Below are 55,409 nucleotides of genomic sequence, written 5' to 3'. Positions count from 1 at the left end.
GGGCGATCGACGCCTACCTAGAAGAGTACAACCAAAACCCCAAGCCCTTCCAATGGGTCGCCGACGCCGACTCCATCCTCCAACGCGTCGCCCGCGTCTGTGAACGTACTTCTAACTCGGGACACTAGCCGCGGGTGGCACACCGCCAGACGTCAACCAGCCGCCAACGCCCCCGGGGCCGGCAAGCGTCGCTCGACCCACTAAACTAATGTGAATGGCGGCCAAGCGGGCTTCCGCGTCTGCCGATCCTCCGACCCAACCTTCCCTCCAAGCATCGCACCTATGCCTCGCCCTACTCTGCCGACGCCCGTCTCCCTCACTCTGGCAATCGTACTGCTGAGCGTCGCGGGAATCGCCGCCGCCCAGCCCGCCGCGACCGGCGCCCGTCAAGGGCTGCTCAACGGCGCTGCCGACCCGACCGCGGTCGCGGTGACCGACGCCTCGGGCGAGACCGTCTACTACGTCGCCGCCACGGGGCACGGCGTGAAGCTGCTCCGGAGCACCGACCTGGCGCACTGGGAACCCTCGGGCCGCGTCTTCAAGAAGGCGGTCCCGGGCTGGGCGCGTCGCGCGGTCCCTGGAACCGATGGCGTCTGGGCGCCCGACCTCAGCTACCACGACGGGTTGTACTACCTCTACTACAGCGTCTCGACGTTCGGCAGCCAGCGCTCGGTCATCGGCCTAGCGGTCAACAAATCGCTCGACCCGGCAAGCGACGACTACAAATGGGAAGACCGCGGGTTGGTGATCGCCTCGAGCGCCGAGACGACCAACTTCAACGCTATCGACCCGGCGCTGCTCGTCGATGAAGAAGGCCGTTGGCTGCTGTTCTGGGGCTCCTACTGGACCGGCCTCAAGGCGGTCGAGATCGACCCCGCCACCGGCAAGCCCCAAGAGGGCGCCGAGATCGTCGCCGTCGCCGCCCGCTCGGACCGCCAGTCAACGGCCATCGAGGCCGCCTTCCCGATCTTCCACGACGGCTACTACTACCTATTCGTCTCGTGGGACGCCTGCTGCGACGGCGCCGAGAGCACCTACAAGGTGATGGTCGGCCGCAGCCGCGACGCGCTGGGACCCTACGTCGACGCCGCCGGCAAGCCGATGCTCGAAGGGGGCGGCACGCTGGTGCTCAAGAGCAGCGAGCGCTGGCGCGGCCCGGGGCACAATGGCGTCCTCACCACCGACAAAGGCCAATGGATGGTGCACCACACGTACGACATGGAGCACCTCGACTCGCAGCGCATCCTGCAGGTCCGCCCGCTGACGTGGACCAAGAGCGGCTGGCCCGAAGTCGGCGAGCCGGTGGCCACGCCGTAGCACGAACCTGACGCTCACCGGACGTGGTATTTGGTAGAGTTGGGCGCCGCCGCAATCCCTTTAAGTCTTCCGCGATGCGCTCCCACGGCGATTGAATCGAATGACGCACCGACTCTTCTTATTGCTCGTCCTGCTCACGGCGCCTCAAGCTCCGGTGCTCCTAGCGCAAGAGCCTGCGGCGGACGAGTCGCCGGCGGAGTCGACGCCCGCCGCCCCGCAGCGCGTCGATGTCGAGCCGGTCGCTGAGGACGAGCAGATTGCGAAACGGCTCGAGCGGATCCTCACCGCGACCGAGTGGTTCCGTTCCCCCTCGGCGCGGGTCGAGGAGGGGGTCGTCTTCCTCGGCGCCCGCTGCCAGACCGCCAAACAGAAGCAGTGGGCCGAGAGCCTCGCGCTGAATACGCAGGATGTCGTGGCGGTCGTCAATCGTATCGAGGTCGATCAGCCCAGCCTCTTGGACTTTTCCCCTGCCACATCACAACTCGACACGATGGTCCGCGAAGCGGTGCAGGCGGCGCCGGTGCTGGCGGTGGCGGTGCTGCTGCTCGTGCTGGGGTGGTTTCTGGCGTCGCTGGCGGCGCGTCTCGTGGGCCACCTGTCGCAGAAGCGCGTCGCCAACTCGCTGCTGCGGGGCGTCGTCACCAAGACCGCCGCCATCGGGGTCATGCTGCTGAGCGTCTATCTCGCGCTCAAGGTCTCGGGTCTCACCCGGCTGGCGGCCACCGTCCTCGGCGGCACCGGCCTGCTCGGCATCGTCCTCGGCATCGCCTTCCGTGACATCGCCGAGAACTTCCTCGCCAGCATCTTGATCAGCCTCCAGCGTCCCTTCCGGGCAGGCGACCTCGTGACGATCGACGGCCGCCATGGCTTCGTCCAGTCGGTCACCACCCGCGGCACCCAACTGATGACGCTCGACGGCAACCACGTGCAGATCCCCAACGCCACGGTCTACAAGAGCGTCATCGAGAACGTCACGGCGAACCCCAACCAACGCCTCTCCTTCGTCGTGGGGATCGACTACACCGACTCGGCGTCGGAAGCCCAGCAGACGGTGCTCGACGCGCTAAAATCGCACGACGCGGTGCTCAACGATCCCGAGTCGCTGGTGCTGGTCGACGACCTAGCGGCCTCGACGGTCAACCTGCGCGTCTACTTCTGGGTCAACGGCGAGCGACACAGCGTGCTCAAGGTCCGCTCGGCGGTGCTGCGGCGCGTTAAACGGACCCTGCAGCAGCACGGATTCACGCTACCCGACGAGCAGCGCGAGATGATCTTCCCACACGGGATTACCGTCCAGATGGCGTCGGACGAAGCAAGCCAGCCAGCGCCCGTCGCCAAGCCCAAGGCCGCCCCCTCCGACCCGAACGCCGAGGCCGACACCGAATCAACCGCCGCCGAGGGCGACCTCTCGCCCGAACGTCGAGTGATCGAAGAACAAGCCGCCGGCTCACGCCCGCTAGCGACGGGCGACAACCTTCTCGAGGAGAACGGCGGGGGTTAGCCAATCGGCCCCGCCTACCTGTTCTTGCGAATCCGACAGAGCGCAACTCAACGCCACCAGCGTTGAGTTGTCTCGCTACGCGTTGACGTGTCGGCTTCCGTCTGGCTGCCGCGTGGAATCGCAATCCCTAGCGACTTGTCGACACGAGCCGATGATCTCGCTCACGCCAACTGAGGAATGCTCGGGACCTTGCCTACGGCAATCTTGGGCACGGCGGTTGCACGATCAAGATGGTGCGACGCGGCCGGCCATCTTTTCATCCCGGCTGTCCGCTGCGGGACCAGTCCCTGCTCATCTTTCCGTCAGACTGCCCGCCTTGGATTCATCTCAATTCACGCGTCGACGCACCTCGCTCAGGACACTCTCGATAATGATCGTCTCATGCGGAACGTGTGGGGGACCTTGCGCAATTACCGAAACCGAACTCGATTGCCGAGTGACGGCGTCGGCGCACAACGAAAAGCCCCATCGCGTCTATTACTGCTGCCCACTCTGCGGGGTGGGCTGTCACGAACTGGACCACAGCCCGCTCGCCCCGCGCCGACCCGCCGCGGGCGCCGTCCACGAATGTCAAACGGTCCGCCTTCGTGCCGTAGCGACGTGCGTCTAGCAAGCGGGGATGCTTACCGCGCCCCGCCGTAAATCACGGCGGCGTAGACCCGCACCTGTTGTAGTCGGCGGTCGATGCGGTAGTAGGCGGCCACGGGGGCGGAGTAGAAAAACCGCGTGTCGAGGGTTTGACGCGACTCACCCGCGGTGGAGGGGTCGTCGCTCAACACGCGGTGGAGCACACCGATGGCCTCTTCTATCTTACCTTGCTCGGCAGGCGACGCGATGTCCCAAGCCGCATCGATTGCTGCGATTGGACGTGGATTCCAAACCACAACGAAGCTCATTTCTTGTCCCTTAGCCGCGCCAGGAGTTCGTCGGTCGATATCCCGGGGCCGTCGTACTCGGACAGCCGCTTGAGCTCTTCTTCACTAGGAACGGGCGTAATCGGGACCCAGTCCGCCGGCGGACCGGCTGAGGAGGGCGCCTCGGGAAGCACCCGACCGAGGACCTGGCCCGACTCGTCAACGAGGACGACGACCTCGCCCGTGGCGAACAGCTTCTCCCGCATCGCCTTGTCGATTGTAATCTGCACCATCGGAATGGCTCCGTGGGGTGAAGGTCTCTCCTGTCACCAGTATACCGACTTCGGAGGCCCGCAACCGCAGATGGCAGGGCATTCTTGACACTACGGCCCCCGCTCGTCGTGCCCTTCGCGCCCGCCAAGGTTCAACCCTACTTCTGGCCACCTGCGCGAAACCGGATTGTTGGAACCAACTGGCGCCCCGTTCGGGGGTTCGGGTCCAAAAAATCGCTAAGCGATTTGGCCGGTGGGTTGCTTACGCCGAGGTTTCTTCGGCCGCTTCGGGGGCCGTGATGACGCGGTTGATCGCGGCTTGATGGTGGGCCGGATCGACGATCAGTACGTTCTCGCCCAGGTCAAGCTGCGTTGGGTCGTCGACAATCTTCTTGCCGCGGTCGTCCATCTTCACGTCGGCGTCAGCCGTGTGCTTCTTGGCGACGGTGATCAGCTGGTCGTACAGCTCACGCTGCTCGGCGGCGTTGATCACGCTGACCGCACCGGCCACCTCCTTGAGATAACGCATGAAGACCTCGCGACGGTCGGTCTGCTGCTTCGCCTTCTGCCGACGGCGGAGGAACATGCCGAGCTTGCGGCCGACCGACTGAAGGCCGAGACGGATCTCCTTCTGGATCTCTGGGTAGGCGGCGATCGCCTCCTTTGACTCGCTGGTAAAGGGGACCCAGACGCTGGCGATGTGCACCATGAGGCGCACGGGCCCCTTTGGTAAGGCGCCGCGGCTCTGGCTGAGGCCGTAGCCGCGCCAGTTGGTGCTGGTCACCGTCTGGGTGACGGCGCAGGCCGCCTGTTGGAACTGTAGCGGCACGCGGTTGGCGAATCGCAGGATGTCCATCTGCTGCCCCTCGGCGACGTTGACGTTTTTCATCGCATGGAACAGCTTCTCGCGTTCCTTCGGCTTGAGTTTGCCGGGGGTCTGCCGCGTCTTGAGGCCCGACTCCTTCACGATCCGGTCGGCCGCGTCGGCGCCGAGGCCGTTGAACGTGTTGATGAGGAACTGCCGAACAGTGCGGGTGTCGGTCTCTTCGAGCAGCTCGAGCAGCAGGTCGGCGGTGACGTTCTGTGTCGGCGCCGTGCCGCCGTAGGCGAGGCCGACCTCAACGACGAAGGGGTTGCCGCGGTAGACGGCCGGCGGGCGTGTGGCGGCGGCGTAGAACTCGGCCGGCACGACATGGTGGAGCCCGCGGAGGATGAGGTCCTCGCCGATCGGGCAGATGCAGTCGGTCGCGGGGGGCGAGATGCGGGTCGACTGGATGGCGTCGTAGAGCTTCTCGATCTGCGGCCGTTCGAGCTTGTGCGTGTTGGTGCGGGAGCTGACCTTCGCCGTCTCGCACAGCTTCTTGGCGATCGCCGGCGTGACGCGGCTGAACTTGGTGCGGAAGAACTCGCTAACGCTCGAGGCGTCGCCTTCCTCGAGCATAGTGGCTAGCCGGCCGATCTCGACGCCGTACGGGTGCGGCTTGATCTCCTTCGCCTCGGGCGGCAACTGCTCGGCCGAGCGGAGGTAGTCGTACTGGTAGTCTTCCGCGTCGATGTAGTGGAGCGTGATGTGCGGGTTGGCGATCGCGGTCTGCTCGAGGTACTCGTCGACCGAGCCGCGGCCGCGGACGTACTTCGCCTCGAGCTCGATGGTGACGCGGGTGCCGTGGTCCTGGGGCACCCACTCGATGCCGTGCTGTTCGATGTACTTGACGCCCTTCTCGCCGGGCGGGATGTCGACGCCATCGCCCTTGCCGTTGAGGATCTTGGGGAGGTTCCGCTTGGTGTCGATCTGGATCTCGTAGTAGTGGGCCGGCTTGCGCACGGAGACCTTCGAGACGATCTTGACCGGCTTGCCGGTGGTCTGGACGCCGTACATGCCGGCGGCCGAGATGCCGATGCCCTGCTGGCCGCGGCTCTGACGGAGGCGGTGGAACTTGGAGCCGTAGAGCAGCTTGCCGAAGATCAGCGGGATCTGCTTCTTGAGGATGCCGGGGCCGTTGTCTTGGATGCCGACCTTGTACTTGCCGGGCGAGGTCGGCTCGATGTGGACCCAGATTTCCGGCAGGATGCCGGCCTCTTCGCAGGCGTCGAGGGAGTTGTCCACCGCCTCTTTGACGGTGGTCAGCAGCGCCTTGCGGGGGTTGTCGAACCCCAGCAAATGGCGGTTTTTTGAGAAGAACTCGCTGACGGAGATCTCTTTCTGGGCGGCCGCCATCTTGGTGGCGTCGCTGCGGCGGGAGGTCGGGGCCATCGGAGAGGGGGTGATCGTTTCGTGGCGTGGGACTCGGTGGGGGAACCCCAGATTCTGCCCGAAACGGGCCGCGAGCGGAGGGGGGCGGGAGCTTGACGCCCTGACTTGAGATTTCGGCTCGGTAGGCGCCCGATCGCCAATCGAGAGACTCAAGAACGGGTCTGCCGGACGGGACGGCTTGGTAAGCAGAGGATCCGATGGCGCCCAGTGTGACTCCACACGGCTTGGCTCGGCGTCAATCGGCAGAACACTTGCAAGGCGACCGTCAACGCGATCCCACCGGCTAGGAGGCCAAGCGGGGCGTAGATGAGCATCCCGGCAATGGCGAAATAGGTTACCAATGCGGTGAGAGCGCCGACAAAGACGTAATCGTAGCCCGGCAGGATCAGCCGCCCCGTCGCGATTCGGCCGAGCGGGTTCATTGGTGGCCAGTGTTGGTGGACCCGACGGAAAAGTGTCCATCCGACGACAACTAGTAGGACAAAGAACCCGACGGTCAGCCCGAATAGCAGCGGGTTGAACGTCCCAGCCGCAGGGTCACTTACTTCGGGGCGCATCGCCAAATAGACGAAGATCTGAAACATGGACTCGGCGTCGCCATCCAGAACCAACGAACCGAAGTCGGTTCGGTCGGCCCACGCCATCCACCCCTGGCAAGCGTACTGAGCACAGGCGAAGAGCCAGAGCACCGTGACACTCGGCGCCCACCAGCCGAAGAGGGGTGGCGAGGTCGGCGGCGTCACCAGCAGTTCCCGTAGGGGTGACCCCGCCGTCCGGGCGGCGGGGTCCGAGGTAGCGACCCGCTTCATCGGCGAAAACGAAAGATCGAGCGTGTCAAAACGCGTCAGCAGTCGCTTGAGCGAGACGATGCTGATAAGCAAACCGGCGAACAACGCCATGAGGAATGGCCATAAGGTCGGTCTCGACCAGCCGGCCGAACCTGCAATCGCTAGTCCGGCTAGCACCACGATCGCTCCGAGCAAGAGCGGCTCACGATGGCGCAACGCGGTCGCGGTGCTCAGCAGGAAATAGGTCGCCGAGTACGCGGCAGCAGCCATCAGCAAACTGGTCGTCAGGTTAATAGAACTGAGAGCCACGAAAAGAATTAGGACCAAGGCATCCGCTATGCCGGGCTCCGGGCGCCCGAAAGGCAATCGCTCGGGCCATCGCCACGGGGCGCCCTGCAGCCACTGTCCGTAGCGGACGTTGATGACCGGATGCTTGCGGAGCAGACGCAGCAATGCCATGCCAGCTCCGACAACCAGCAGGCTTAGCATGCTGAACACATCGAATCCGGAATCAGAATCGCCAGACGTAAGCCAAACGATCCAGCTGATTCCATTCAAAAAGAGAGCAGCGGCACTGCCGATCAGCGCTGTGCGGAGTTCGTCGCGGGAGATCATCGCGATTCCCCCTGCTCAGAATGCTCGTCACGCATGTACTGATCGATTCCATCCATTGTTTCAGGGTACATGAGCCGTGTGAGAGCGTCGTCTAATCGCGATTCCCCCGCCAGCTGCTTGATTCCGGCGGGCGTTTCGTAAGCGACAACGCTTCCGTCTCGCAGGACGACCACCCGGTCGGCAAGCTCCTCGATAATCTCGGGAACGGGCGTTGTGATCACGACGGTGATCCCCTGATCGTCGGCGAGCTTCTTGAGCACTTTCTTGACGGCCTGAATGCCCGCGGGATCGAGGCCTCCAGAAAAAGGCTCGTCGAGCAGCAAGTAAGGCGTCTCTGCGATGAGCGTCCCCGCCAACGCCAGTTTCTTTCGCTGGCCTGTTGAATAGCCGCCGATAAGGGCGTCTTGTTTGGTGCCCAGATGAAACAACGCGAGCAGTCGGTTGACATGCTCGAAAGCGCGGAAGTCATCGACTCCGTACAGCCGCCCGATGGCGATGAGATACTCGCGGCCGGTCACGTCGCGCGGCATCCAAGCGTCGTCTGGCAAATACGCTACGCGCTTGCGGATCTCTCGCTCGCCCTCGACGCTCTCGCGCCGGTTCACGCCATGAAAAGCGATGCTGCCGCGAATCGGCGAGAGGATGCCGCCAAGGCAGCCCAGTAGCGTCGATTTGCCCGTGCCATTGGGCCCGAGGATGACGACGAGTTCCCCGGTCTCGACCGTGAAAGAAACGTCCTTCAAGACGGGGCGGATTCCGTAGTGATGCCAGACACTGTCGACGCGGATCATCGAACCTTGGGGAGCCTAATCTTGGGGAACCTAGTGGCGAGGTGTTGCGGTAATTCGTCGCCCGCGTCCCCATCTTGCTACAAAACCGACGACTAACAAGCAGCAGGCTGGTCCCAAGCCGATTGATCGCGAGCCGGCAGACGTCAGTCCCCGGAGTGCAACGGGTACCAGGGACACTCCGGGGACTGACGTCTCCCGGCTCGCTGTTTCTGCCGCTGGCTTCGGCGCCGCTCGCTGAGCGTGCCGGTTGGGCAAACCCTGCCGGTTCGCGGTTCCTCTGGGGCCGGTCGTGACGGCTTTGCGGGCTCCGCCGGAAACTCTCCCCGCTCTGCGCCTGCTGGACCGATCGTTGGGGTTAGTCGGGCGGAGCCTGGCTACCGCAGCGATGCGAGGGGGGCCTCCCGGGCCCACTGGGGAATACCACGGAGCAAGGAGGCTTCCGATGTCGCGTTCATTCACTGTCGCCGTGCTGGCGACCGTCGCCCTGGGGCTGACGGCTACCGCTGTACAAGCCGACAACGGCTGGAACGGCCGCCGCCCGATCAGCCGCCAGCGTCCCAACGACCTGTTCTACAACTACTACGTCGGACCGCAGCCCAGCGGCGCGGCGGCCCAGATGTATATCTCGCCGCGCCCCGTGCCGGCGGCGATGGGGCACACCTACACGACGTACCAACCGTTCATGCCCCACGAGATGATGTACAAGCATCATCGCTCGTACTGGACCCACAATCCGGGCGCCGGCTGGACCCGCACGAAGGTCCGCTACGGCACCGGCGGCGGCTTGCTGCAAGCCATCAACTTCGGCCTGTACGACGACACCAAGGTCGGCTGGCTCCACGGCGCCAACTTCTTCGACCACCTCGATCAGATGCAGGCGTTCGACTACTGAGCCGCACCGGCGCCGGCTGGGTCGAACGACGCCGGCCGGGTTGACGCTAGCGTCCCGCACTCCGTCCTCACTTTGTTCCTGTTAGAAGCGAGTCCCGCCATGCGTTCTCGATTGCTTGTCGCCGCGATGGCGATCGTCGGCCTGACCGCCGGACTCGCCGACGCGGGTGGGCCCGTCATGTGGCCGCTGTACCGGGCCACCAACTACAACTGGAACGCCAACTACGCGCACCAGCAGTTTGGCCAGCCGGTCGCCCTCGTGGTGCCGCCGACCGCCAACCTGCAGACGCAGTACGGCTGGGGCGTGGGCAGCAGCCGCCTGAGCCGGATCGATCACCAGTTCGGCCGCAACTTCCCGGGCATGGGCGTGTCGGGCGGGCCCTACCAGCCCGAGCCGATCTGGCCGCAAGACACGACGCAGTTTGGCGTCTACCACGTCCGCGCTCCTTGGTGAGCCGCTGGCGAGGTCTGAAATAGAAAGGGTCCCCCCTTGTTGAGAGGGCCGTCCGTTCCTTCGGGGACGGGCGGCCTTTTCTTTCACGCGTCCAGGCCGGAACAACCGGACGCCGCCGCTTGGTCGTGCGGGCGCCGCGTCCCGCGGACAAACAATCGAATGCCGACACCCTCAATCGTTCGCTAGCGACGATCGACGGCGAGGTTGGCGCCCTGCTCACCGGCAACGACTGGTGGCAGCTCAAATCGTTCGTCGGCGTCTACGGCCTGTTCCATTGCGCCATCGACGACACGGCCGGCGTCCGAGGCCGTGTCGAGGCCCGCCTCGCCGACCAGTGCTTCGTCGGCGGCTACGTCGAGCACGACGAGCTCTTCGACACGACCGGCGGCGTCACGCTCGAGTACCGCTTCGGACGCGGAGGCAGCGCCGCCGAGAACTCGTCAAAGAACCTGCTCGCCCGGCTCGGCGACCCGGTGGTGCGCCGACGGCATGTGCTCGTCGCCGAAAACGCCGCTCGATTGTCAATCACCTCTCTCTCGGTCGGCGGACCGACAACCGGCGGGCCCAGCACCGGTGGACCGGGCGTAACGCCAGGCTCAACCGTCGATCCTGAACCAGCGGGCCGCGGCGACCGCCCGACCTACGTCCCGCCGCCGCGTCCGGATGACATCTAAACCCAGCACGCTACTCAGTTTCTTCCGAGCCGGTTTCCTGGACGATCTCGTCCGGGCGAGCCGCGACGTCGGTAGTTCGCTCGTCCCATCAGCTGGCGGCGTCGGCGGATTCTCTCCATCCGCCGCTGCCCGAAGGGTGTGCGGCCAATTCGTCGGCTAGATCACGGACCGGAAGCCTTGATGAGCGATAGCGCTGGTGCAGCAAAAGCGGCAGGGCGATTTTACTCAAGCGGATGGTTACAGCGCTGCGAAGAGGCTTACCGCGGCCTCCGCCACTGCTGAACGTGCTCGGAGTTGTTTCCTCCTGCGGCGATAACTATGCTCGTCGATTCAGGTGAGGAACTAGCTTGCCCTTCCGTCATTTCGCGATTCTGGAATTGCAGCAATGAGCGCGCCCACGTTTCTGAGAAGCTTCTGGCGGTTTGTTACCGTATGCCTGCTCATCTTCGCGACGTTCATGGCAACGACCGTCGACGCGATCGAGGTTGATTTCGACACCTTCGACGATCTCGACCGGTTCGACGTGCATTCCGGTTCATTTATTGGCGTACTGCAAGGGTCGAACGCGGGGGTCGGTAATTCGGGCGGGTTGTCTCCGGCCAGCAAGGTAGAACTGACTTTCAACGAAACCGGCTTCGACCTGAGCGAGCCGGTCACGGTCTCGACCTATTTCAAGACCTCTTCCGGTAACGGAGTTTTCGCCAGTCCTTACGAGATGGCTTCGGTTTATGTGACTTCCTCACTTGATGGCCGACCAAGCGTGAGCACGTACGCCTCTGTCGGTGTCGAGTTGGAGCGCGACTTCGCCGCCAACACGGACGTGGTGAATGCTTTTATCCACATACCAGGTCAGATTTGGCCCATCTTGTCCACCGAGTTGGGTTACAAACTCCCTCCCAACACTTGGTACGAGTTGAGCTTGACGTTAACCCGTGAGGCGGACGTGCTGCGGCAGGCAGTCACGATCTACAATCACGGCTCGACGGGGCTCACCCAGCCCGGCAGCTTGGTTGATTCCTTCTCGTCGGGTTACTCGGACGAGAGCGTTATTTCAAATGACTCAACACTCTTCGCGGGATTCGGCGCCAGGAATGGCCTTGTCTCGGGACTCGACAACTTTCGGCTCGAAGCGTCCGGGATCACGCCGCCAACAGAGACCGTGACGATTACGCCAACCTTCGACGCCCAACGGGTCGCGTCGAGCAATTACCCGCTCGGCGCCTTGAACCAGACAACGCTGGACATTGATGGTGGGTCGGGTACGAGCTTCCCCCCTCTCGAGGTGCTGACGGAGTTCCCACTCGACCAGATTCCGGCGAACGCCGAAATCGTCAACGCCCAGCTGGTCCTCGACGCCACAACAAGTTCTTCAGGAATCGTCATCCAGGCGATGGGTTACGAAGGAGACGGGCTCGCGTCGCTGTCGGACCCCGGCGATTCGCTCACGGAGTTTGGTCGTGAGTACGGCCCGTTCACCAGTGATAGCGACATCTACATCGACCTCGATCCGACGAAGATACAGACTTTGCTTGGCGAGGCCTCACACGTCGGCTTTCTGCTGAAGAGTCAGGCCGCGGGGCCCTACATTCGAATCGCTTCGAACGAATCAACGACCGGCATCGGGCCGCGGCTGGTTCTCGAGTATTCCGTCGTCGCCGCCCCGCTGCCAGGCGACTACAACGACGACGGCGTCGTGGACGCGGCTGATTACACCGTGTGGCGCGACGCGGAGGGTGGCGATGTCCCGTCAGGGACCGGCGCCGACGGGAATGACGACGGCAAAATTGACCAAGACGACTACGACATCTGGGCCGCCCATTACGGGACCGTATCGGATCCGGTGCAGTCGGAGTCGGTACCTGAGCCTAACGCGATGGCGCTCGCGTTCTTGGCAAGCGTCATCGCATCTTACCGATATCGTTAGCCGCCGCAGGCGAAGCGGTGCTTCGTCGATCGAGGCTAACGACGCGCCAACGATTCGGGAGACCAGACGCTTCGCCGACGAAAGGCGGTGGTTCAAGCCCGCCGGATCAAAGCGGCCACGGCTTGCCCCGTGAGCGCGTAGTTCAGCGCCAGCAGCGCGTCGCCCGTGGCGGGGCGGTGCTCGCCGGCGACGTTCACCGGGCAGGCCGGGTCGGGGGTCTGGTAGTTGAGCGTCGCGGGGACGACGCCTTGCCGCCAGCCGACCAGCGCCAGGGCGAGCTCGACCGCGCCGCTCGCCGCTCCGGAGCAGCCGACGTAACTCGTCGGGGCGGTCACGGGGGCGTCGCCGACGATCTCGGCCAGCGTCGCGGCTTCCATGGCGTCGGTTTCGGGGCGGCTTGATCCGTGGGCCTTGACCATCGCCAGGTCGCTCGGGGCGACGCCGGTCGTCTCGAGGACGCCGTTGACCGCCGCGGCGATCGCCTTGCCGGTCGGCTGGCGGGTTTCGATCGAGGGCTCGCAGCGGTTGCAAACGCCCTCGACGGCGCCCCACGCCTGCCCGCCGCGCTGGGCGAAGGCCCGGCGCTCGGCGTGCTCGCGGCTCTCGAGGACGAAGTAGGCGGCGCCCTCGGCGAGGACGAAGCCGTCGCGGTCCCTATCGAACGGTCGACAGGCGCCCGCCGGGTCGCCCGCACGACGGCTGAGGCCGAGGCCGCCGTGGAAGACGAGGTCGGTGAGGTCCAGTTTGGTGCTGGTCCCCCCGGCGAGCATCACGTCGGCCGCGCCGCGCTGGATGACGGCGGCCGCCTCGCCGATCGCCAGCAAGCTGGAGACATCGCCGAGCGAGATCGTGTTGGTGGGCCCGAACGCCTGCCGGCGGATACCGACATGGCACGCCGCCATGTTGGGCAGGTACTTGAGCATCCAGAGGGGGAAGAGCTGCCGCATGCCGCGGTTGCCCCACTCCTTGAGGTCGACCTCGCCCCGTTCGTTGAGGCTCTCGGCCATCGGCGAGACGAGCTCGTCGAGCCCGCAGTACAAGAGCCCCGCGGCGCCGACCACGCCGACCCGCTCGGGGTCGACCTCCGCGGCGTCGAGGCCCGCGTTGGTCCAAGCCATTTCGCCGGCGGCGAACGCGAGCTGGATCTCGCGGGCCATCACTTTGAGGCTTTTCCGCGGTTGGACGTATTTTTTGCCGTCGAAGTCGGTGACCGCCCCCCCGAACGGGGCAATCCATTCCGCCATCGCTAGCTCGTCGATGGTGCGAATCCCCGAGCGCTTGGCTTGGAGTGACGCCCCCACCGCGTCAACGCCGATGCCAATCGGCGAGACAACGCCAACGCCGGTAATCAGCACATCGGGCATGGGGCGGCGAGAAAGGGGATAGGGGCGGTGGTCGGAAGCGGGTCGCAGCCTAGTGTAATTCGCGACAGCCGACCGTGCGGGGGGGGTGGGCCGGTCCCTTCTGGGGGCGACAAAGTGTCCGACTTGAACCCAACTTCGGTTCTGGCGTACCACACAAGAGACAAAGACCCCGCCCGACCGGCCAAGTTGGCCAAAATATCCGCCTGGAGACCCTCGGTTGTCACACGGAAGCGACTCGGCACCCGCGACTGTCCCCGCTTTCTCGATGCGAGAGGCCCGCTCCCTGCTGCGCGAAGATGACCTGCGGCCCCAGCTCTGGCGGTACTGGGTCGATCTCCTATCGAGCTGGGTCGGCCTCATAGCGGGCATCCAGCTGATGCAGGCCGGGGCCCTCCCCTGGCCCGCCCGGGCGGCCGCCTTCGCGATGGCAGTGATCCTAGGTTACCGCTGCGCCCTCTTCACCCATGAAATCGCCCACCAGCCCGAAAAAAACTTCCGCGCGTTCCGCTTCGTCTGGAACCTGCTGATCGGGATCCCCTTCTTGATGCCGTCGTTCACCTACTCGACCCACCTCGACCACCACCGCCGGCGGAGCTACGGCACCAGCCACGACGGCGAGTACCTCCCCTTCGGCTCGCGGCCCGTCTGGCATCTGCTCGGATACCTGGCCGAAAGCTTCATCATCCCGATCTTGGCGATCGTCCGCTTCGGCGTGATGACGCCGCTCACCTGGCTGGGCCAACCGTTCCGCGACTGGGTCCATCGGCACGCGTCGTCGATGATCATCGATCCGGCGTACGTCCGCCCGCTGCCGTCCGACCGCCAGCTGCGCAATATCCGGATGCAAGAGATCGCTTGCTTCGGGTTCTTGGTGATCGCCTCGTTCATGATCGTCCGCAGCTGGATGGGCGTCGGGATCCTCGACCCCTGGCTGCTGCCGCACGTCTACGCCGTGGCCGTGACGATTCTGTTCGTCAACTCGGTGCGGACGCTCGGCGCTCACCGGTACTACTACGACCGCCGCGCCGCGAATGACGAGCCGATGTCGTTCACCGAGCAACTGCTCGACTCGATCAACTACCCCCATCGGCCTTGGCTGACGACGCTGTGGGCGCCGGTCGGGCTGCAGTACCACGCGCTGCACCACCTGTTTCCCTCGATGCCGTACCACGCGATGCCCAAGGCGCACCGCCGGCTCATGGAGGGCCTGCCCGCCGACTCGCCCTACCGCCTGACCGAGAGCCCGGGCCTACCGCAGGCGCTGGCGAACCTCTGGCGCCGGGCCCGCCAAAGCGGCCAGGACACGGCGCCATCCAGTTTCACTGAAACCGTCTCCCCACGGGGCGACGTCAGGCACGACGCGCCCACCTCTGGGCCCATTACAACGCCTTCTCGAAGACACGCCACGTCTTATAGCGCAGCGCCCCCCCCTTCTCGACGGTCTTCCGCGAAAGGTCGTTCGTCTCAAGAATCCAGCTGAACTCGCAGTCGGTGACGCCGTGCGACAACGCCGGCTCGAGCAGACTCACCGACAAGCAGACGCCGACCCCCCAGCTCTGGTACTCGGGGAGCACGTTGGTGCTGACCATGCGGATCCGCGACAGCGATTTCTTGTTCCTCAGTAGCCGCACCCAGCCGAATGGGAACAACCGGCCGTCGATCGCCTTGATGCGCGGGTTGTAGTCGAGCAGTCCGAAGACGCAGCCAACCGGCTTGCCATCCACCTCGGCGATGCGGGCCAACTCGGGCACCAGCAGCTGCTTCAGGTCCTTCGCAAAGTGGACCACCTCGGCGCGGGTCATCGGGACGTGTCCCCAGTTGTGGTCCATCGCGCGGTTATAGAGGTCGAGGAACGTCTCGACCTCTTCGCGGAAGTGACGAAGCCGCATCGGCCGGACGGTCACCCCGAAGCGTTCGCGGACCATCTGGTCGACGGTGAGCAGTTTCTTGTCCTTTGACAGGCTGTCGAGCATCGAGATGTCGCCGCGGTAGGCGTACATGTCCTGCACCTTGCCGTAGCCGGCGTTCTCGATCAGCCGCTGGTAGTAAGGCGGGTTGTGCGTCAGCAAGAAATACGGCGGCGTGTCGAACCCTTCGATCAGCGTGCCGAACTCGTAGTTGAGCGTGGGATTCATCGGTCCGCGCGACGCGGTGAGACCCCTGCCCCGCAGCCATTCCTCCGCGGCTGAGAACAGCTCGGCCGCCGCCTCGGCGTCGTCGAAGCACTCGAAGAAGCCGAAAAACCCGGTCTTGTCCTCGGCGTGCTCGTTGTGGACGCGGTTCTCGATCGCCAGGATGCGGCCCACCGGCTCGGGGCCACGCATCGCGAGGTAGGCCTGCCGCTCGGCGCCGTCCCACACGGGGTGGCTCGCGAAGCCCGCCTGACGCCGCTGCATGTCCCGCAGCGGCGGGACCCAGCACGGGTCGCCCGCGTTGACCTTCCACGGCATTTCGAGCCAATCGCGGCGCTGGTAGCGGTTGACGACCGGCTCGATTCGGAGGGGACGGGGCATGCGATGGCGGATTGGGGATTGCGGATGGCGGTTTAGATCGGCGAGTTTATCCGTTCACGCAAGCCAGTCCCAGTTGCTGCCGCCTCCGTCTCTCCGCTATCGATCCCTCTGCTAAGCATGCCTCGCATCCTCGTCACCGGCGCCACGGGCTTCATCGGACTGCGGCTGGTCGAGCGGCTCCTCGACCGGGGCGCCGACGTCGCGTGCCTCGTGCGGGCCACCAGCGACGTCTCGCAGCTCGAGCGCTTGGGGGTCGAACGGCGTCTCGGCTCGCTCGCGGACGAGGCGAGCCTCGCCGCTGCCCTCGACGGCGCCGACGCCGTCTACCATCTGGCCGGACAGATCACCGGCGCCCGTCTCGAGGACTTCACCCGGGTCAACGCCGAGGGCGTCGAGCGGCTCTGCCGGGTCGCCGCCGCGCAAGCCACTCCGCCCACCGTGCTGCTGGTCAGCTCGCTGGCCGCCACGGGCCCCTCACTCCCCGGCCAGCCCCACAACGAGGCGACGCCGCCCGCGCCGGTCTCGTTCTACGGCCGCAGCAAGCTCGCCGGCGAGCACGCCGCCCGCCGATACGCCGACCGCCTGCCGCTCTCGATCCTCCGCCCGCCGGTGGTCTTCGGCCCCGGTGACCGCAACGGTCTGATGCTGTTCAAAGCGGTGCGGCGGGTCCCGATCCACGCCGTGCCGCAGATGAAGGGGCTGCCGCTCTCGCTGATCTATGTCGATGACCTCGTCGACGCGATGATCGCCGTGGTCGAACGGGGCGAGCGCGTCACGCCCGACGCCGATCCGAACGACCCGACCGGGCTCTACTTCGCCGCCGACCCGGCCGAATCGTCCTACGCCGACATGGGCCGGATGGCGGGCACGGCGATGGGCCAGAAGGTGTGGGTCCTCCGCCGCCGCAAGTACCCGTTCTTGCCGGTAGCGATCGCCGGCGACCTGATCGGCAAGCTCCGCGGCAAGGCGCCGCTGTTCGGCATGGACAAGCTCCGCGAAGCCTCCGCCAGCGGCTGGGTCTGCGACCCGGCAAAGATCAAGGCCACGCTCGACTGGGCGCCGGGCAAGCCGCTCGCCGAGCGTTATGCGGAGACCTACGCCTGGTACCGCGAAGCGGGTTGGTTTTGAGAAAGAGGCCGAAGCGGGACTGCTGGCTACTACAAGGCAGGCCCTGATTGGCAGCGGCCGAAGTGCTGGATGTACTAGACGGGGGCGTCGCCGATTCGGGCGGAAAAAGGGTCGGTCTGATGTACGAATCGCACTTAGTTATCGAGCGAGTGCTGGCCGGTAGCACGCCCTGTCGTGGTTGGGCATCCCAAGCACCAACCACGGGTTGCGACAGCACTTCAGCGAACGTCCTTAACTAAGTGCCATTCGTCTGATGTACCTCAGCAAGTTGCGCCGAAGGGGGTATCCGCTGGTGGTGGTCCACCATCGGCGACTTACTAGGAGCCGTTTTTGAGCGACGCGATCTCACTCGACCGCTGTTCCCGCGGTATCCGCCCCTGCGGAGAACGATGAAGCCTCTGTAGGTTTGTCGTAGGTCGAAGACTGCGGAGACGTTCGTAGCCATAGCACACTTGCTGGTACCACAAGACCCGCCGCGCCGCCGTAGAACCACCTGTATGCGTCATTTGCGACACCTTTTTTCTTGAGACCGACGATGATCTAACGCCCCGCAATGGTCGTTTAGGTCAGATGGAACAAGAATTGCTCAACAGGCGACGACACCTTAAGTGGCACAGGTCGATTACGGGCAAGGAGCAAGAGCAGCCCGTGCACATTATCCCTACGTTCCAGGTGCTTGGCTCGGTATGCACCAGCAAGGCGAAAAAATGATCGATGCGGTTTCTCAGAAATCATGGTCGCCGTACGTGGTGGGCTCGCTAATCGGCATACTGAGTTGGTTCTCGTTCGCCACAGCGGACAAGCCCCTCGGGATAACCACCGCATTCGAGCACGCCGCTGCGCTGACCTGGGCGGCTGCTATCCCCGACATGGCGGAACAGCACCCCTACTTTGCCGCCAAGCGGGCCGAGGGGAAACCGCCCATCATTGGTTGGGAAGCGATGCTCGTTGTGGGCGTTTTTTTTGGCGCTCTGCTTAGTGCACGTCTTTCGGGAGACCAGAACCGGCTTTGGGTTCCTCCAATGTGGGAGAGACGGTTTGGACCGAGCAAATGGAAGCGACTATCGGCAGCCTTTCTGAGTGCTGCTCTGATGATGTTTGGCGCCAGGTTAGCTCAGGGCTGCACGAGTGGCCACGGCATCAGCGGTTCGCTGCAGCTTGCGGTCTCAAGCTGGCTTTTTATATCGATCGCTTTCGGAGTCGCCATCCTTACCGCTCTCGCCATGTACCGTGGACAAGGAGTGCAAGATGTTTGAATCTCCTGATCGGCTGCTGTTGGGCCTCGCTACCGGTGTGGTTTTTGGGTTCCTTCTCCAGAAAGGGCGTGTCGCAAAGTTCGAAGTCATTGTTGAGCAATTACGACTCCGCGATTGGACGGTCGTGCGAATAATGGGCACGGCCGTCGTGGTGGGATCCATTGGGGTATACGCCCTGGTCGCAATCGACGAAGCATCGCTGCATATCAGGCCTGTGTTGCTCGGGGGCGTGCTAGGCGGGGCCGTTTGCTTCGGCGTCGGGATGGCAGTCTTCGGCTACTGTCCAGGCACGAGCATCGCGGGCAGTGGCGAAGGCCGGAGGGACGCTCTCGTGGGTTTGGCGGGCATGTTCACGGGGGCCCTGGGGTTTGTCGGCGCCTTCCCAAGTCTCCAGCCGCTGATCAAAGGCATGGGGGACTGGGGGCGAATCACGTTTCCTGAAGTGACGGGTACTTCTCCGTGGCTCTGGATTGTTGGGCTCGCGATGGCTGGAATCGCGGCATTCGCTGTGGACCGGCGGGCGGCACACCAGCGCAGTCCGCGACCGAAGCGGCTCAGTACTGAGCCCCATTCTTAGCCCCTGCCGGATCCATAAATGGCAAACGCAAACACGGAGCGGGAGAACACCCATGTCGATGATACTGGAACGCGTGCAGACCGAGGGAATCGCCGAGCTGTCCTATGTCATCGGCGATGACGCTACAGGGACCGTCGCCGTAATCGATCCCCGAGCGGATGTGGAGGTCTACCTTGAGATTGCGCGACGGCGGAAACTCTCGATCACACACATCTTCGAAACGCACATCCATGCCGACCTCGTCAGTGGCGCCTGCGAGCTTAGGGCCAGGGCTCGAAATGCCGCGATCTTCGTGAGTGTCGAGGGTGACGCGGAGTACTCCTTCGACCATGAAGAGGTCCGGGACGGCGACCAGTTCGAGTTCGGCTCGGTGGTTCTAACGGCGCGGCACACGCCTGGGCACACGCCCGAACACATGGTCTACGAAGCCAGCGAGAAAAAGCGGGCGCCGACGCCGTTCGCGGTATTTACCGGAGACGCCTTGTTCGTCAATTCTGCTGGACGTCCCGACCTGCTCGGTTCGGGAGAGGCCAAGGAACTCGCCGGCAAGTTGTACGACACGCTCTACGATTATTTCTTGAAGCTCGACGATGAGGTCATTATTTTTCCTGCGCACGGCGCAGGATCGCCGTGTGGCGCCTCGATCGGCGATCGTTTAGAGAGTGCTATTGGGTACGAGCGACGGTTCAATCCCTTTTTGCAATACCACGGCCGTGAGGAGTTTAAAGAATACGCGCTTTCGACCGCCCCCCCAGAGCCGACGTATTACCAGCGGATGAAGAAGCTCAATGCACGCGGTCCCGAGGTGTTGGGCAACCTGCCCGGGGTATCGGCGCTACCTCCCGAGGCGTTTCAAGCGGCCCTAGAGAACTCCGCCAATATCGTGCTCGACACGCGGCATATGCTGGCCTACGGCGGCGGTCACATCCGCGGCGCCCTCAATTTCGGGAATCTCCCGGAACTATCAATTTGGGCTGGCTGGCTCCTTGATCCGGAAAGCCCATTACTGCTCATTCTCGACAGTGACGACGACATCGACCAAGTTGTTCGACTTCTGCTACGCACCGGTTTCTGCAAATACGCTGGATACCTGGTAGGCGGCATGACGGCATGGGACAACGCTGGATTGCCACTGGAAGAGACCGATCAGGTTACCGTTCACCAGTTGAAGAGTGACGCCGACCGTTATCAAATTATCGACGTCCGCACGCCAGAGGAGTGGGAGGGTGGACGTATCCCCGGCGCCAAGCACCTTTTCCTTCCTGAAGTGGAAAAGCGGAGCGACGAACTAGATCGAGCGAATCCGGTCGCCGTTTACTGCAACAGCGGCTACCGCGCAAGTATCGGGGCCAGCCTGCTGCAGAAGCGCGGTTTTGATGTCCATAACATCCCGGGAAGCTGGCAGGCGTGGACGAACGCCGACTATCCGGTGGAGAAATAGCCATGAAGGTCGGCGCTACGATACCTGCCACGTTTGGCCTGTTGCTTATCGCGTGCCCCGTCGGGGCCGCGGAATTGAGCGCCGACCCGAACGCCTATTCTGAGCCCGCTTGGTCCCCGTATCTGGTGGGATCACTGATCGGCTTGCTGTCGATGATGACGTTTTATTTCTCAAACAAGCCGCTCGGAGCATCGACCGCTTACGCACGGGTCGCGGGGATGATCGGATCGGCAATCGCTCCGAGGCACACCGCTTCTTTGAAGTTCTATCAAGACAAAAAGCCACGGGTGGACTGGGAAGTCATGCTCGTGGTCGGCGCTATAGGCGGGGCGTTCCTCGCCGCGTGGACGGGTAACGAATTGACACTCCGCTGGACGCCGGCAATGTGGGAAGCAAGATTCGGCGATAGCGTCGGGCTGCGCCTTGCGGTTGCGTTTGTGGGGGGAGTGCTGATGGCGTTTGGCGCGAGGCTAGCGGGCGGCTGCACCAGCGGCCACGGCATCAGCGGCACCATGCAGCTCGCCGTTGGGTCATGGATCGCCGTGATCTGCTTTTTCGTCGCGGGCATTGCCGTTGCAATGTTGATGTTCCAAATCTGAAAGGGACTTGCCGCCTATTGGCAATGAGACATGAGCGAACCCAACAAATCGACGACAAACGAGAAAGTTAGGCCAATCACTCAGTTGGTGCTAGGAGCGGTCTTTGGCATCGCCTTTGGTTTCTTGCTCCAGAAAGGGGGAGTCGCCAAGTACCACATCCTGATGGGAGTTCTCCTCCTGGAAGACTTCACGGTCATTAAGGTGATGCTATCTGCCATAATTGTGGGGATGATTGGCGTCTTCTCACTGCATCGAATGGGACTGGTCCAACTTCACTTAAAGCCGACCCGCTACGCGGCGAACATTCTTGGCGGGCTGCTCTTCGGAGTCGGCTTCGCACTCTTGGGCTACTGTCCCGGAACGGGCGCTGCGGCGCTTGGGCAAGGCAATTACGACGCTGTCAGTGGCGTACTCGGTCTAATGGTCGGTTCCTATCTCTACGCCGAGGCGTCGCTAGTCCTCTCGAAGTCAGTCGAGAAATGGGGCGACCGCGGCCAACTCACCCTCCCCAACTTGGTCGGCTTACCCACGCTTACCTTCGTGCTTGGCTTCGTGCCGTTGCTCGCCGCCGTGTTGTGGGCCATTGAACGCGCGGGATCGGGAGGATAATTCGGCCGGAGCCGGAGAGTTCCACAGATTTTTTATGCCCCGTGCCTACTTACTAAGGAAAATCGCAATGCTTCCTGCAACCGCCGAGCGAGTCCCCCTGCATACGGCAGAACACGTCAATGATCGTATCCGCGAAGAAATGCAGCAGCGTATCAATAAGTAACTATCCCAGAAGTGCCTTATCCGGTCAGTTGTCGTAACCTTCGGTACCAGAGCAGGAGGCAGCCGAGTTGGAAGAGGGCGAGGTAGTTCTCGGCGTGCTTCTCGTTGCGGACCAAGAGGCCGCGGCACTTGCTGAGCCAGGCGAAGGTTCGCTCGACGACCCAGCGTCGGTTCTTGCGCCTTCGTGGCTTGGGGTTGCCTGGCCGCTGGATCGGTTCGATGCGAGGTTCGTATCCGAACTCCTCCGCGACTCGGCGAGCGGCCGGCGTGTCGTAGCCTTTGTCGAGGCAGAGCCGCTCGGTCGAATCGGGACGCTCGACGACCACCATGTGGAGCAGGTCCTCCAGACACTTCGAGTCGTGCCAGTTGGCCGGCGAGGTCATCGCGGCGAGCGGGCCCCCTTGGCCGTCAACGAGCAGGCTCTTCTTCGTGCCGTTCTTCGCCCGATCCGTCGGGTTCGGACCGACATCGCCCCCCCAAAGCGGGCTTTGCCCAGCATCGCGTCGGCCGCCTGCCAGTCCCACTCGACGCCCCCCAGCTCGTCGCAACGCTCCACCAGTGTCGCCCACACCTTCTCCCAAACGCCGTCTTCTCGCCACCGCTGGAACCAGCGGTGGTTGCTCGAGTCGCTCCCCAGCTCGGCCGGCATGCGGTTCCACTGGCAGCCGCTCCGCAAGCGGAAGAGGACCGCGTTGAAGACCTGCCGGAAATCGACCCGTGGCCGACCGGTAGGCTTGGACGGGTACGCCTCTCGCAGGATGGGCTCGACAATCGCCCACAACGTATCGTCCACTTCCCAGATCGTCTCCAGCGACGCCGCAACGGCCATCTCGCACCTCCATGGTTCGGGTTGCGAGAACCTCTACGAACTTCGCCCTACGCCGCCAAGACCAGTTCTGGGATAGTTACTAAATATCGCAATGCGTCGAAGCGTGAGATTAGCGATCGATTGGCGCAGCTCGATCATGAATGGGACACCGAAAGAACGTTGGAAGCCAACGCGGCGACATTAGCGCTCACAGGTTGTGTCCTGTCAGCCACGGTAGATCGGCGATGGATTGCGTTGCCGATTGCCGTGACGGCGTTTCTGCTGCAACACGCCGTTCAGGGATGGTGCCCACCGCTTCCAGTTTTACGTCGTCTAGGATTTCGTACGATGCGTGAGATCGATGACGAAAGAATAGAACTGAAAAAACTGCGAGGCGACTTTCGCGATCCATGACTCAGTTATCTGACGAGGAGGGTGGATGATGCACTCCGTGCTTAAGACGAAGGTCTCTCTGATTCGTATCTTTGTCGCTTCGACCACATTGGCGGGATCGGTGGCATGGGGTTGTCCCTACTGCAATTCAGACGTCGGCAAGGAGGTCGCGGCGGGGATCTTCAACGAAGACTTCTGGTTTAATGGCGCTCTGACGCTTCTGCCGTTGCCCGCCATGCTTCTTATCGTGGCGCTTATGCGTTTCGGCGCTCCCTGGAACTCTCGGAGTGAGCTTCCACCAGCCCCAACAGCGCACCGAACGGAAGCACCCCAGTCCGACTCTACGCCCAACTCGGAGACACCGTGAGCAACACTGTCATTACTCAGCCGCTGATCACAGGTGGCACAATGCTAGGGATCGGTCTGGGCGGCTTTGTCGATGGAATCGTCTTCCATCAGTTGCTGCAGCTCCACAACATGCTCTCAGCCCGATTTCCCGTTCGAGATGTCGAGGTTCGTACTTTGGCGGTCAATCTTGAGATCAATATGTTCTGGGACGGCCTCTTCCACGTGTTCTGCTGGATTATGGCGGCGATTGGTCTGGCGATGGTCTGGAACGCCGTACGCAATCCGCATGTGCCTCTCTCGACACGGACATTCGTAGGCTCCTTAAGCCTCGGATGGGGCCTGTTCAATCTCGTCGAGGGCGTCATCGACCACCATCTCCTCCATGTTCATCACGTGACTGAAACCTCAGGACATCTCGTTTGGGACCTGGGCTTTCTTGCTTCAGGCGCCGCTCTGCTATTGCTCGGGTGGGGCCTCATCCGGGCAGATCGTACACTCCTGATTGCTGCTCCCCGTGCAGTTTGGCCAGCCTCGTGACACCCACCAATTCCAGGGGGCCGCAGTCGAGTCTTTTGACATCCGAGATCTGCGTCGAACCGACACGCCGAGGGTTGTTTCCTCCTCGGCCAATGCAGCCAAGGCGTGAAGCCTCTCCGCAGACCCAGCCAGGCGGCTTGCAATAAGTCCCGCGAGCCCCTTCCGCCTTCGCCATCGCATCGGACCTCAGCGGTTGGCGCAGGTCCGATGCGATGGCGAAGGCGGAAGGGGCTCGCGCGTCTGAAGCGGCTGGTGGCTAATCAAGCGCTCGACATGGAGATCTTGAAGGAAGCCGCCAAGGGAAACTGGCCGCGTCCACTGATAAGTGGCCCGAGCGTAAGCGGCGGACCGTCGAGACGGTCCGCCGCTTACGCTCGGGGCCCAAGAAGGCGACCGAGCGTCGCGTCTGCCGCGTGCTGGGCCAGCCACGATCGACGCAGCGTTACGAGTTGAAGCGAGCGACGCTCGACGCCGAACTGCTGGCGGAGATGCGGAGCATCGCCGCGGAGCGGCCTTGCTTTGGCAGTTGTACCGCAGGCTGAGCAAGGGCGAACGCACCCGCCGTAAGCAGGCGACGGTAGCGCTGGGCAGACGGTTGCTCGTCTGGTGTTGGGCGATGCTACGAGATGAGAAGGACTGGGATGCCGAACGGCTTGGGCTCGCGGCATAGGCCCTGCGTGAACCCCACCGGCGGGAAGCAAGCTCGGCGGCGAGCTGCCGGGCGCAGCGGAGAACGGAACGATCGCGGCGGCAGAGCTCGTGAATTCTGGTGAGCGAAAGCTCGGCAACGGAAATGAGCGCCGCCGCGTCGCAGAGTTGTATGGGACCGTGACCCGGTCACGGACACCCCGGATAGTGACCTGAGCCGATCTCGCTGACGTCCTCGTAGAAGCTGCTGAACGGAGGAGAACGGAACTTGACAGTCCCGGCTTCATAGTGCCCCGAGTTCGTCGCCAAGAGCATCCGCCGCTGGCTCGACCGAGCCTGCGTGAAGACGCTCTACGTCGCCAAGTCGAGCCCTTGGGAGAATGGTTACATCGAGAGCTTCAACAGCCGCTTCCGCCAAGAGCTGCTCGACCGCGAGCTGTTCTTGGGGCTAGAAGACGCCCGCTGGTGCGTTGACCGGTGGCGCCTCGACTACAACCACTACCGACCGCACAGCTCACTGGGGTACAATCCGCCGGCGGAGTTCGCGGACCGCTGCCCCGCTCCCGCTCCGGGCCCTGCTCAGCCTACGGCTTCGCAGGGCCCTCCGCTCCAGCAGCCCAACGGAGTAACATCCAAGCATCCCGATTCTCTCATCGTGGCTGGCACATAGATCGGGGGAAGACCACCCAGCGGGAGGAACGCCTCGAATCTCGGCGCGAGCGGTTCCCGGCGACGCCGTTTTCGAAACGGAACTTGCCAGCCCGATGTGACGGCCAGCCCGGTGTGAGTCCAGCCCAGCGTGGCGGTCCATCGTCGCCGGAGCTTACACGGCGGGTCAGTAGCGACACCGCTTCAACGTGGCGCCCGTGCGCTGCTCAAAGTGATTGATCAAGCGACTGTCCGTATGCAGGGCCAAAAAACGCTGTCTATTCGCGACGCACGCGTATTACGATGGTGATTGTCAGCACGCGTATTACGATGGTGATTGTCAGCTGGCCACCCCTGAGCACGCTTCGGCCCGCTGGCTCGTCGTCTGATTAAGGTCGGCCTCCTCCTCAAGCTCCTCAAGCACGCCAATTCTTCGCACGTATTTCTAATGCGTCGCGTTCCGGCAGTCATTCCTTGTCTTCCTCCGCCTCGAACTTGCGGCATGCCAACCATCATGCGTAGCACCTCCCTCGCGCGAAGTCTCACTGTCGTCGCTGCTAGCCTCATCTGCCTGGAGGCCACCGCGCAGATCACTGAATCCGATTGGAACGATTCGCTGACGGGCAACCAACTCTGGCAAATCGATGGCAACTGGAGCACCCCTGCGTTCCCAGATGACCCGGGTCGTGCGGACCCCTCTGAAGAAGTCATCTCGCCCGTCATCGGCGCAAACCTCTCCGTGGGTCTCGGCGCTGATCTGAATCTTGATGTCGGCGCCACGGACGTAACCGTGGCTTCCTTGCGGCTCGGCGGGACCGCCGGTCCGGTCACGACGACCATCTCTTCGACGGGGGGTCGCCTCGTCTTCGAGAACTATGAGTTGAATAACAATCTCGACCCCGAGAATGTCATCCCTTCTTTCAACTCGAGTCAAGCGTTGCTCGTTAGCGGTGGAGTTCCCGGCTCGACCAACGTCATCAGCGCTCCGATCTTGATCAACAACGAACGGGTTGAGATCAAGTCGCTGGATGACTTCGTCACGACCAATGACCTCACGATCACCGGCTCAATCACCTTCGGCGCCGGAACCTCGCAACTCAATCTAGCCACCAGCGACGCCGAGCTGCATATCAACGGCGACGTCGTGGTAACGAACGTCAACACCGAAGACGGAGTGGCCGACGGCGGCATCAACCGCTCGGGCCCCGGGACGGTCCGCATCAACGGAATTATCTCGGGGGATGGGCGGCTCGAGCTTGGCGGCGGAGATGACACGACAACCGTGCTGAGTGGCGCCAACACCATTAGCGGGACCGTCGTCGCCTGGGGACCGATCGTGCTCGACAACGACCTCGCCTTCGGCACAGCCGTTATCCGGCGCGGCGGCGTCATGTCGTCAACCGACGACAACCGCACGATCAACAACGAGTGGGCTTTCTCGGACTACGTTACGATCGCCGGTGAGCACAGCCTCGACTGGGCAGGCGGCCTCACGCAGAAAAACTCACGAGGGATCGTTAACCAATTGCCGGCCGGAAAGACCTTCACCGTTTCTGGCCAGATCGGCGCCGATGGCGATCCCCCCGAGGGAACCAAGCGTGAGCTGTACTTCGACGGGAGCGGCGAGACAATTGTCTCCGGCGAAATGAAGAACCGTATCGACGAGTTAGAGAACGAGCCCCAGTCGTTCGGTTTCCGTGGCACGGGGACGGTGCGTATCACCGGTGTTAACAACTCCTATTCGGAGGCGTCCTACATTGAGGGCGCCAACGTCCACTTCGCGTCCAACGACTCGCTCCCCATCGCTGAAATCCGTTCGATCGCGGGTTCGGTCGGAGTCGACACCGGAACCCTCTACGTGGCTGGCGATCCCAATACGGTCAACTCGGCATTTATCGCGAAGCTAAACAACCGGAGCCAGCGACCGCTTACGCCGGCCGGTGATGTCGTCTGGTTCTTTGACTACGATCACGGCGGCCTGATGCTCACCGCAGCGGAGGCCGACGCGGACTTCGACTTCACTTCGGGCGACTTGTCTCCCGTTTCCGACATGTCGTTGGCCGGTGGCGCGAACGGCATCACGTACACCGGTTCGGTGACCCCCGCGGACTCGACCTACCGCTTCGGTGGCGGCACGGGCGAGATCACCTTGCCCGGAACGAACCAGCTGACCGGCGCCAACAAATTGGTGGCGACCAACGGCCTCGACTCGGGGACGCTCCGCGGTTTGGGGGGCGTCCGCATCACCGGAACGAACGATTACACGGGAGCGACGCTTATCGAAGGCAACACGCTCAGCAGCCGTTCCGCGGGATTCCAGAGCGGTTCCTACGCCGGCACGACACTCACCGTCTTGGACTTAGCAGACGGTGGTCAGACCAGCGGCATCGGTGCGTCTTCCAGCGACGCGTCCAATCTGATTGTGCAGGGATCGACGCTTCGCTACGAGGGAAATGGCGACGCGACCGACCGGCTGTTTACGATCGGCACCCGGGGGGCGACGATCGACTCGTCGGGAAGCGGCCCCCTGATCTTCAGCAGCACGGGCGCCTTGACGATCGACACGGCAGAAGACCGCTCTGGTGTTGTTAGCGGCCCGGCTTTCGGATTCCAGACGGGCGTCACCCAGGCCAGCTCCTCGGTCGCCTACAACATTGGCGACACCAGCGATCTGGTTCCAGGAATGCAGATCAGCGGGAGCTTTTTGACCGAGTCGGGTAGCGATGACGACGAAGTCATCACGATTGTCAAGATTCAGAGCCCGACGCGTGTCCAGTTCAGTGACCCGGTCGGTCCGTTTGTAAACTTCGCAGCCGCGGCCTCAACCCTCAGCTTTGTCGACGTGGAGCGCACGTTTACGCTCGCCGGCGACAACACCGGCGATAACGTGCTCAACCCGACGATCAGTGACTCGGCGACCGGCGTCGTCAATCTAGCTAAATCGGGTTCCGGAAAGTGGATTGTGAATGGAATCAATACCTACAGCGGCGACACCATTGTCGAGGACGGAGTGCTTAGCATCACCAACTCGTATTTGTCGGACACGGGCAACGTCGAGGTAGGCGGTGGTGGCTTGTTCGATCTCGATTTCGCCGGGACCGATACGATCGGCGCTCTCTACCTAGACGGCATTCCCCAACTTACGCTTGGGACCTTCGGCGGCATCGGCTCGGGCGCCGACTTCGAGAGTTCGCATTTCTCGGGCTCGGGCCTTCTGGGGACAACCGCCATTCCCAACACGCAGCTCGCCGGTGACTTCAACAACGATGGCGTGGTGAATGCCGCCGACTACACCGTCTGGCGTGACAACGAAGGCGCCGCCGAAGGGACCTTGGTCAACGCTCCTGGCACCCCCGGAGTCATTGGCAGCGACCACTACGACCTCTGGGTGAGCAACTACGGCGCGACGATCTTCGGAGCGGCGTCTTCCGCGGCCTCCGCAGCAGTCCCCGAGCCGGGCGCACTCGCTCTGTTCCTCGCTGCAATCGCTACGTCGTTGACCAATCGATGGCGGCATCCGACCGCTTGAGGCGACCCACAGCGCCACAAGCGACGACTGGGCATGCCACTTGGGCGTGCCGTGCGTGTCCGCAAGCGAAGGTTTTTCTTGCGGGTCGTCGGACCACCGAGAGGCCCGTGAAAGGCCATCGCCGCATGGAAGAATTGGCGGTCCTTACTCTCACAGATCGAAATTCACCGTCCGGGTTAGGTAACGCCAGAAGCGTTGCCAGAGGGTGCGGGGTTCGATCGTGATCTTCGCCTCGCCCACCAGCCCGACGCGCAGCAAGTCGTGCTGCTGCTGGGCCGCCTCGGGGAGGCGGTCGTAGTCGCCCAGCGGGATGATCGCTTCGTACATCGGCGAGAGCGGCTTGGCGGCGCCGGAGGGGTCGGTCTCGGTGGCGACCGAACCGCCGGTGAGGCTCGACAGTCGGGGGGGCGTCTCGGGCAGCTCTTCGCTGGAGATCTTCGTGATCTTGCTCACATACTTGAGGTCTGTGGTCTGGTTGAGCATCAAGCGGACCGCTTGGCCTTCCAACACGAGGTCGATGTCGTCTTGGCCGATCACGATGCGGGCCTCGAGCGACCGCTGGTCGCCGATGCGGCAGAAGCGGTCACCCGACTCGAGCGTCGCGCCGCGGTTCTCGGGTTTGAGCGGCGTCCCTTCCCAGACGGCGAGGTCCTTCGGGTCCTGGCCGCGGTTGGTGCGGTAGTCGGGTTCCATGACGACGCCGGCGACCGGCGCCCGCAGCACCAGGCGCTCGGCGTCCTCGAGCTGCTTCTTGAGTTGCTCCTTAGCGCCGGCGAGACTCTCGCGCACCTGGGCCAAGCGGCTCGAGGCGGTCTCGTCGCTGAAGGCGACCGTCTCGAGCGAGCGGATCTCCGCCTCGTAGCCGGCGACCTCGCCCTCGAGGCGGGCGATCTCGACCTCCAGGTCGAGGCTCTTCATGCGGCCGAGCTCTTGCCCAACGACGACGCGGTCGCCCGGCTTCACCAGGACCGCCTCCAGCGTGGCGGGGACCTCGGCGTAGACGCTCACCGCGCCGCGCGGGTGGACCACCGCCGGGCAGTAGACGTACGCCGGCAGGGGGACCGTCGCCACCGCGGCGATGACGCCGGCGATGACGAGCAGCGTGATCAACAGCGGGACGCGTTTCACCTTGTTCAGCCTCCCGGGAACCTTGAAGAACTTGAAGAGCTTGACGAAGGGCTGCCCAACGAGCCCCCATAGGGCCATCGCCCCGATCGCCTGCCCCAACGGCTTGAGCCCGTACGGCTCGAAAACTTGATTGAGGAAGTAGAGGATCGAGAGCACGACGACCCACCGGTAGATGGCGGCCGCCACGGTGTAGGTCGCGAACAGAAACTGATTGCGTTGCGGCAAGAAGGGGTCGTCCTGCTGCTCCATCCCCAGGCACCACTCGGCCGCCTTCCGCGTCAGGATCGAGCTCGACTTCTGGCGGAGGTTGGGCACCTCCAGCAGGTCGCTGACGATGTAGTAGCCGTCGTACCGCAGCAGCGGGTTGGCGTTGAACAGGATCGTGCTCACCGAGCTGACGAACATGATGTTCAGACAGACATAGTGCAGCAGCCCCGGCTCGGTGAACCACCAGATGTAGGTGCAGATCGACGCGAGCACCACTTCGACATACATGCCCGCCGCGCCGATCGCGGCCCTGTGCCACTTGTTGGGGAGCATCCACGAGTCGCTGACGTTGCAGTACAGGCACGGCGTCAGCACCAGCAGCATGACGCCCATCTCGTGGCACTCGCCGCCGAAGTGCTTGCACGAAAGACCGTGGCCGAACTCGTGGAGGATCTTGGTGCAGGCGAGTACGACCGCCAGCAGCATCCAGTTCTCGGCTGCGAAGAACGTGTTGAAGGCGGGCAGCTTCGACTGGAACACGTCGAACTGCACGCCGATCAGCAACAGCGCCGACAGGCAGAGCATCATGCAGAGGACGAACGCCGTCTGGCTGAAGAACCAGCGGACCGGCGGGAAGCTATAGAGCAGGTTGAGGATCCAATCGGGATCGATCCCCTTGAAGCGGACCGAGAGGATGTTGGTGAACTTCTGCTGCAGCTCCTTGCCGACGCGTTCGTCGCGGCGTTTCTTGAGCTGGTCGCCCTGCCCCGGGGCGTCGGTGATGACCAGGCCGCTGCGGTGCAGGGTGCCGACGAACTGTTGCAGCTCTTCGGTGCGGATCGACTGCGGCGGGAAGCGCCGTTCGAACTCCTCGGCGATCTCGTCGAGGCTCGAGTCGCCGTCGAGCATCTCAAGGATCGCGAACTCCTCTTCCTCGAAGCGGAAGTACTGCAGGGCGACCGGGTCCTTCACGACCCAGTAGACGCGGCCCTGGTAGCGCTGCTTCTTCGCCTCGAGGTCGGGACGCACCCGGATCGGCAGCCGCCGGCTGCTGGAGGAGACCAGGCTGTCGGCGAGGGAAGCCATGGAGGGATTGCGGAATTGGGATTGCGGATTAGTAAGGGGACGTCACCTAATCGGTCAGCAGACCCGAGTCCGCAATCCGCAATCCCCAATCCGCCATCGAATCACCGGGTGCTACTGCCATTGGCGCCTCGTCCGCCCACCGCGGCGCCGTCGCTCGTCCCCAGATGGATCTTCATGGTCGCGATCAAGTTCGGGCTGATCAGCCACCGGCCGTTCTCGAGGCGATTGGAAATCTCGGCGCGGACACGGTAGCGGGCGCGCTGGCCGTCGTACTCCGCCAGCGGGTCGACGTAGACGACGAAACCGGTCGCCTGCTCGGTGCGGTCGGGCCCGACGCGGACGTTGATCGTGACGCGGCAGTTCTCAATGTCGCGGGGGTCAAACTCGTCGAAGTAAACCCAGCCATCGACCTGCAGTGTGTCGAGGCGGGCGACTTCGGCGATGGTGTCGCCGGGCTGGACCCATTCGCCCTCTTCACGGTGGAGCCGCAGCACCTCGCCGCCAAACTGGGCGCGGATGCGGCGCTTTTCAAGGGCGATCTCGGCCAGCTGCATCTCGGCGCGCTTGACGTTGACTTCCATCAGGGCGAGCTGCTGGTCCTTGGCGGCCTTGTCGCCGCCGAGCTGGGCCCGCTTCCATTCGAGCTGTTCCTTGCGGACCTCGGCCTCGGCGACGGCGCCCGCCATCTGGGCGTTGGCCTGCATCACCTCGAGGTAGTCGGCCTTCTCGACCTCTTCCTGCGCCTTGGCGTAAACGATTTCGATCTCGTCCCGGGCGCGCATCACGGTGAGCCGGTACTCCGCCTCGGCCCGTTTGTAGGCCTGTTCGGCTTCGCGGGTGTCGATCTCGGCGATGACGTCCTCGGCCTGGAACCGCGAGCCGCGTTTGACGCCGACGTGAGTGAGGATCCCCGACTCGGTGGCGGCGAGGTCCCGCTTGGTCACCAGGCCGACGACGCAGCCGCCGATGTCGTGCGTCCGCCCGCCACGCGGCGCCGCGGCGCGGCCGCCCGGCTCGGCGGGCAGATTGATCTGCGCGACGGCGCCGGCAGCGATCAGCCAACAGGCCGTGATCGCAGCGATGCGGGGGCAGAGAGTTGTCAGGGCGTTCATGATCGGGGCAATCCCGGGTTGGGGTCGGCTCTCGCCGAGCGATTCGTCACAACCGGAACAGAATCTTCGAGCGGACAAAGTCCACCAAGTCGTGCAGGTAAGCGTACGCCAGGCTGGCGCGGCCGCAGTGGACGCGGGCCTTGACCTCGGCGCCCACCTTGGGGTCGGTCGCCGCTTCGCGGAATTCTTTCTGGTCGAATTCGACGGTCAACAGCACGGTGTTCCCGTCGTCGCCGCGGACCTCGGCCGAGGCGGCGATGCCGGGCTCCGTGAGGCGGCCGGTGAGGGTCTGCTCGGTGTTGGTCGCGAGCAGGAACTCGACCTCGAGGCTCTTGTCGGGCGACTCGCGGATCGCCTTGGTGATATGGCCGAGCCGCTTCTCGGGCATCTCGACCTCGAGGATCCATTCGCCCTCGGGGTCGGCGATCTCGAGCAGCACCTGCCCACGCCGCACCGGACGGCCCATCAGCCGCTCTTCGACGCGCGACGTGATGACCTGGCCGGTCAACGGGCTCGTCACGGTCAGCTGCTGCTGCTTGGTCTCGAGCAACTTCAACTCGGCCCGCAACGAGATCAGCTCTTCGTAGAGGCTCGCCCGGCGGCCCAGCTTTTGGGCCCGCTCTTCGGGGGACAACTCGTCGCCGCGTTGGCCGGTGATCTCGCGGTTGATCGTGGCGTGCTCGGCGTCGATCGTGTTGAGGCGTCCCCGGGTGGCGGTGAGGTCTTTCTCGAGGTCGACACTCTCGAGCTCCACGAGCGCTTGGCCCCGCTCGACTTGCGCCTCGTCGGTGACGTCGATCGATTTCACGGTGCCGTCGATCTGGGCGAAGACGTTCGCCACGTCACGCGGCCGGAGCTTGCCGTCTCCTTCCAGCAAGAACTCTTTCTGGACGAGGAGCGACGCGGCGATGGCGCCGGCGATCGCCCCGGTGACCAGCACCGTCTTGGGGAGCGTGTGGCGGCGGAACATCCAGGTCGCCTTGCCGAGCGTCTTCCAGAGAGGCATCAGGAAGAGCCCCTCGTGCTCGAGGGCGTTGCCCAGCGCGGTTTCGCTGTGCGACCGGACCACGTCGACGCGTTGGGTGAAGCCGTCGGCGATGCGGTTGTCGACCATCTGCTCGACGATCAGCGCGCCGATGACGTCGCCTTCGCGGCGGCCGCCTTTGCGGACATCCTCTTCCGTCGCCTCGGGGTCGACGCCGCGGCGGTCGACTAGCGGGAGGATCGCCATCGCCTTGGTCTGCGACTCATCGACATAGGCGTCGAGCGCCTTCTCGACCTGCGGGGCGAGCTTCGACGTGTCGCCCGTGTACCAGACGTCCTCGCCGGTCTTCGCGACGGCGCGGGCCAGCTTGGTGAGCAGCGTCGAGACGTTTGATCGGGTGTCGAACGTGTCCTGGCCGCTGATCGCCTCGATCTTCGGTTTGCGGCCGCGGCCGACGGCGACCGTCACCCGGTCGGCGCCGATCAGGCGGCGTCCCTCGTTGGCGATCGTGTAGGCGCTCTGCCGGACGTCGAGGCGGTCGTGGGCGAGGCGGGTGAACGACTCGAGCTGTTCCCACAACGACTGTTTGTCCGCCAGGAGCGCGAGGCGGCGGCCCCGCAGGTAGTCGCCCGCGAGCTCGCAGACCTGCAGCAAGAAGTTGAGGTAGCCCTGCTGTACCTGGGGCCGGGCGCCGGGACGTTGGAAGACCTCGACGACGCCCTGGGCGCCCTGGTCGTTGTGGACCGGGGCGAGGACGAGCAGGAAATCGGTGGCGTTGGCCGGCAGGTGCTCGCCCGAGGCGGCGTCGACCAACTCGTCGTCGGCGCTGAAGCCCGAGTGAGGGGGGACCACCGCCCCCTCCTTGAAGCCGGGGCCGACGGGCGCCGACAGCACGCGGTGCACGAGGCGGCCGTGCTGCTCTTGGGCGATCGGATTCTCCGCGAGGCCGGTCTGGCGGAGGTTGATCTGGTAGCCGAGCTGCAGCTGACCGGTGTCGGAGACGGTCCAGATCGCGCCGCCGGGGGCCGCCAGGGCGGAGACCACCTTGTTGAGGAACTCCTCGTAGTATCGCTCCGGAGAGATATCCTGGCGTGAAAGCTCCGAGATCTGCCGGACAATTGTCTGAATCTCCGCCTTGGCACGGCGGACCGCGTCGTCGTCGGGAGCGGCGGCGGGTTGCGAGAATTGGGTCACAGTCCCTCAAGGTTACAGCAAAGCCTGGGATACCGCCGCATCGAAGCAGAGCGATAGACGCTCCCCCCAGGCGGTTGGGCCGGCATAACCGGCCCCCCGGGGATTGACGCGGTTGTGGTGGCCTCCGGGGCTGTGGATTGGTACACTCGTAGGGCTTGGAGAAGCCCCTGGTGCGCAATCGCGTTCGCCCCGGCGGGATGCAAGCACATCTTCCTCCCCCCAATTACAGGCGTTGGGCCGACGGATTTGTCTCGCTGGGATTGGTTTCCAGTCGGGCCCGTCGGCCTACCAATCCCGGCTACCGGACCGCATGGCGAAGCAGAAAGAAAAAGAAGAAGCCCTCGAAGTCGAAGGGACCGTGACCCAGGCCTTGGCGAACACACGCTTTAATGTCGAGATCGAGGGTGGCCACATTGTGAACGCCTACATCGGCGGGCGGATGCGGAAGCACTACATCCGTATTGTTCCCGGTGACCGGGTACGCGTCGAGCTGTCGCCCTACGACCTGACGAAGGGCCGCATCACCTACCGCGAACGCTAGCAGGCGGTGCGAGACGGACCTCTAGCGAGCCGCGACCGTCAGGGAGCGGCCGGGCGACCGCGACATCGCCCGGTCTTCCCTTACGGCCGCGGCTTTTTTTGATTCTCTAGCGTCAAGCCGGCAAGAAACGCCTCGCGATCTTGCCAGCGTGGCAAGAAACGCGCAAGTTGTGCGAATCCCCCAAAGCGGCGCACCGGTCGCCGAACCTTCGCCCCTCCGCACGTTAGGACACGCCAGCGTGATCTCTTTAGCACCGCGACCCTCCGTTCGCCGCCCCCTGACCCGACGCCAAGTCGCCCTCGTGGCGCTCGCCGCGTTGGCGTCCACGGTGGCCCCCCTCGTGGCCCGGGCCCAGGCGGTCGCCGCTCCGGAGGCCCCCGCGGCCGCGGTCGGCACCCAAACGATCGCCGTTGCGGCCCTGACGGACTACAACCAGCTGCTCCGCGAGATCGACTTCCTCGGCGAACTCGGCGGCCGCCCGGCGACCTCCGACATGATCGAGGGGATGCTCGCCTTCTTCACCGGCGGCCGCGGCCTCGAGGGACTCGACAAGACCCGCCCGATCGGCGTGGTCCTGCAGACCGACGGCGCCAGCTTCGCCCCGATCGGCTGCCTGCCGATCGCGGACCTGACGCCCGTCTTGGAGCTCGCCGAGAACTTCGGCTTCGAGCCCGTGGAGATCGGCGCGGGCGTCTACGAGCTCGAGCTCCCGGAGCAGACGGTTTACTTCCAGCAGACGGGCGATTGGACCTTCGTCGCCCCGACGCCCCTGGCCCTCACCCAGGCGCCGGCCGACCCGTCGTCGATGCTCAAGAAGCTCGTCGGGACCTACGACCTGGGCGTGACGCTCTACGCCCAGAACGTGCCGGACATGTACCGGCAGATCGCCCTCGAGCAGCTCCGCCAGGGGATGGAAGAGGGGCTTGTTCAACAAGAAGGCGAGACCGAGGAAGACTTCCAGGCCCGCCGCGAATTGGCCGAGGCCCAGATCGAGCAGCTCGGCGACCTGATCGAAGGGCTCGATGTCGTCACCATCGGCTGGTCGATCGACTCCGAAGGCAAGCGGACGTTCATCGACGCCGAGCTGACCGGCGCCGACGGGTCGGACATGGCCCTGGCGATGGACGCCTACAAGGACCCCACGAGCGGCGTCGCCGGTTTCCACCGCCCGACCGCCGCTATGAGCCTGCTGACCAGCGGCGTCACGCCGCCTGAACTGCTTGAGAAGCAGAAGGGGCAGACCGAGGCCGCCATCGAGATGGTCCGCACGCAGATCGACAAGGCCCTGCAAGAACAGATCGAAGCGGGCAAGCTCCCGGATGACCCCGATGTCCAGGCCGCCATCGAGGGGGCGACCGATGACCTCGTCGATGTCTACGCCGACATGCTCCGCACCGGCCGCATCGAGATCGGCGGCTCGCTAGACCTCGCTGGCGAAGGCTTTGACCTGATTGTCGGCGGCTACGTCGTCGACCCGTCGAAGGTCGAGTCGGCCTTCAAGAAGCTGGCCGAGGCCGCTTCGAAGGACGAGAAGTTCCCTGGCGTCGAATGGGGCTACGCCACCCACAGCGGCGTCACGCTGCACGGCATGACGGTCCCCGTCCCGGCCGAGGCGGGCCAGCTCCGCGAGGCGGTCGGCGAGTCGGTCCGCGTCATCATGGGCGTCGGCAATGAGCGCGTTTACTTCGCCGCCGGTCCGCGGGGCGAGGAGTCGCTCAAGGCGGCGATCGATGGATCGGCCGCGCTGACCGACAAGACCATCCTGCCGGGCGAGTTGATCGTGTCGGTCGGCCAGGTCCTCGGCGCCGCCGAGAAGGTCGCCCCGCCGAACGCCGCCCCGATGATCGGCCTCATCCTCGATGCGATGAAGGACACGCCCCCCGGCGCCGACCGGCTGGTCATTACGTCCGAGGCGATCGACCGCGGCATGCGGGTCCGCTACCTGATCGAGGAAGGCGTCCTCAAGGCGATCGGCAAGGCGGCCGCCACCGCCGCCGCCATGCAGCAGCAACGGGGCGGCCCTCCCGGCGGGTTCTGAACCTGCCGCGTCGCCCGATGGTCCAACGAAAGGGCCCGCCACCCGTGGCGGGCCCTTTTTCGTTGCCGACAAAACAACGTGAAGCGAGCCCCCGACGTCAAAGAGAGTGCGCCGGGTACCCAGGTTCCTCCCCCGACTGACGTCTGGGGGCTCGCCGTGGCTGGGGGCTCTTTATTTCGCTGCGGGGCATTACCGTAGGACTTCCTGTTTCTTCGCCTCCCTCTCCGACCCCGCCAACGTGTCCCCGATCACGACCCACTTCGCCGGCCTCTCCATCACACAACTCGCCGAGCAGTTCGGCACGCCGGTCTATGTCTACGACGCGGCGATGATCCGTCAGCGGGTGCGCGACCTGGCGCCGTTCGATGTGGTGCGGTACGCCCAGAAGGCGTGCTCAAACCTCTCGATCCTCCGCCTCGTGCGAGAAGAAGGCGCCCTGGTCGACGCCGTGAGCGCCGGCGAGATCGCCCGCGCGCTGGCCGCTGGCTACGCCCCCTCGCCCCAGGACCACGACGACGACGCGATCCGGGCGGGCCACCACCCGGCGATCGTCTACACGGCCGACGTCTTCGACCGGGCGAGCCTCGACGCGGTCCTCGAACACGACCTGCCGGTCAACTGCGGCTCGCCCGACATGATCGATCAGTACGGCGAGCGCTGCCACGCGCTCGGCCGACGCCGCGGCGTGACGCTCCGCATCAACCCCGGCTTCGGCCACGGCCACAGCCAGAAAGTGAACACCGGCGGCGAGGGGAGCAAGCACGGCGTCTGGCACACCGATGTCGCCGACTGTGTACGCCGCGCCGAGCGCTGGGGCCTCCGCGTCACCGGCATCCACATGCACATCGGTTCGGGGACCGACATGACGCACCTCGGCAAGGTCGGCGCCGCCCTCGAGCAAGTCGCGCAGCAGGTCGGCACTAGCGTGCTGACGATCTCCGCCGGCGGCGGCCTCAGCACGCCTTACCGGGGCGACGAGCCGTCGGTCGACGTCGCCGCTTACTACGAGACTTGGAACGCCGTCCGCGAACAGCTCGCCGCGTCACTGGGCCATGCGGTGAACCTCGAGATCGAGCCGGGCCGCTACCTGGCCGCCGAGTCGGGCGCCCTCCTGACCGAAGTCCGCGCCGTGAAGCGACAAGGCTCGGTCGAGTACGTGCTGGTCGACGCCGGGTTCAATAACCTGGTGCGGCCGGCGATGTACGGGGCGTACCACCCGATCGGGCTGGCGCCCGCGAATGCGGATTCAAGCGGTGACGCGATCAAGACCCCGGCAATCAACCCGGAAGCATCGCGCGAGCGCGTCATTCCGCAATCCGCAATCCGCAATCCGCAATCCTTTGTCGTCGCCGGCCCGCTCTGTGAGTCGGGCGACGTCTTCACCCAGAAAGACGGCGGCTTCGTCGAAGCCCGCCCCCTGCCCCGCCCCGCGGTGGGCGACCTGCTGGTGATCGGCGCGGCGGGCGCCTACGGCTACACGATGGCGAGCAACTACAACAGCAAGCCGCTCAGCGCCGAGGTGCTCGTCGAGAACGGCGAGCCCCGGCTGATCCGCCGGGCGCAGACGGTGGAAGACCTGCTGCAGCACGAAATCTAGGCGATTGCCGAGCCGCGACCTTCGGGAAGCCGGTCATCGGCCCTGCAAATCCCCCCCGACCGACTCCCTGACGGTCGGGGCTCGTTTCGGTACGCTAGCACGCATGAGCACCGCCACTGAAACGGCTCGTCCGACGAGCGATTCCGCAATCCGCAATCCGCAATCCGCGATCTCTGTGGACGCGATCCACCGCGGCGATTGCCTCGAATTGCTGCGGCAGTTGCCCGACGAGTCGATCGACCTGGCGTTCGCCGACCCGCCGTACAACATCGGCTTCAAGTACGACGAGTACCAAGACAACCACGCCGACGACGTCTACCTCGGCTGGTGCGAGCGGTGGATCACGGAGCTGCACCGCGTCGTCAAACCGACTGGGGCGTTCTGGCTGGCGATCGGTGACGAGTACGCCGCCGAGCTGAAGGTCGCCGCCAAAGAGATCGGTTTCACGGCCCGCAACTGGGTCGTCTGGTACTACACGTTCGGCCAGAACTGCCGACGGAAGTTTAACCGCTCGCACGCCCACCTGTTCCACTTCGTCAAGGACGAGGAGCGGCACACGTTCAACGCGGCCGACCCGTCGCTCCGCATCCCCTCGGCGCGGGCGCTGGTGTACGGCGACCGCCGCGCCAACCCGACGGGGCGGCTTCCCGACGACACGTGGATTCTGCGACCTCAGGACCTCCGCGAAGACGACGCCGCGTTCCACCCGCAGGACGACACCTGGTACCTAAGCCGCGTGGCCGGCACGTTCAAAGAACGCCAAGGCTTCCACGGCTGCCAGATGCCGGAGCAACTGCTGGGGCGGATCGTCCGGGCGAGCTCAAACGAGGGGGAGGTCGTGCTCGACCCGTTCGCCGGCAGCGGCACAACGCTCGCCGTCGCCAAGAAGCTCGGCCGCCGGTGGCTCGGCTTCGAGCTCTCGAGCGACTACGTGAAGTACGCGACCGAGCGGATCGAGGGGGTCACGCCGGGTGACGAGCTCCACGGCCCCGCCGACCCGGTGCGGAGCTCGCCCACAACCGCCGCCGGGCGACGGTTGAAGGGCCACCCGATGGCGGACGCGCAGGCTAAAAGCGATGTGCCAAATCCCCCTCCCCCAAGGGGGGAGGGGTTAGGGGAGGGGGAAACCCTGGTACCCGTTTCAAAAGCCCCCTCCCCTAGCCCCTCCCCCGAAAGCGGAGGAGGGGGAACGCGCGCGGCCACTCTTTCCCTCCGCGACCTCACCCGACAAGCGCTCGTCGACGCCTTCCATGCGGCCTCCGGCGGCGCCTCGGCGGACTGGCTGCTCTGCCGGCCCGAGTTGCAGGCGGCGTACCACACGGCGTGCCACGACGCGGGCCTGATGGGATCGCCGTACGAGTGGAACCGCGAGCTGCTGAAGCTCCGCAAAGCGGGGATGCTTGGGAAGGGGACGAGGGACGGGGGACGAGGGACGGGGGATAGCGCTGCCGCCAGCCCTCACGCCTCAGGCCTCAAGCCTCCGGCCGCGTACGCGGCCGAGATCGCCTGGGCCAAGGTCCGGGCGAAGCACGCCGACGCGTCGCTCGATGACCTGCTCTGCGACCCAGCGAAGCTCGAGCTGTTCGACAAGTACGCCCGCCAAGCGGCGCCCGGCAGCGACGTGAGCGCCTACCGCTGGGAGGCCCTCCGGCTCCGTAAGTCGGCCAAGACGCACAAGGCCGAGGCGAAACAGTACGACTACGTCGTCGAGAAGCCGCTCCGTGACGTGCTCAGCGAGCGGCCGAAGAAGCTCACCCCCCGCGCCGCCAAAGCCCTCGCCAACGTCGGTGGCGTCTACTTGGTAACCACCGCGAAGAAGCCGGCCGAGGGCGCCGTCGGCTACGTCGGAGCCGCGGACGACCTGGGCGAACGGCTCGCCGCGCACCTCGCCACGCCAGTCGCCCGTGGCGAGGTCTACTTCGCCGTCGTCACTGACGACGACCTGCCCAGCCCCGACTACCGCGACGCCCTGCGGTGGAACCTCGTGCACGCTTTGCGGCCGACGCTGTCGGTTGATTTGCTGAGGGATGGGTCGGAGCTTTGAGGACGGGGACTGGATAAATGACGGCGACCGAGAAGACGCTAATTGAGCATGACCTCAAGGGTTCGCACGAGTATCCGCCTAGCTTCGATCTTCTCGATTTGGAAAGGCGAGCCTTCTTACTCCTCTGTGAGCTCGAAGCTGTTACTGGCAGGCGCCTGGCATTCGAGGGTGGCATCCACAATCAGGACGCCTCCTTTAGCGTTACCATTCGTCTTTCTGAGACGCCATACAAGAATCTCACATACGTCTGCGATCTACGATTCTCGAACTTTGGCGAGATGGTCGCTGTAACGGACGAGAACTACGAGGCTACGACGGAGTGCTCAGATATCTTCGAGATCGCGCGACGACATAGGTTCGTTCCCATCCGCCGTGAGTTACTTGATCGACCCTACGATGGGGTTAATGGAGACGCCTTCGATACGTGGTGGATTCGGTTCTTCGATTGGCTCTAAAGGTAGATGGGTGGCCGGGGTCGTAGCGCAGCGGAGTCCCCGGCGCGCCGGCGAGACGGCGTCCACTCCGCTGCCCCCGGGGCTCCGGCTAAAGCCGTGCGCCGAGCTCCCCTTACTGCGTGCGGGGGGGTGGAAATCTGAGCTGGATGGTCGGTGGCGCCATTTCCCCCTCCCTTTCAGGGAGGGCTAGGGGAGGGTCGAAATTCTCCGCAACGCGGCGGGCTGTCGTTGCGAGAGATTGACCCGCGAGAATCAATGCCTCCTCGATGGGGGAAGCGTTTCACCCTCCCCTAGCCCCTCCCTGAAAGGAAGGGGGATTCTGCGTTCTTACCTGTTCGAGCGCCGCAGCGACTCTCGCAGCTCACGTAGCCGTGTGTCGGCGTCGATCACCACCAGCTCAACGCCGAGCATCGCGGCGAGGTCCTCGTAGTGCTCGGTCGTTAACGCCTGGCTGAACGTCGGGTGGTGCGAGCCGCCCGCGTAGATCCACGCCGCCGCCGAAGTCTTCAGGTCGGGGGCCGGCTTCCAGACCGCGCGGGCGACCGGCAGCTTTGGCAGCGCGTGCGGCGGCTCGATCGTTTCCACCTCGTTGACCACCAAACGGAAACGGTCGCCGAGGTCGACGATCGTCGCGTTCACCGCCGGGCCGGCCGGGGCGTCGAAGACCAGCCGCACCGGGTCTTCCTTGCCGCCGATCCCGAGCGGGTGGATCTCGCAGCTCGGCTGCCCCGCGGCGATCGAGGGGCAGATCTCGAGCATGTGCGAGCCGAGCACCAAGTCGTCTCCCGACGCGGGGAGGTGGTACGTGTAGTCTTCCATGAAGGTCGTGCCGCCCGGCAGGCCGTGGGCCATGACCTTGCTCGCCCGGGTGAGGGTGGCCGCCTTCCAGTCTCCCTCGCCGCCGAAGCCGTAGCCGTCGGCCATCAGCCGCTGCGAAGGGATGCCCGGCAGCTGCTTCATGCCGACGAGGTTCTCGAACGTGTCGGTGTAACCGCCGAAGCCCCCCTCCTCGAGCAGCGAGCGGATGCCGAGCTCGATGCGGGCCGCGTCGCGGAGCGACTGACGCCGCGGGCCACCAGCGCGAAGCTCGGCCGCCATCTTGTACGACTCGTCGTACTCGCCGCAGAGGGTGTCGACGGCGGCGTCGCTCATCGAGTTGATCCGCTCAACGAGCTCGCCGACGCCGTAGCCGTTGACCGAGACGCCGAGCACCTCTTGGGCGGCGATCTTGTCCCCCTCGGTGACGGCGACCTCGCGCATGTTGTCGCCGAAGCGGGCGATCTTGGCGTTGGCCAGCTCGTGCCGGCCGGCGGCGGCCCGCGTCCAGACGCCGACCTGCCGGACGACGTCGGCGTCGGTCCAGTGGCCGACAACGACCTTCCGTTCGAGGCGCAGTCTTGTGCAGATGAACCCAAACTCGCGGCCGCCGTGGGCCGACTGGTGCAAGTTCATGAAGTCCATGTCGATCGACGACCACGGGATCTCACGGCCGAACTGCGTGTGCAGGTGCAGCAGCGGCTTGGTGAGCGCCCGGAGCCCGGCGATCCACATCTTGGCGGGCGAGAACGTGTGCATCCAGGCGATGACGCCGATGCAGCGGTCGTCGCTGCTGGCCGCGGCGAGCGTCGCCTTCATCTCTTCGGGCCGGGTCAGCACGGGCTTGAAGACGACCCGCACCGGCACGTCGTCCGACGCGTCGAGCGACGCGGCCACTTGCTGGGCGTCCTTGGCGACCTGCTCCAGGGCCTCAGGGCCGTAGAGGTGCTGGCTGCCTGTGAGGAACCAGACTTCGTAAGTGCTGAGCTGCGGAAGGGACATGCGGGAGAGCGGCTGGATTAAAGAAGCAGGTTTTCTGTTAGGAGTTCGTAGCGGGGTGATTCTCGCTTACTTTTTCTGCCCGTAGTAGGCGCCCGGGCCGTGCTTACGCTGGTAATGCTTGTCGAGCAGATACGCCTCGACCGGACCAAGCGCCGGGTTGAGCGCCAGCGAGTCGATCGCCATCGCCGCGCACGCCTCGAGGGCGATTGCGTTCTTGACCGACTCGGCCGCGTTTTTCCCCCAGGCGAACGGGGCGTGGCTCGCCACCAGCACGGCGGGGATCGCGATCGGGTCGAGGTCGGCGAAGCGCTCGATGATCACGTGACCCGTGTTCGCCTCGTAGGCCGAGTCGATCTCTTCCTGCGTGAGCGGCCGGGCGACCGGCACGGTTCCCGAGAAATGGTCGGCGTGCGTGGTCCCGTAGCAAGGCAGCTCGCGCCGCGCCTGGGCGAACGCGGTCGCCTTCGGGCTGTGCGTGTGCGTGATGCCGCCGACGCCGGGCCACGCCTGATAGAGCAGCCGGTGCGTTGCGGTGTCGGACGACGGGCGGAGCTCGCCCTCGACGGTCTCGCCGGTCGCCAAGTCGAGCACCACCATATGCTCGGGACGCATCACGTCGTAAGCGACGCCGCTCGGCTTGATGACGAAGTGCTTGCCATCTTCGCTACGGCCGCTGACATTGCCCCAGGTGAGCGTCACGAGCCCCGCTGAGACGAGGTCGAGGTTCGCTTGGCAGACTTGTTGTTTGAGGTCCTCGAGCATTTCTTAATTCACCCCTTCCGAGCTTTGTCACGGATCGCGATCAGGTCCTTCATGACCGACGACAGCGAGCCCGACCACTCCTTCGAGCCGAACGCGTCGTGCAGCGTGCGGTAGATCTTGTACAGCTCGGCGTAGACGGCCGCGTTCTCGGGGATTGGCGTGTAGACCTTCTCCTTGACGCCGGTCATCGCCGCCTGGGCGGCGGTGACACTCGAGTGGGCGCCGCCGACAACGCCGCCGAAGATCGCCGCGCCAAGCGCACACGTCTGGGCCGAGCGACTGACCTTCATCGGGCGATTACAAACGTCGGCGTACACTTGCATCACGAACGCGTTCTTCTCGGCGATACCGCCGCAGTTGACGACCTCCTCCACCGAAACGCCGTACTCCTCGACTCGTTTGATGATCGTCAGCGCCCCGAACGCGGTCGCCTCGACCAAGGCACGATAAACCTCGGCGGCCGTTGTGTGCAGCGTTTGTCCGATTAACAGGCCCGTCAGCAACGGATCGACCAGGATCGTGCGGTTGCCGTTGTTCCAGTCGAGGGCGACGAGCCCCGTGGCGCCTGGCTTGAGCTGGGCCGCCTCGTCGGTGAGGGCGACGTGGGCGTCTCCGCCCGTGCCGTAGGACGCGGGGGTGAGGTTTTTGACGAACCAGTTGAAGATATCCCCCACGGCCGACTGCCCCGCCTCGAGGCCGTAGAAGCCGGGCAGGATCGATTCGGGCACGATGCCGCACAGACCCGGGATGTCGGGCAGTTCTTTAGCCAGCGGCGCCGGCAGGCAGTCGCAGGTGCTGGTGCCCATGATCTTCACCAGCGTCCCGTCGCCCGCCCCCGCCCCCACGGCGCCCATGTGCGCGTCGAACGCTCCCACCGCGACCGGCACGCCGGCCGGCAGGCCGACCTTTGCGGCGATCTCCTCAGTCAGCTCGCCCGCCTTCTGATCGGACGGAACCGCCTTGGTCTCGTAGCGGAACCGGCTCAGACCGGGCTCGACCGCTTCAAGAAACGCGACGCTCGGCAGGCCGCCCCACGCCTCGTGGTACATCGCCTTGTGCCCCGCGGCGCAGATGCCCCGGGCGCACTTGTCGGGCGCCGCGGTCCCGGTGACGTAGGCCGGCACAAAGTCGGCCAGCTCGACCCAACTCGCCGCCGCGGCGGCCACCTCCGGCGCGGTCCGCAGACAATGCGTGATCTTCGCCCAGTACCACTCCGACGAGTAAACGCCGCCGCACTTGGCCAGGTAGGGCTCGCCGCGCTCGGTCGCGAGCCGGGTGATCTCGATCGCCTCGCCGTGCGACGTGTGGTCCTTCCACAGCCAGGCGTGGGCGGCGGGGTGGTCCTTGAACCCCTCCTTGCAGGCGAGCGCTACGCCGTCGGCGTCGACGGGGATCGGCGTCGATCCGGTGGTGTCGACGCCGATGCCGGCCACGGCCGCGGGCGAGAACCCGGCGGCGCCCTTGGCCTGCTCGACCGCCTGCTTCACCGACTCCACAAAACCGTTGATGTAGTCGGCCGGGTTTTGGCGGGCGACGTTCGGGTCGCGGGGGTCGAGGAGGATGCCGGCGTCACCCGACGGGTAGTCGTAAACGGCGGTCCCGATCTCTTCGCCGGTGGAGGTGTTGACCACCAGGGCGCGGACGCTGTTCGTGCCGTAATCGACGCCGATTGCAAACTTATCTGCCACGGAAGCGAACCTTCTGAACCAAGGGGAAAAGGGTCGGTAGCCGAACTCGTCATCGAGGCGGGGGTTGGGCCCGGCCCCTCAAGACCGGGCGACCACCCTGGAAGGGTCCTCGACGAGCTCGAAACGAGGTATCGATCCTCCCCTTTGTACCTTCGCGGCTTGCCATTTGGGTAGCGCGGGCCCGTTTGGGTAGCGCGGGCGCCGTCGGCCGCCTGGGGGGGCTTCGATTGGGCTTTCACCGCCGCGGCGGGCCTATCGGGTCGCGTGGCATCGGCTCCGCAGCGGAACGCGGCGGCCTCGACCGGCGTCGTAGCCGCCGGGCGGGTCGAGCGACGTAAACTACCCTAGAGGGTCGGGCCTAGCGGGTCGGCGGCCCTCCGACGCTCTCCGCCGTTCCGCCGAGGGCTCCCTGAGAGCCCTCAACGCCTCCGGACGCTCAATCTGTGACCTTATTATCCTCAATCTCTCGCCGCTGGCGTGCCGCAACGGCCATCGCTCTTCTCGCCTGCCCGCTGCAGGGCCAGGGAGCGGCGCCGAATATCGTCATGGTCGCGATCGACGATCTGAACGACTTCGTCGGCCCGCTCCGCGGCGCCGAGGACGTGCTGCCCGACGCCGAGATCCGCGCCCGGTTAACGCCCAACCTGACGCGGCTCGCGGAATGGGGCGCCACCTTCACCAACGCTCAGACGGCCCACCCGGCGTGCAACGCCTCGCGCGCGGCGATCATGTCGGGCGTCTCGGGCGAGACCACCGGACTGACGGCGAACGACGGCGGCCTCAACTGGCGCAACTACGAGGCCACCCGCTACGCCACCACGCTGCCGCAGCACCTGAAGAATCACGGCTACGTCATCGAGACGACCGGCAAGGTCTGGCATAACAACGACAGCGACGCGCCCGACGACCGACGCGACGACGCCCCCGCCGACCGCGCGGCGACCGACTGGGACACCGTCCGGCCGTACCATCAGCGGGCCGCCGCGCCGCACCGCGTCCTCCAGCAGGAGTGGCCGATCGGCCGCGACCGGGCGGCCAGCCTACGCTGGAGCCGCTTGGTCCCGCGCAGCCGCGGCGACGAGGCGCCCACCATCGAGGCGTGGGAAGAGCTGACCGACTCGCTCGACGACCAACGCGCCGCCGCCTGGACCGCCGAGCGGATTTCGTCGCACGCTGAGAGCGACCCGCCACGCTTCTTGGCGACAGGCGTCTTCCACCCCCACCTGCCGTGGGACGCGCCGGGCGTCTTCTTCGACCGTTTCCCGATCGACAAGATCAAGACGCCCAAGACGCTCGCCGACGACTTGGCGGACCTCGGCCCCCTGGGCAAGCGGATGGGCATCCGCGCCGTTCATAAGAACGTGCTCGCCGCCACGCCCGACTCCGACCTCGCCTGGCGGACGGCGATCCAGGCGTACCTGGCGAGCGTTTCCTACGCCGACTTCGCCGTCGGCAAGATCCTCGACGCGGTCGAAGCGAAGAACACCGACGACGACCCCGCCAATGACTGGATCGTCGTCCTCTGGTCCGATCACGGCTGGCACCTGGGCGAAAAGCGGCTTTGGCACAAGTTCACCGTCTGGGAAGAGGCGGCCCGCTCGAACCTGATGGTCTACGCCCCCGGCCTGACGAAGCCGGGCGAGCGGATCGACGCCCCGGTCGAGTTGCTGGCGATCGCGCCGACCCTCTGCGAGCTAGCCGGCGTCGCCCCCCTGCCCCAAATGCAAGACGACAGCCTGCTGCCGCTCATCGCCCGCCCGGCCAGCGAACCTGGCGCGGTGGCGCTCACCAGCTTCGGCGAGACCGAAAAAGCCGACGCCGGCCTCCACGCCAAGAAGTACAGCCTCCGCTCGCAGCGGTTCCGCCTCGTCCACTACGAGGATGGCTCGCAAGAGCTGTACGACCATGACCACGACCCCGACGAGTTCTTCAACCTGCTGCATCCCGCCAACGAAGCGGAAGTGACCGCGTTCGGCCTGAACGCCTCACAGGTCGACGAGGTGCGTCGCTGGCTCGGCTCACGGCTGTTCGAACGACTCCTGAAGCTCAACAGCCAGGACGTGTTTGTCGATCACCAGGTCGACTTGGCGGCGATCGAGACATCGGGGCGTACGGCGATTCTTGACCCGACACCGCAAGGGAATACTGACTTTGATCGCTTCGAGCTGGCGGCCAGCGAAGACTTCCTCGTCGCGGCCGACGTCGAACTCGCCGGCGACGACCGCCGCGCCGAACTCCGCTTTGGCGTCGTTGCCGGCGAGGGGGCTTACGCCTTGGCTCTCGAGGACGGAGGCGCCTCGACGCGACTCCTCCGCTACGACGGCGACAAGGCCGAAACGCTCGGCGAAGCGACGCCCCTGGCGACCGACGCCCGCCCCAACGCCGAGCCCGGCGGCTCTTTTCGCCTGCTGGTCGACTACGCCGCTGCGACGCGAACCGTGGAGCTCCTCGTCCAGGACCGCTACGGCGTGAACCGGCTGCGCACCAGCCATGTGCTGAGCGCCGCCCTCCCGGCCGACAGTGGGTTCGCCGTCCGGGTTGAGGGCGAGCAAGGCGGGACGGGCGTCACGCGCGCGGTCCTCCTCGCCGAACCCGCTGCGCCGTTCCCGGGCGACTTCAACGGCGATGGCCTCGTCAACGCCGCCGACTCGACGGTCTGGCGCGACCAGCTCGGCAAGGTCGTGCCGGTCGGCTCCAGCGCCGATGGCGACTTTGATGGCCGCGTCGAGGACGACGACCGCAGTATTTGGACCGGCAACTATGGCCGCAAGGCCGTGGTTGAGTGAGTACCGCCAAAGACGCCGCGGACAAGGCTAGCCAGGTGTGTGACTTTCCTTACTGCTGTTGCAATCGAACTGACCGCAACTCGATGGGCAAACCACTTCCCGAGTCAAATCGGCACGCTGCAGTAACCGCTGCTTCGGCTACCGCTTCCACGGATTCACTCGAATCGTAGATCGCGGCAAGGGCGCCAAGTGCATAGTCACCGCCCGACCCAACCGCCCAGAAAGAATGGTACTCGGACACCTCACGATAGGTATCGAAAGAGAAGACTCCCGCCGGACTAACGACCAAACCTGTCATGTGATTTGATTCGTAGGGCTGACTGTCACTGTCCTTCTCCGATGTTAATAAGTAGTACTCATCTCGGAGTATTGGGTGGATTCGACGCAGGGTTTCAAAGAGGGCATCTGCACTCTCAAAATTGAAGTAGTCCGCTTTCTCCGTCGCTAACGAGCGGATGACGCGATGGTGCGCGACGCTTCCGACGATACCCATGTAGCCGCCGCCAATTGCATGAATCTTGGTCGGACTTCGCAACATTTCCGAAGAAACGAGTGTTGAGCCCTCCGATACCTGAGTATCCGCCGCAATCACGGCTCTGTCTTTCTTGCGTATTGCGACAATGGTTGACATCAGGAGTACTCCAGGAGTCGATACTGAACGGCGGTACCACGGCAAACGGTAGCGTCTGGCCGCTTGAGGTCGAGGGGCGCAGCTACGCGTTTTCTCACCCGCGGCTAGCGCCGTCGGCTCACGTCTCGAATTCGTCGTCAGGCGATCGAGCGCACCGGCAGCGTCCAGTTGCGCCACACCGCCACCAATCGCAGCGTCGCCGCCGCGGCGGTCGCCACCGGTTGTGACACCGTGACGGGGACCTCGAGCGCGGCCATTGCGAGGTAGACCACCGAGCCGAGCAGCGCGCAGGTGGCGCAGAGCGGGGTCGTGCGGAACAGGCTCGGCGTCTCATTGAAGATGACGTCGCAGATCACGCCGCCGAACGTGCCGGTGATGACGCCCATCACCGCCGCGATCAACGGCGTCATGCCCGACTGCAACGCGACCGCCGTGCCGGCCACGCTGAACAGGCCGAGGCCGATGGCGTCGGGCCAGATCAGCAGCGGCTCGATACGGGCCAGCCGACGCGGCACGATGGCGCCGATCACCGACAGGCCGAGCACCATCCAGAGCAGCGATTCGCGCTCGACCCAGAAGAGCGGCCGGCGGTCGAGGAACAGGTCACGCAGCGTGCCGCCACCGAACGCGGTAGCCGCCGCGACACTAAAAATACCGACCACGTCGAAGCCGTTCCGCACCCCGCGGAGGATGCCGTAAAGGGCCGACGCGGCGACCGCGGCGAGTTCAATGGTGGGAATCATTTCGGGGTCGTCGGCTAGAGAACGGAGCGAGAGTGGGCTAGGCCGTGAGAAGGATTAGAGCGAGCATCAGGGGGAAAGAACGAGCCCCGCCGCCCCACCACGTCGATCGCTTGCCATGTCCAACGCCGCCTATGTCGTCGCCTGGGAGCCCCACAGCGGCAAGTCGCTCGTGGTGCTCGGGCTGATGGAGCTGTTGTCGCGGCGTGTCGAGCGGCTCGCCTACTTCCGCCCGCTGGTGGACGGCGACCCCGAGGCGGACCCCCACCTGCGGCTGGTGCGCGAGCGGTACCGGCTCGCCACGCCGATCGGGCAGATGGTCGGCGTCAATCTCAACCGCGCTGAGCAGCTCGTCGCCGAGGGGCAGGAGGCGACGCTCATCAAAGAAGTGCTGGCCCGGTTCCGGGCGTGCGCCGCCGAGGTTGATTTCGTCCTCTGCGAGGGGACCGACTACGTCGGCGGGCAGGCGGCGCTCGAGTTCGATTTCAACTCGCGGCTAGCGGTCCACCTCGGCGCGCCCGTGGTGACGGTCGGCGCCGGCGTCGGCCGGTCGGCCGAAGAGACGATCCGCGGCGCCCGGTCGGCGCACGCCACGTTTGTCGAACAAGGGAATGTCATCGCCGCGAGTTTCGTCAACCGCGTCGCGCCCGATCAGGCGGAAGCGATGCGGGAAGAGTTCCGACGCCGGCCGTTCGGCGACGGGCCGGTCTACGTCCTCGATGAAGAGCCGTCGCTCGCCCGCCCAACGCTCGCCCAGGTGGCCACGGCGATCGGCGCCCGTTGGCTGCACGACCCGGGCGACGTCGCCGAGCGCGACATCGCCACCTGTCGCGTCGCCGCGATGACGCTGCCGAACTTCCTCAATCACACGGCCGACGGCGCGCTGGTCATCACGCCGGGCGACCGCTCCGACATCCTCCTGGGCTCGGTGGCGTCGCTGATCTCGGACGGCGTCCCCAAGGCGGCCGGCGTGCTGCTGACCGGCGGCCTGACGCCCGAGACCTCGGTGCAGCGACTGCTCGACGGCATGCGGCGTTGGCTGCCGCCGCTGATGGCGATCGATTGCGACACCTACTCGGCCGCGACGGCGGTCGAGGCGGTGCGGCCGGTGATCGCCCCGGAGAACGCCACCAAGATCGCCGCGGCGCTCGGCGCCTTCGAGCGCGTGGTCGACCTAGCGGCGCTCGCCGAGCGGATCGCCGTGACGCGGACCGAGCGGGTCACGCCGCTGATGTTCGAGTACGACCTGATCGAACGGGCGAAGAAGGCGCCGCGGACGATTGTCCTCCCCGAGGGGCAGGACGACCGTATCCTCCGCGCCGCGGCGGTGCTGCTGCGACGGCAGGTGGCGTCGCTGGTGATCCTCGGCGATCCCGAGACGATCACCGCCCGCGCCGCCACGTTGGGTCTCGACCTGACCGGCGCCAAGCTGATGGACCCCCACACGTCGCCCGACCGCCAGCGGCTTGCCGACGAGCTCGCCCGCCTCCGCGCCCACAAGGGCGTGACGCAAGCGATGGCGTACGACCAGCTCGGCGACCCGAACTACTTCGGCACGATGATGGTCGAGGTCGGCGACGCCGACGGCATGGTCTCCGGCGCCATGCACACCACGGCCCAGACGATCCGTCCCGCCCTGCAGGTGATCCGCACGCGGCCCGAGTGCTCGATCGTGTCGAGCGTCTTCCTCATGTGCCTCGCCGACCGCGTCCTCGTGTACGGCGACTGTGCGGTGAACCCCGACCCAACGCCCGAACAGCTCGCCGACATCGCGATCAGCTCGGCCGACACGGCGCGGCGATTCGGCGTGACGCCACGTGTCGCGATGCTCTCTTACTCGACCGGCGCGTCGGGGACCGGCGCCGCGGTCGACAAGGTCCGCGAGGCGACGCGGCTCGTCCGCGAGCGCGCGCCCGACCTGTCGGTCGAGGGCCCCATCCAGTACGACGCCGCGGTCGACGCCTCGGTCGCCAAGTCCAAACTCCCCGGCAGCCAAGTGGCCGGCCAAGCGACCGTGTTCGTGTTCCCCGACCTCGACTCGGGCAACAACACCTACAAGGCGGTGCAGCGTTCGGCCCGCGCGGTGGCGATCGGCCCGATCCTGCAAGGCCTGCGCAAGCCGGTCAACGACCTCAGCCGTGGCTGTTTGGTCGATGACATCGTCAACACCGTGGCGATCACCGCGATCCAGGCCCAGCCTGAGGAGGCCGCCGAATGAAGGTGCTCGTCCTGAACTGCGGCAGCTCGTCGATCAAGCACCGATTGTTCGAGCAGCCTGGCGACAACGAAATCGGCCGCGGATCGGTTGAAGGCATCGGCTCGACCGACGCCGTCGCCGATCACGCAGCGGGCCTCCAGCAAATCTGCGACGAGCTAGGCTGCGAGCCCGACTTGGTCGCGCACCGGGTGGTCCACGGCGGCGTCCGGTTTGTCGCGCCAACGCTTATCGACGACGAAGTGCTCGCCGAGATCGAACGGCTCACCCCGCTGGCGCCGCTCCACAACCCGGCCAACGTGCTCGGCATCCGCCTGGCGCGCGAGCGGTTCCCCGCGGCGCAACACGTCGCGGTCTTCGACACGGCGTTCCACGCCACGATGCCGCTCTACGCCAGCCGCTACGCGATCCCCAAACGGCTCGCGGTCGAGCACGGCGTGCGTCGCTACGGTTTCCACGGCTCGTCGCACGCCTGGGCGTCGCGGCGCGCGGCGGAGCTGCTTGAGAAGCCGATCGAGATGCTGCGAACCGTCGTGCTGCACCTCGGCGCCGGGGCGAGCGCGTGCGCCGTCGATCGTGGCCGCTCGGTCGATACCTCGATGGGGATGACGCCGCTGGAAGGGCTGGTGATGGCGACCCGCTCGGGCGACCTCGACTCGGGCGTTCTGCTGTTTCTCCAGCGTGAACTCGGCATGTCCGCCGACGAGGTCGATCACCTGCTCAATCGCGACAGCGGCCTCCGCGGCTACTGCGACGAGAGCGACCTGCGCGAGGTGCTCCGCCGCGCCGACGAGGGAGACGCCGACGCGATGCTGGCGGTGGAGGCCTACGTCTATCGCATCGCGAAGTACGTCGGCGCCTACGCGACGGCGATGGGGGGCCTCGACGCGGTGGTCTACACCGCCGGCGTCGGCGAACGCTGCGCCGTGATCCGAGAGCGCGTCGCCGAGCGTCTGACGATACTCGGCGCCCATCTCGACACGGACGCGAACGATGCGTCTTCAAGCGACGACCGCTCGATCCATGCCTCCGGGAGCCGTGTGGCGCTGTTGGTCGTGGCCGCAAACGAAGAACTACAGATTGCCCGCGAAGCGGTCGAGCGTCTAGCCGATGCGTGAGTTGTATTGGGTCGGGTCGCTCGCGATCCCGCTGACTTACGATCGCTTGCCTCGGCCGTCGCTTTTGATGGATAATCCTTCTAGCATCCTTCTCACTCGAATTGCTTCTTATCGATACGGCGCATTCGGCAATTCTAGTTCGACTATTTCGCAGGCGGACACTCTTCATGAAACTCATGTTTATAGCGATGGTTGGCTTACTGACCGGCGACAAGATCGCATATGCGGACTCAGCGCCCGAAAGGACCACCTACAAACCGAGGGTGATTAACACCACCGACCTCGGGGCTGACCCCGACGACGAGCAGTCCCTCGTACGGCAACTCGTCTGCGCAAACGAGTTCGACATCGAAGGCTTGATCGTTTCGACGGGGTGCTGGAAGAAGAGGCAGAGCAGTACGGTAATGCTCGACCGGATTGTCGATGCCTATGGTGAGGCGCTGCCGAACCTCCGCGTCCATGCGGAGGGATTTCCTTCGGTCGAGCACCTAAGGTCGATCTCCGTCCTCGGGCAGATGGGCTACGGGATGAGCGATGTCGGCGAAGGGAAGGATAGCCCCGGCTCGGATTTGATCATTGCCTCGGTCGACAAAGACGACCCTCGCCCGGTCTGGGTCGGTTGCTGGGGAGGGGCCAACACCGTCGCGCAAGCGATCTGGAAGGTGCAGCACACACGATCCGCCGACGAGCTCTCCGCGTTTCTCAGCAAGATCTGCATCTTCGATATCCTCGGCCAGGACGACGCCGGCGCCTGGATCGCTAAGAATTTCCCAAAGGTGCTCTACATCCGTGCGACAGGCGTCTACGGCTGGCAACCGTCCGACGAGTACCTGGACGAGCACATCCAGAATCACGGACCGCTTGGCGCTGTGTATCCCGATCGGAAGTGGTCGACCGAAGGCGATACGCCCGCCTTCATGCACGTCTACCCTAACGGCCTGAATGACCCCACCAAGATCGACCAAGGGGGTTGGGGAGGCCGCTTCAGTCTCACGAAGAAGACAAGCATCAAGAGCATGTCGGCTGTCAAGGAGGAAGAGCGAGCCTACGACCCCTACATGATGTCTAGCAACACAAGCGAGGGATCCGAAGCGATTAAACGCTGGAGCAATGGCTACGACAACGACTTCGCCGCCCGGATGGACTGGTCCGTGACCGGCGACTACTCCGAGGCCAACCACCACCCCGTCGCAGTGGTCAACGGCGATGCCACTCGGCGAATCATAAAGGCCTCGGCAGCGTCCGGTTCGAGCGTTTCTCTTCAGGCAGAGGGTTCCAGCGACCCCGACGGCGACTCCCTTACCTACTCGTGGACCTTCTACCAGGAGCCCAGCTCCTACAACGGCTTCGTAACGATTGAAAATAGCGACTCCCCGAGCGCGACCATCACAGTCCCAGCCGACGCCGCAGGCAAAGATCTTCACGTCATTCTCGAGTTGCACGACAACGGCGCCCCGAATCTCTATGCGTACCGGCGGGTGATTCTCCAAATCCGCTAGCTCCCTTTTTGGCGATTCCCATCTGCCAAAAGTCGGCGATCCACACGACCGAGAGCCGTATGGCGCTGTCGGTCGTGGCCGCAAACGAGGAGCTACAGATCGCGTGCGAAGCGATGCAAATCGCCACCGAATAGATCTCGAGCCGCGCACGGAGTAAGCGGAGTTGGTGGCGCACTCCGCTTACTCCGTGCGCGGCTCAAAACGCAGGACGGTCGGTGGCAGAAGCGTCCGCGCTCAATCAACGGCGAGCCCCCAGACGTCAGTCGGGGGAGGAACCCGGGCGCCCGCTTCACTCCCCCGACTGACGTCTGGGGGCTCGTACGGAATCGCCCTAGGACTTCTTCTGTGAAGCCAAGAAGCAAAAATCCATTCGAATATCGCGTCGCTCGGACCCCTCGCCCCACGCGCGACTCAGCTGTTCGCACGTGTCGGCGTAGAAATCTTCTCCCAAATCGTCCATGCACCTCCGCACAGCGGACCAAGTGTGAATGTAGGCTAACAATTCTTCAGCGCTCCACTCCATCTTGAATTCGAACTGTGGTGTGGAAAGACTTCGGTATGGAACCTGAACGTCTTGGTAGTGGTTCCACAACAACCGATTGCGTTTGGACCAATAGGGCTCGATGACCGGGTAGAGAGTGGTTCGCAGCACCTCATCGATCCCGGGATTGTTATTCGGAAAAACATACCCCCACGCCGCAAAACGCCACCGGGCTTCAACACACGATCCAGTTCAGACCAGAAACGATCGTAGTCAAACCAGTGAAGGGCTTGGCCCACACAAACGAGATCGAACGACTGATCATCAAACGGGGTCGACTCCGATTCTGAAACCGAAAAGTGAACACCTTCAACGGTCGGAGCATTGGA

General features: G+C 64.9%; 43 protein-coding genes and 1 pseudogene (1 of these 44 only partly in view). 27 read left to right on the top strand and 17 right to left on the bottom strand.

Annotated features, from left to right (window positions below):
• Positions 1-282: 282 nt before the first annotated feature.
• Both Pla108_RS18230 and Pla108_RS18225 read left to right on the top strand, forming a co-directional pair.
• Positions 283-1,317 carry an arabinan endo-1,5-alpha-L-arabinosidase gene (locus Pla108_RS18230; protein WP_146446407.1) on the top strand — a complete coding sequence of 345 codons (1,035 nt, stop codon included), beginning with the start codon at positions 283-285 and terminating at the stop codon, positions 1,315-1,317.
• 100 nt (positions 1,318-1,417) lie between these two features.
• Entirely contained in the window at positions 1,418-2,818 is a 1,401-nt protein-coding gene (locus tag Pla108_RS18225; protein WP_146446406.1) for a mechanosensitive ion channel family protein, read from the top strand.
• A 623-nt stretch (positions 2,819-3,441) separates the two neighbouring features.
• Here Pla108_RS18225 and Pla108_RS18220 read toward each other — a convergent pair.
• The 5 genes from Pla108_RS18220 to Pla108_RS18200 all read right to left on the bottom strand — a co-directional run bounded on the left by Pla108_RS18220 (position 3,442) and on the right by Pla108_RS18200 (position 8,392).
• Positions 3,442-3,714, bottom strand: coding sequence for a hypothetical protein (locus Pla108_RS18220; protein ID WP_146446405.1), 273 nt, complete (start codon positions 3,712-3,714; stop codon positions 3,442-3,444).
• Positions 3,711-3,965: a hypothetical protein gene (locus Pla108_RS18215; RefSeq protein WP_146446404.1), complete on the bottom strand. Its 255-nt coding sequence runs from the start codon at positions 3,963-3,965 to the stop codon at positions 3,711-3,713. Before Pla108_RS18215 ends, Pla108_RS18220 begins: the two co-directional genes overlap by 4 nt.
• Before the next feature lie 241 nt (positions 3,966-4,206).
• Positions 4,207-6,198 (bottom strand): DNA topoisomerase VI subunit B, encoded by a 1,992-nt coding sequence (locus Pla108_RS18210; protein ID WP_146446403.1) that lies wholly within the window; start codon positions 6,196-6,198, stop codon positions 4,207-4,209.
• Positions 6,199-6,347: 149 nt separating this feature from the next.
• Positions 6,348-7,601 (bottom strand): hypothetical protein, encoded by a 1,254-nt coding sequence (locus tag Pla108_RS18205; RefSeq protein WP_146446402.1) that lies wholly within the window; start codon positions 7,599-7,601, stop codon positions 6,348-6,350.
• Positions 7,598-8,392 carry an ABC transporter ATP-binding protein gene (locus tag Pla108_RS18200; RefSeq protein ID WP_146446401.1) on the bottom strand — a complete coding sequence of 265 codons (795 nt, stop codon included), beginning with the start codon at positions 8,390-8,392 and terminating at the stop codon, positions 7,598-7,600. The genes Pla108_RS18205 and Pla108_RS18200 overlap by 4 nt, the downstream gene beginning before the upstream one ends.
• 442 nt (positions 8,393-8,834) lie before the next feature.
• On the opposite strand from Pla108_RS18200, the gene Pla108_RS18195 reads away from it, so the two are divergent.
• The 4 genes from Pla108_RS18195 to Pla108_RS18180 all read left to right on the top strand — a co-directional run bounded on the left by Pla108_RS18195 (position 8,835) and on the right by Pla108_RS18180 (position 12,335).
• The gene (locus tag Pla108_RS18195) at positions 8,835-9,284 is read left to right on the top strand and encodes a hypothetical protein (protein ID WP_146446400.1); all 450 of its coding nucleotides are present in this window, start codon (positions 8,835-8,837) and stop codon (positions 9,282-9,284) included.
• A 99-nt stretch (positions 9,285-9,383) separates the two neighbouring features.
• A complete protein-coding gene (locus tag Pla108_RS18190) occupies positions 9,384-9,737 on the top strand; it encodes a hypothetical protein (protein WP_146446399.1) in 354 nt (117 codons plus the stop codon).
• 125 nt (positions 9,738-9,862) lie between these two features.
• Entirely contained in the window at positions 9,863-10,411 is a 549-nt protein-coding gene (locus Pla108_RS18185; protein WP_146446398.1) for a hypothetical protein, read from the top strand.
• Positions 10,412-10,868: 457 nt separating this feature from the next.
• Positions 10,869-12,335 carry a hypothetical protein gene (locus Pla108_RS18180; protein ID WP_197526681.1) on the top strand — a complete coding sequence of 489 codons (1,467 nt, stop codon included), beginning with the start codon at positions 10,869-10,871 and terminating at the stop codon, positions 12,333-12,335.
• A 92-nt stretch (positions 12,336-12,427) separates the two neighbouring features.
• Here Pla108_RS18180 and Pla108_RS18175 read toward each other — a convergent pair whose 3' ends face one another.
• Positions 12,428-13,699 carry a beta-ketoacyl-[acyl-carrier-protein] synthase family protein gene (locus Pla108_RS18175; protein WP_197526680.1) on the bottom strand — a complete coding sequence of 424 codons (1,272 nt, stop codon included), beginning with the start codon at positions 13,697-13,699 and terminating at the stop codon, positions 12,428-12,430.
• Positions 13,700-13,964: 265 nt separating this feature from the next.
• Between Pla108_RS18175 and Pla108_RS18170 the strand changes: the two genes are divergently transcribed.
• A complete protein-coding gene (locus Pla108_RS18170; RefSeq protein WP_146446395.1) occupies positions 13,965-15,179 on the top strand; it encodes a fatty acid desaturase family protein in 1,215 nt (404 codons plus the stop codon).
• Here the strand turns inward: Pla108_RS18170 and Pla108_RS18165 are convergent.
• Complete coding sequence (locus Pla108_RS18165) at positions 15,079-16,212, bottom strand: N-acetyltransferase (RefSeq protein WP_146446394.1); 1,134 nt, start codon at positions 16,210-16,212, stop codon at positions 15,079-15,081. The genes Pla108_RS18170 and Pla108_RS18165 overlap by 101 nt on opposite strands.
• 117 nt (positions 16,213-16,329) lie before the next feature.
• On the opposite strand from Pla108_RS18165, the gene Pla108_RS18160 reads away from it, so the two are divergent.
• The 6 genes from Pla108_RS18160 to Pla108_RS18135 all read left to right on the top strand — a co-directional run bounded on the left by Pla108_RS18160 (position 16,330) and on the right by Pla108_RS18135 (position 21,822).
• A complete protein-coding gene (locus Pla108_RS18160) occupies positions 16,330-17,340 on the top strand; it encodes an NAD-dependent epimerase/dehydratase family protein (protein WP_146446393.1) in 1,011 nt (336 codons plus the stop codon).
• 608 nt (positions 17,341-17,948) lie between these two features.
• Entirely contained in the window at positions 17,949-18,596 is a 648-nt protein-coding gene (locus tag Pla108_RS18155; RefSeq protein ID WP_231934549.1) for a YeeE/YedE thiosulfate transporter family protein, read from the top strand.
• On the top strand, positions 18,589-19,173 hold the full coding sequence (locus tag Pla108_RS18150) for a YeeE/YedE thiosulfate transporter family protein (RefSeq protein ID WP_146446392.1): 585 nt from the start codon (positions 18,589-18,591) through the stop codon (positions 19,171-19,173). Before Pla108_RS18155 ends, Pla108_RS18150 begins: the two co-directional genes overlap by 8 nt.
• Before the next feature lie 52 nt (positions 19,174-19,225).
• Complete coding sequence (locus Pla108_RS18145; protein ID WP_146446391.1) at positions 19,226-20,614, top strand: MBL fold metallo-hydrolase; 1,389 nt, start codon at positions 19,226-19,228, stop codon at positions 20,612-20,614.
• A 2-nt stretch (positions 20,615-20,616) separates the two neighbouring features.
• Positions 20,617-21,213, top strand: coding sequence for a YeeE/YedE thiosulfate transporter family protein (locus Pla108_RS18140; RefSeq protein WP_146446390.1), 597 nt, complete (start codon positions 20,617-20,619; stop codon positions 21,211-21,213).
• A 30-nt stretch (positions 21,214-21,243) separates the two neighbouring features.
• Positions 21,244-21,822, top strand: a complete 579-nt coding sequence (locus Pla108_RS18135) for a YeeE/YedE thiosulfate transporter family protein (RefSeq protein WP_146446389.1) — start codon at positions 21,244-21,246, stop codon at positions 21,820-21,822.
• Positions 21,823-22,001: 179 nt separating this feature from the next.
• Here the strand turns inward: Pla108_RS18135 and Pla108_RS18130 are convergent.
• Positions 22,002-22,777 (bottom strand): IS5 family transposase gene (locus Pla108_RS18130; protein ID WP_146446412.1). Its coding sequence is split into 2 segments (ribosomal slippage): positions 22,002-22,471 and positions 22,471-22,777, totalling 777 coding nucleotides; the frame shifts between segments, so codons are not numbered across the junction.
• 771 nt (positions 22,778-23,548) lie between these two features.
• On the opposite strand from Pla108_RS18130, the gene Pla108_RS18120 reads away from it, so the two are divergent.
• The 4 genes and pseudogenes from Pla108_RS18120 to Pla108_RS18110 all read left to right on the top strand — a co-directional run bounded on the left by Pla108_RS18120 (position 23,549) and on the right by Pla108_RS18110 (position 28,895).
• Positions 23,549-24,070, top strand: a complete 522-nt coding sequence (locus tag Pla108_RS18120) for a DUF2243 domain-containing protein (protein ID WP_231934548.1) — start codon at positions 23,549-23,551, stop codon at positions 24,068-24,070.
• 413 nt (positions 24,071-24,483) lie between these two features.
• On the top strand, positions 24,484-24,612 hold the full coding sequence (locus tag Pla108_RS21490; RefSeq protein WP_261342529.1) for a hypothetical protein: 129 nt from the start codon (positions 24,484-24,486) through the stop codon (positions 24,610-24,612).
• 398 nt (positions 24,613-25,010) lie between these two features.
• A pseudogene (locus Pla108_RS21370) lies at positions 25,011-25,256 on the top strand (integrase core domain-containing protein); the annotation flags it as partial.
• 612 nt (positions 25,257-25,868) lie between these two features.
• Positions 25,869-28,895 (top strand): beta strand repeat-containing protein, encoded by a 3,027-nt coding sequence (locus Pla108_RS18110; RefSeq protein WP_197526678.1) that lies wholly within the window; start codon positions 25,869-25,871, stop codon positions 28,893-28,895.
• A 150-nt stretch (positions 28,896-29,045) separates the two neighbouring features.
• On the opposite strand, the gene Pla108_RS18105 is transcribed toward Pla108_RS18110, so the two are convergent.
• The 3 genes from Pla108_RS18105 to Pla108_RS18095 form a co-directional block, all read right to left on the bottom strand.
• On the bottom strand, positions 29,046-31,316 hold the full coding sequence (locus Pla108_RS18105; protein ID WP_146446387.1) for an HlyD family efflux transporter periplasmic adaptor subunit: 2,271 nt from the start codon (positions 31,314-31,316) through the stop codon (positions 29,046-29,048).
• A 101-nt stretch (positions 31,317-31,417) separates the two neighbouring features.
• Positions 31,418-32,428 (bottom strand): efflux RND transporter periplasmic adaptor subunit, encoded by a 1,011-nt coding sequence (locus Pla108_RS18100; RefSeq protein ID WP_146446386.1) that lies wholly within the window; start codon positions 32,426-32,428, stop codon positions 31,418-31,420.
• Between the two features lie 46 nt (positions 32,429-32,474).
• Positions 32,475-34,607 (bottom strand): efflux RND transporter periplasmic adaptor subunit, encoded by a 2,133-nt coding sequence (locus Pla108_RS18095; RefSeq protein WP_146446385.1) that lies wholly within the window; start codon positions 34,605-34,607, stop codon positions 32,475-32,477.
• A 310-nt stretch (positions 34,608-34,917) separates the two neighbouring features.
• Here Pla108_RS18095 and infA point away from each other — a divergent pair, with 310 nt between their 5' ends.
• The 5 genes from infA to Pla108_RS18070 all read left to right on the top strand — a co-directional run bounded on the left by infA (position 34,918) and on the right by Pla108_RS18070 (position 41,282).
• Positions 34,918-35,148: a translation initiation factor IF-1 gene (gene infA, locus Pla108_RS18090; RefSeq protein WP_146446384.1), complete on the top strand. Its 231-nt coding sequence runs from the start codon at positions 34,918-34,920 to the stop codon at positions 35,146-35,148.
• Positions 35,149-35,476: 328 nt separating this feature from the next.
• Positions 35,477-37,186 carry a hypothetical protein gene (locus Pla108_RS18085; RefSeq protein ID WP_146446383.1) on the top strand — a complete coding sequence of 570 codons (1,710 nt, stop codon included), beginning with the start codon at positions 35,477-35,479 and terminating at the stop codon, positions 37,184-37,186.
• Positions 37,187-37,424: 238 nt separating this feature from the next.
• Positions 37,425-38,783 carry a diaminopimelate decarboxylase gene (lysA, locus tag Pla108_RS18080; protein ID WP_146446382.1) on the top strand — a complete coding sequence of 453 codons (1,359 nt, stop codon included), beginning with the start codon at positions 37,425-37,427 and terminating at the stop codon, positions 38,781-38,783.
• A gap of 103 nt (positions 38,784-38,886) precedes the next feature.
• On the top strand, positions 38,887-40,827 hold the full coding sequence (locus tag Pla108_RS21055) for a DNA-methyltransferase (protein ID WP_197526677.1): 1,941 nt from the start codon (positions 38,887-38,889) through the stop codon (positions 40,825-40,827).
• A 17-nt stretch (positions 40,828-40,844) separates the two neighbouring features.
• Positions 40,845-41,282 (top strand): hypothetical protein, encoded by a 438-nt coding sequence (locus Pla108_RS18070; RefSeq protein WP_146446381.1) that lies wholly within the window; start codon positions 40,845-40,847, stop codon positions 41,280-41,282.
• A 327-nt stretch (positions 41,283-41,609) separates the two neighbouring features.
• Here Pla108_RS18070 and araA read toward each other — a convergent pair whose 3' ends face one another.
• From araA to Pla108_RS18055, 3 genes are all read right to left on the bottom strand, one after another.
• Positions 41,610-43,100, bottom strand: a complete 1,491-nt coding sequence (gene araA / locus Pla108_RS18065; protein ID WP_146446380.1) for an L-arabinose isomerase — start codon at positions 43,098-43,100, stop codon at positions 41,610-41,612.
• Positions 43,101-43,166: 66 nt separating this feature from the next.
• On the bottom strand, positions 43,167-43,862 hold the full coding sequence (gene araD, locus Pla108_RS18060) for an L-ribulose-5-phosphate 4-epimerase AraD (RefSeq protein ID WP_146446379.1): 696 nt from the start codon (positions 43,860-43,862) through the stop codon (positions 43,167-43,169).
• Positions 43,863-43,870: 8 nt separating this feature from the next.
• On the bottom strand, positions 43,871-45,550 hold the full coding sequence (locus Pla108_RS18055; RefSeq protein WP_146446378.1) for a ribulokinase: 1,680 nt from the start codon (positions 45,548-45,550) through the stop codon (positions 43,871-43,873).
• Positions 45,551-45,993: 443 nt separating this feature from the next.
• Here Pla108_RS18055 and Pla108_RS18050 point away from each other — a divergent pair, with 443 nt between their 5' ends.
• Entirely contained in the window at positions 45,994-48,336 is a 2,343-nt protein-coding gene (locus Pla108_RS18050; RefSeq protein WP_146446377.1) for a sulfatase-like hydrolase/transferase, read from the top strand.
• 49 nt (positions 48,337-48,385) lie between these two features.
• Here Pla108_RS18050 and Pla108_RS18045 read toward each other — a convergent pair whose 3' ends face one another.
• Both Pla108_RS18045 and Pla108_RS18040 read right to left on the bottom strand, forming a co-directional pair.
• Complete coding sequence (locus Pla108_RS18045) at positions 48,386-48,967, bottom strand: MFS transporter (protein ID WP_146446376.1); 582 nt, start codon at positions 48,965-48,967, stop codon at positions 48,386-48,388.
• 137 nt (positions 48,968-49,104) lie between these two features.
• Complete coding sequence (locus Pla108_RS18040) at positions 49,105-49,710, bottom strand: trimeric intracellular cation channel family protein (RefSeq protein WP_146446375.1); 606 nt, start codon at positions 49,708-49,710, stop codon at positions 49,105-49,107.
• A gap of 115 nt (positions 49,711-49,825) precedes the next feature.
• On the opposite strand from Pla108_RS18040, the gene pta reads away from it, so the two are divergent.
• The 4 genes from pta (at position 49,826) to Pla108_RS21485 (ending at position 54,673) form a co-directional block, all read left to right on the top strand.
• The gene (gene pta / locus Pla108_RS18035) at positions 49,826-51,925 is read left to right on the top strand and encodes a phosphate acetyltransferase (protein WP_146446374.1); all 2,100 of its coding nucleotides are present in this window, start codon (positions 49,826-49,828) and stop codon (positions 51,923-51,925) included.
• Positions 51,922-53,040: an acetate/propionate family kinase gene (locus tag Pla108_RS18030; protein WP_146446373.1), complete on the top strand. Its 1,119-nt coding sequence runs from the start codon at positions 51,922-51,924 to the stop codon at positions 53,038-53,040. Before pta ends, Pla108_RS18030 begins: the two co-directional genes overlap by 4 nt.
• Positions 53,041-53,207: 167 nt before the next feature.
• Entirely contained in the window at positions 53,208-54,539 is a 1,332-nt protein-coding gene (locus Pla108_RS18025) for a DUF1593 domain-containing protein (protein ID WP_146446372.1), read from the top strand.
• Positions 54,540-54,547: 8 nt separating this feature from the next.
• Positions 54,548-54,673 carry a hypothetical protein gene (locus tag Pla108_RS21485; protein ID WP_261342528.1) on the top strand — a complete coding sequence of 42 codons (126 nt, stop codon included), beginning with the start codon at positions 54,548-54,550 and terminating at the stop codon, positions 54,671-54,673.
• A 361-nt stretch (positions 54,674-55,034) separates the two neighbouring features.
• Here Pla108_RS21485 and Pla108_RS21680 read toward each other — a convergent pair whose 3' ends face one another.
• Positions 55,035-55,409, bottom strand: partial view of a class I SAM-dependent methyltransferase gene (locus Pla108_RS21680; protein WP_390616018.1) — the 3' portion only. The gene runs 99 nt beyond the window's last position; 375 of the gene's 474 nt are visible here — the last part of the coding sequence; its start codon lies off the right edge, out of view — the gene reads right to left on this strand; its stop codon occupies positions 55,035-55,037.

Origin of the sequence: Botrimarina colliarenosi, from assembly GCF_007859955.1 — a bacterium.
Classification (GTDB): domain Bacteria; phylum Planctomycetota; class Planctomycetia; order Pirellulales; family Lacipirellulaceae; genus Botrimarina; species Botrimarina colliarenosi.
Note: the sequence above shows the minus strand (reverse complement) of the source record. Positions and strands in the feature narration are given on the sequence as shown.

Bases quoted from the DNA above. Each gene is read 5' to 3' on its own strand.
- Pla108_RS18230 (WP_146446407.1), top strand. From the start codon at position 283: ATGCCTCGCCCTACTCTGCCGACGCCCGTCTCCCTCACTCTGGCAATC.
- Pla108_RS18225 (WP_146446406.1), top strand. From the start codon at position 1,418: ATGACGCACCGACTCTTCTTATTGCTCGTCCTGCTCACGGCGCCTCAA.
- Pla108_RS18220 (WP_146446405.1), bottom strand. From the start codon at position 3,714: ATGAGCTTCGTTGTGGTTTGGAATCCACGTCCAATCGCAGCAATCGAT.
- Pla108_RS18215 (WP_146446404.1), bottom strand. From the start codon at position 3,965: ATGGTGCAGATTACAATCGACAAGGCGATGCGGGAGAAGCTGTTCGCC.
- Pla108_RS18210 (WP_146446403.1), bottom strand. From the start codon at position 6,198: ATGGCCCCGACCTCCCGCCGCAGCGACGCCACCAAGATGGCGGCCGCC.
- Pla108_RS18205 (WP_146446402.1), bottom strand. From the start codon at position 7,601: ATGATCTCCCGCGACGAACTCCGCACAGCGCTGATCGGCAGTGCCGCT.
- Pla108_RS18200 (WP_146446401.1), bottom strand. From the start codon at position 8,392: ATGATCCGCGTCGACAGTGTCTGGCATCACTACGGAATCCGCCCCGTC.
- Pla108_RS18195 (WP_146446400.1), top strand. From the start codon at position 8,835: ATGTCGCGTTCATTCACTGTCGCCGTGCTGGCGACCGTCGCCCTGGGG.
- Pla108_RS18190 (WP_146446399.1), top strand. From the start codon at position 9,384: ATGCGTTCTCGATTGCTTGTCGCCGCGATGGCGATCGTCGGCCTGACC.
- Pla108_RS18180 (WP_197526681.1), top strand. From the start codon at position 10,869: ATGGCAACGACCGTCGACGCGATCGAGGTTGATTTCGACACCTTCGAC.
- Pla108_RS18175 (WP_197526680.1), bottom strand. From the start codon at position 13,699: ATGCCCGATGTGCTGATTACCGGCGTTGGCGTTGTCTCGCCGATTGGC.
- Pla108_RS18170 (WP_146446395.1), top strand. From the start codon at position 13,965: ATGCGAGAGGCCCGCTCCCTGCTGCGCGAAGATGACCTGCGGCCCCAG.
- Pla108_RS18165 (WP_146446394.1), bottom strand. From the start codon at position 16,212: ATGCCCCGTCCCCTCCGAATCGAGCCGGTCGTCAACCGCTACCAGCGC.
- Pla108_RS18160 (WP_146446393.1), top strand. From the start codon at position 16,330: ATGCCTCGCATCCTCGTCACCGGCGCCACGGGCTTCATCGGACTGCGG.
- Pla108_RS18150 (WP_146446392.1), top strand. From the start codon at position 18,589: ATGTTTGAATCTCCTGATCGGCTGCTGTTGGGCCTCGCTACCGGTGTG.
- Pla108_RS18145 (WP_146446391.1), top strand. From the start codon at position 19,226: ATGTCGATGATACTGGAACGCGTGCAGACCGAGGGAATCGCCGAGCTG.
- Pla108_RS18140 (WP_146446390.1), top strand. From the start codon at position 20,617: ATGAAGGTCGGCGCTACGATACCTGCCACGTTTGGCCTGTTGCTTATC.
- Pla108_RS18135 (WP_146446389.1), top strand. From the start codon at position 21,244: ATGAGCGAACCCAACAAATCGACGACAAACGAGAAAGTTAGGCCAATC.
- Pla108_RS18110 (WP_197526678.1), top strand. From the start codon at position 25,869: ATGCCAACCATCATGCGTAGCACCTCCCTCGCGCGAAGTCTCACTGTC.
- Pla108_RS18105 (WP_146446387.1), bottom strand. From the start codon at position 31,316: ATGGCTTCCCTCGCCGACAGCCTGGTCTCCTCCAGCAGCCGGCGGCTG.
- Pla108_RS18100 (WP_146446386.1), bottom strand. From the start codon at position 32,428: ATGAACGCCCTGACAACTCTCTGCCCCCGCATCGCTGCGATCACGGCC.
- infA (WP_146446384.1), top strand. From the start codon at position 34,918: ATGGCGAAGCAGAAAGAAAAAGAAGAAGCCCTCGAAGTCGAAGGGACC.
- Pla108_RS21055 (WP_197526677.1), top strand. From the start codon at position 38,887: ATGAGCACCGCCACTGAAACGGCTCGTCCGACGAGCGATTCCGCAATC.
- Pla108_RS18070 (WP_146446381.1), top strand. From the start codon at position 40,845: ATGACGGCGACCGAGAAGACGCTAATTGAGCATGACCTCAAGGGTTCG.
- araA (WP_146446380.1), bottom strand. From the start codon at position 43,100: ATGTCCCTTCCGCAGCTCAGCACTTACGAAGTCTGGTTCCTCACAGGC.
- araD (WP_146446379.1), bottom strand. From the start codon at position 43,862: ATGCTCGAGGACCTCAAACAACAAGTCTGCCAAGCGAACCTCGACCTC.
- Pla108_RS18045 (WP_146446376.1), bottom strand. From the start codon at position 48,967: ATGTCAACCATTGTCGCAATACGCAAGAAAGACAGAGCCGTGATTGCG.
- Pla108_RS18040 (WP_146446375.1), bottom strand. From the start codon at position 49,710: ATGATTCCCACCATTGAACTCGCCGCGGTCGCCGCGTCGGCCCTTTAC.
- pta (WP_146446374.1), top strand. From the start codon at position 49,826: ATGTCCAACGCCGCCTATGTCGTCGCCTGGGAGCCCCACAGCGGCAAG.
- Pla108_RS18030 (WP_146446373.1), top strand. From the start codon at position 51,922: ATGAAGGTGCTCGTCCTGAACTGCGGCAGCTCGTCGATCAAGCACCGA.
- Pla108_RS18025 (WP_146446372.1), top strand. From the start codon at position 53,208: ATGAAACTCATGTTTATAGCGATGGTTGGCTTACTGACCGGCGACAAG.